At 73.8% G+C, this 55703-nt stretch carries 55 protein-coding genes (1 of these 55 only partly in view); 9 read left to right on the forward strand and 46 right to left on the reverse strand.

Features of this window, described 5'->3' with window-relative positions:
* Both CLV34_RS01095 and dapA read right to left on the reverse strand, forming a co-directional pair.
* Nucleotides 1–740, reverse strand: partial view of a ribonuclease J gene (locus tag CLV34_RS01095; protein ID WP_100348439.1) — the beginning only. 946 nt of this gene lie to the left of the window's left edge; 740 of the gene's 1686 nt are visible here — the first part of the coding sequence; the start codon lies at nt 738–740; its stop codon lies off the left edge, out of view.
* Nucleotides 741–756: 16 nt separating this feature from the next.
* On the reverse strand, nt 757–1704 hold the full coding sequence (gene dapA / locus CLV34_RS01100; RefSeq protein ID WP_100348440.1) for a 4-hydroxy-tetrahydrodipicolinate synthase: 948 nt from the start codon (nt 1702–1704) through the stop codon (nt 757–759).
* Between the two features lie 128 nt (nt 1705–1832).
* Between dapA and CLV34_RS01105 the strand changes: the two genes are divergently transcribed.
* The 3 genes from CLV34_RS01105 to CLV34_RS01115 all read left to right on the forward strand — a co-directional run bounded on the left by CLV34_RS01105 (nt 1833) and on the right by CLV34_RS01115 (nt 3547).
* The gene (locus CLV34_RS01105; protein ID WP_100348441.1) at nt 1833–2453 is read left to right on the forward strand and encodes a TIGR00645 family protein; all 621 of its coding nucleotides are present in this window, start codon (nt 1833–1835) and stop codon (nt 2451–2453) included.
* Between the two features lie 117 nt (nt 2454–2570).
* Nucleotides 2571–3230, forward strand: a complete 660-nt coding sequence (locus CLV34_RS01110; protein WP_100348442.1) for an AzlC family ABC transporter permease — start codon at nt 2571–2573, stop codon at nt 3228–3230.
* Nucleotides 3227–3547, forward strand: a complete 321-nt coding sequence (locus CLV34_RS01115; protein WP_100348443.1) for an AzlD domain-containing protein — start codon at nt 3227–3229, stop codon at nt 3545–3547. Before CLV34_RS01110 ends, CLV34_RS01115 begins: the two co-directional genes overlap by 4 nt.
* 21 nt (nt 3548–3568) lie before the next feature.
* Here the strand turns inward: CLV34_RS01115 and CLV34_RS01120 are convergent, their stop codons facing one another.
* The 8 genes from CLV34_RS01120 to CLV34_RS01155 all read right to left on the reverse strand — a co-directional run bounded on the left by CLV34_RS01120 (nt 3569) and on the right by CLV34_RS01155 (nt 11758).
* Nucleotides 3569–4024 (reverse strand): tetratricopeptide repeat protein, encoded by a 456-nt coding sequence (locus tag CLV34_RS01120; protein WP_100348444.1) that lies wholly within the window; start codon nt 4022–4024, stop codon nt 3569–3571.
* Between the two features lie 13 nt (nt 4025–4037).
* Complete coding sequence (gene dapB / locus CLV34_RS01125) at nt 4038–4829, reverse strand: 4-hydroxy-tetrahydrodipicolinate reductase (RefSeq protein ID WP_281255155.1); 792 nt, start codon at nt 4827–4829, stop codon at nt 4038–4040.
* A 70-nt stretch (nt 4830–4899) separates the two neighbouring features.
* Entirely contained in the window at nt 4900–6222 is a 1323-nt protein-coding gene (locus tag CLV34_RS01130; RefSeq protein ID WP_100348445.1) for a M16 family metallopeptidase, read from the reverse strand.
* A 1-nt stretch (nt 6223) separates the two neighbouring features.
* Nucleotides 6224–8476 carry a polyribonucleotide nucleotidyltransferase gene (locus CLV34_RS01135; RefSeq protein WP_100348446.1) on the reverse strand — a complete coding sequence of 751 codons (2253 nt, stop codon included), beginning with the start codon at nt 8474–8476 and terminating at the stop codon, nt 6224–6226.
* A gap of 245 nt (nt 8477–8721) precedes the next feature.
* Nucleotides 8722–8991 carry a 30S ribosomal protein S15 gene (gene rpsO, locus CLV34_RS01140; RefSeq protein WP_100348447.1) on the reverse strand — a complete coding sequence of 90 codons (270 nt, stop codon included), beginning with the start codon at nt 8989–8991 and terminating at the stop codon, nt 8722–8724.
* A 132-nt stretch (nt 8992–9123) separates the two neighbouring features.
* Entirely contained in the window at nt 9124–10128 is a 1005-nt protein-coding gene (locus tag CLV34_RS01145) for a bifunctional riboflavin kinase/FAD synthetase (protein WP_100349116.1), read from the reverse strand.
* Nucleotides 10129–10226: 98 nt separating this feature from the next.
* Complete coding sequence (truB, locus tag CLV34_RS01150) at nt 10227–11186, reverse strand: tRNA pseudouridine(55) synthase TruB (protein ID WP_100348448.1); 960 nt, start codon at nt 11184–11186, stop codon at nt 10227–10229.
* Entirely contained in the window at nt 11183–11758 is a 576-nt protein-coding gene (locus CLV34_RS01155; RefSeq protein WP_245858871.1) for a TetR/AcrR family transcriptional regulator, read from the reverse strand. Before CLV34_RS01155 ends, truB begins: the two co-directional genes overlap by 4 nt.
* Before the next feature lie 79 nt (nt 11759–11837).
* Between CLV34_RS01155 and CLV34_RS01160 the strand changes: the two genes are divergently transcribed.
* A complete protein-coding gene (locus tag CLV34_RS01160; RefSeq protein ID WP_100348449.1) occupies nt 11838–13289 on the forward strand; it encodes an MFS transporter in 1452 nt (483 codons plus the stop codon).
* Between the two features lie 141 nt (nt 13290–13430).
* On the opposite strand, the gene rbfA is transcribed toward CLV34_RS01160, so the two are convergent.
* The 5 genes from rbfA to CLV34_RS01185 form a co-directional block, all read right to left on the reverse strand.
* Entirely contained in the window at nt 13431–13883 is a 453-nt protein-coding gene (gene rbfA / locus CLV34_RS01165; RefSeq protein ID WP_100348450.1) for a 30S ribosome-binding factor RbfA, read from the reverse strand.
* A gap of 221 nt (nt 13884–14104) precedes the next feature.
* A complete protein-coding gene (gene infB, locus CLV34_RS01170) occupies nt 14105–16972 on the reverse strand; it encodes a translation initiation factor IF-2 (RefSeq protein WP_100348451.1) in 2868 nt (955 codons plus the stop codon).
* A 154-nt stretch (nt 16973–17126) separates the two neighbouring features.
* Complete coding sequence (locus tag CLV34_RS01175) at nt 17127–17666, reverse strand: YlxR family protein (RefSeq protein ID WP_342747188.1); 540 nt, start codon at nt 17664–17666, stop codon at nt 17127–17129.
* Nucleotides 17614–18663, reverse strand: a complete 1050-nt coding sequence (gene nusA / locus CLV34_RS01180) for a transcription termination factor NusA (protein ID WP_100348453.1) — start codon at nt 18661–18663, stop codon at nt 17614–17616. The genes CLV34_RS01175 and nusA overlap by 53 nt, the downstream gene beginning before the upstream one ends.
* The gene (locus tag CLV34_RS01185) at nt 18663–19205 is read right to left on the reverse strand and encodes a ribosome maturation factor RimP (RefSeq protein WP_100348454.1); all 543 of its coding nucleotides are present in this window, start codon (nt 19203–19205) and stop codon (nt 18663–18665) included. Before CLV34_RS01185 ends, nusA begins: the two co-directional genes overlap by 1 nt.
* A gap of 128 nt (nt 19206–19333) precedes the next feature.
* On the opposite strand from CLV34_RS01185, the gene CLV34_RS01190 reads away from it, so the two are divergent.
* The gene (locus CLV34_RS01190; protein WP_157803649.1) at nt 19334–20566 is read left to right on the forward strand and encodes a DUF4439 domain-containing protein; all 1233 of its coding nucleotides are present in this window, start codon (nt 19334–19336) and stop codon (nt 20564–20566) included.
* Nucleotides 20567–20648: 82 nt separating this feature from the next.
* Nucleotides 20649–21818 carry an InlB B-repeat-containing protein gene (locus CLV34_RS01195; protein ID WP_100348456.1) on the forward strand — a complete coding sequence of 390 codons (1170 nt, stop codon included), beginning with the start codon at nt 20649–20651 and terminating at the stop codon, nt 21816–21818.
* 98 nt (nt 21819–21916) lie between these two features.
* On the opposite strand, the gene CLV34_RS01200 is transcribed toward CLV34_RS01195, so the two are convergent.
* Nucleotides 21917–23773, reverse strand: a complete 1857-nt coding sequence (locus tag CLV34_RS01200; protein WP_245858873.1) for a proline--tRNA ligase — start codon at nt 23771–23773, stop codon at nt 21917–21919.
* A 54-nt stretch (nt 23774–23827) separates the two neighbouring features.
* On the opposite strand from CLV34_RS01200, the gene CLV34_RS01205 reads away from it, so the two are divergent.
* Nucleotides 23828–24739 (forward strand): DNA-formamidopyrimidine glycosylase family protein, encoded by a 912-nt coding sequence (locus CLV34_RS01205; RefSeq protein ID WP_100348457.1) that lies wholly within the window; start codon nt 23828–23830, stop codon nt 24737–24739.
* Here CLV34_RS01205 and CLV34_RS01210 read toward each other — a convergent pair.
* Nucleotides 24722–26056 (reverse strand): MFS transporter, encoded by a 1335-nt coding sequence (locus tag CLV34_RS01210; RefSeq protein ID WP_157803650.1) that lies wholly within the window; start codon nt 26054–26056, stop codon nt 24722–24724. The genes CLV34_RS01205 and CLV34_RS01210 overlap by 18 nt on opposite strands.
* Nucleotides 26057–26126: 70 nt before the next feature.
* On the opposite strand from CLV34_RS01210, the gene CLV34_RS01215 reads away from it, so the two are divergent.
* On the forward strand, nt 26127–27146 hold the full coding sequence (locus tag CLV34_RS01215; protein WP_100349119.1) for a GlxA family transcriptional regulator: 1020 nt from the start codon (nt 26127–26129) through the stop codon (nt 27144–27146).
* A gap of 84 nt (nt 27147–27230) precedes the next feature.
* Here CLV34_RS01215 and CLV34_RS01220 read toward each other — a convergent pair whose 3' ends face one another.
* The 12 genes from CLV34_RS01220 to rpsB all read right to left on the reverse strand — a co-directional run bounded on the left by CLV34_RS01220 (nt 27231) and on the right by rpsB (nt 38754).
* Entirely contained in the window at nt 27231–28124 is an 894-nt protein-coding gene (locus CLV34_RS01220; RefSeq protein WP_100348459.1) for a GNAT family N-acetyltransferase, read from the reverse strand.
* Nucleotides 28125–28201: 77 nt separating this feature from the next.
* Nucleotides 28202–29356: a flavodoxin-dependent (E)-4-hydroxy-3-methylbut-2-enyl-diphosphate synthase gene (ispG, locus tag CLV34_RS01225; protein ID WP_100348460.1), complete on the reverse strand. Its 1155-nt coding sequence runs from the start codon at nt 29354–29356 to the stop codon at nt 28202–28204.
* A 73-nt stretch (nt 29357–29429) separates the two neighbouring features.
* Nucleotides 29430–30716: a M50 family metallopeptidase gene (locus CLV34_RS01230; protein ID WP_100348461.1), complete on the reverse strand. Its 1287-nt coding sequence runs from the start codon at nt 30714–30716 to the stop codon at nt 29430–29432.
* A 100-nt stretch (nt 30717–30816) separates the two neighbouring features.
* The gene (gene dxr / locus CLV34_RS01235; RefSeq protein WP_100348462.1) at nt 30817–31968 is read right to left on the reverse strand and encodes a 1-deoxy-D-xylulose-5-phosphate reductoisomerase; all 1152 of its coding nucleotides are present in this window, start codon (nt 31966–31968) and stop codon (nt 30817–30819) included.
* A 32-nt stretch (nt 31969–32000) separates the two neighbouring features.
* Nucleotides 32001–32720 carry a class I SAM-dependent methyltransferase gene (locus CLV34_RS01240; protein WP_211289316.1) on the reverse strand — a complete coding sequence of 240 codons (720 nt, stop codon included), beginning with the start codon at nt 32718–32720 and terminating at the stop codon, nt 32001–32003.
* On the reverse strand, nt 32717–33265 hold the full coding sequence (locus CLV34_RS01245) for a DivIVA domain-containing protein (protein ID WP_100348463.1): 549 nt from the start codon (nt 33263–33265) through the stop codon (nt 32717–32719). The genes CLV34_RS01240 and CLV34_RS01245 overlap by 4 nt, the downstream gene beginning before the upstream one ends.
* Before the next feature lie 4 nt (nt 33266–33269).
* Nucleotides 33270–34400, reverse strand: coding sequence for a dual-specificity RNA methyltransferase RlmN (rlmN, locus tag CLV34_RS01250; RefSeq protein WP_100348464.1), 1131 nt, complete (start codon nt 34398–34400; stop codon nt 33270–33272).
* A gap of 24 nt (nt 34401–34424) precedes the next feature.
* Nucleotides 34425–35324: a phosphatidate cytidylyltransferase gene (locus CLV34_RS01255; protein ID WP_100348465.1), complete on the reverse strand. Its 900-nt coding sequence runs from the start codon at nt 35322–35324 to the stop codon at nt 34425–34427.
* Entirely contained in the window at nt 35324–35881 is a 558-nt protein-coding gene (frr, locus tag CLV34_RS01260; protein WP_100348466.1) for a ribosome recycling factor, read from the reverse strand. The genes CLV34_RS01255 and frr overlap by 1 nt, the downstream gene beginning before the upstream one ends.
* Nucleotides 35882–35935: 54 nt before the next feature.
* On the reverse strand, nt 35936–36661 hold the full coding sequence (pyrH, locus tag CLV34_RS01265; RefSeq protein ID WP_100348467.1) for a UMP kinase: 726 nt from the start codon (nt 36659–36661) through the stop codon (nt 35936–35938).
* Nucleotides 36662–36836: 175 nt separating this feature from the next.
* Entirely contained in the window at nt 36837–37676 is an 840-nt protein-coding gene (gene tsf, locus CLV34_RS01270; protein WP_100348468.1) for a translation elongation factor Ts, read from the reverse strand.
* 100 nt (nt 37677–37776) lie between these two features.
* Nucleotides 37777–38754 carry a 30S ribosomal protein S2 gene (gene rpsB / locus CLV34_RS01275; RefSeq protein WP_100348469.1) on the reverse strand — a complete coding sequence of 326 codons (978 nt, stop codon included), beginning with the start codon at nt 38752–38754 and terminating at the stop codon, nt 37777–37779.
* A 459-nt stretch (nt 38755–39213) separates the two neighbouring features.
* Here rpsB and CLV34_RS01280 point away from each other — a divergent pair, with 459 nt between their 5' ends.
* Nucleotides 39214–39825, forward strand: coding sequence for a M23 family metallopeptidase (locus tag CLV34_RS01280; protein ID WP_100348470.1), 612 nt, complete (start codon nt 39214–39216; stop codon nt 39823–39825).
* A 41-nt stretch (nt 39826–39866) separates the two neighbouring features.
* Here CLV34_RS01280 and CLV34_RS01285 read toward each other — a convergent pair whose 3' ends face one another.
* The 17 genes from CLV34_RS01285 to CLV34_RS01365 form a co-directional block, all read right to left on the reverse strand.
* Nucleotides 39867–40784 (reverse strand): tyrosine recombinase XerC, encoded by a 918-nt coding sequence (locus CLV34_RS01285; RefSeq protein ID WP_100349121.1) that lies wholly within the window; start codon nt 40782–40784, stop codon nt 39867–39869.
* Nucleotides 40785–40933: 149 nt separating this feature from the next.
* Nucleotides 40934–42136, reverse strand: a complete 1203-nt coding sequence (gene dprA / locus CLV34_RS01290; protein WP_245858874.1) for a DNA-processing protein DprA — start codon at nt 42134–42136, stop codon at nt 40934–40936.
* On the reverse strand, nt 42129–43658 hold the full coding sequence (locus CLV34_RS01295; RefSeq protein WP_100348472.1) for a YifB family Mg chelatase-like AAA ATPase: 1530 nt from the start codon (nt 43656–43658) through the stop codon (nt 42129–42131). The genes dprA and CLV34_RS01295 overlap by 8 nt, the downstream gene beginning before the upstream one ends.
* Nucleotides 43655–44011 carry a YraN family protein gene (locus tag CLV34_RS01300; RefSeq protein ID WP_100348473.1) on the reverse strand — a complete coding sequence of 119 codons (357 nt, stop codon included), beginning with the start codon at nt 44009–44011 and terminating at the stop codon, nt 43655–43657. Before CLV34_RS01300 ends, CLV34_RS01295 begins: the two co-directional genes overlap by 4 nt.
* Before the next feature lie 157 nt (nt 44012–44168).
* Nucleotides 44169–44468, reverse strand: coding sequence for a DUF2469 domain-containing protein (locus CLV34_RS01305; protein ID WP_100348474.1), 300 nt, complete (start codon nt 44466–44468; stop codon nt 44169–44171).
* A gap of 118 nt (nt 44469–44586) precedes the next feature.
* A complete protein-coding gene (locus CLV34_RS01310; protein WP_425436157.1) occupies nt 44587–45360 on the reverse strand; it encodes a ribonuclease HII in 774 nt (257 codons plus the stop codon).
* Nucleotides 45357–46172, reverse strand: coding sequence for a signal peptidase I (gene lepB / locus CLV34_RS01315; protein ID WP_245858877.1), 816 nt, complete (start codon nt 46170–46172; stop codon nt 45357–45359). Before lepB ends, CLV34_RS01310 begins: the two co-directional genes overlap by 4 nt.
* Nucleotides 46173–46287: 115 nt before the next feature.
* Entirely contained in the window at nt 46288–46647 is a 360-nt protein-coding gene (rplS, locus tag CLV34_RS01320; protein ID WP_100349123.1) for a 50S ribosomal protein L19, read from the reverse strand.
* A gap of 275 nt (nt 46648–46922) precedes the next feature.
* On the reverse strand, nt 46923–47708 hold the full coding sequence (gene trmD / locus CLV34_RS01325) for a tRNA (guanosine(37)-N1)-methyltransferase TrmD (protein ID WP_100348476.1): 786 nt from the start codon (nt 47706–47708) through the stop codon (nt 46923–46925).
* A 1-nt stretch (nt 47709) separates the two neighbouring features.
* On the reverse strand, nt 47710–48300 hold the full coding sequence (gene rimM / locus CLV34_RS01330) for a ribosome maturation factor RimM (RefSeq protein WP_100348477.1): 591 nt from the start codon (nt 48298–48300) through the stop codon (nt 47710–47712).
* Between the two features lie 123 nt (nt 48301–48423).
* A complete protein-coding gene (locus CLV34_RS01335; RefSeq protein WP_100349124.1) occupies nt 48424–48663 on the reverse strand; it encodes an RNA-binding protein in 240 nt (79 codons plus the stop codon).
* Entirely contained in the window at nt 48663–49100 is a 438-nt protein-coding gene (gene rpsP / locus CLV34_RS01340) for a 30S ribosomal protein S16 (protein ID WP_100348478.1), read from the reverse strand. Before rpsP ends, CLV34_RS01335 begins: the two co-directional genes overlap by 1 nt.
* 236 nt (nt 49101–49336) lie before the next feature.
* Nucleotides 49337–50449, reverse strand: coding sequence for an amidohydrolase family protein (locus CLV34_RS01345; protein WP_100348479.1), 1113 nt, complete (start codon nt 50447–50449; stop codon nt 49337–49339).
* A gap of 57 nt (nt 50450–50506) precedes the next feature.
* Nucleotides 50507–52117, reverse strand: coding sequence for a signal recognition particle protein (gene ffh, locus CLV34_RS01350; RefSeq protein ID WP_100348480.1), 1611 nt, complete (start codon nt 52115–52117; stop codon nt 50507–50509).
* 43 nt (nt 52118–52160) lie between these two features.
* A complete protein-coding gene (locus tag CLV34_RS01355; protein WP_425436159.1) occupies nt 52161–53861 on the reverse strand; it encodes a [protein-PII] uridylyltransferase in 1701 nt (566 codons plus the stop codon).
* Between the two features lie 102 nt (nt 53862–53963).
* The gene (locus CLV34_RS01360; protein WP_100348482.1) at nt 53964–54302 is read right to left on the reverse strand and encodes a P-II family nitrogen regulator; all 339 of its coding nucleotides are present in this window, start codon (nt 54300–54302) and stop codon (nt 53964–53966) included.
* A complete protein-coding gene (locus tag CLV34_RS01365) occupies nt 54299–55630 on the reverse strand; it encodes an ammonium transporter (RefSeq protein ID WP_100348483.1) in 1332 nt (443 codons plus the stop codon). Before CLV34_RS01365 ends, CLV34_RS01360 begins: the two co-directional genes overlap by 4 nt.
* Between the last annotated feature and the right edge of the window lie 73 nt (nt 55631–55703).

Genomic DNA, 55703 nt, shown 5'->3' on the forward strand with positions numbered 1-55703 from the left:
CGGTGCACGTGCGACGAGAACGACGCGACGATGATGCGCTGGTCGCTCTGCCCGAACACCTGGTCGAGGACGGGGCCGATCTCGCGCTCGGGGGTCACGAACCCGGGGACCTCGGCGTTGGTGGAGTCGACCATGAAGAGGTCGACGCCGCGCTCGCCGAGTCGCGCGAACGCGCGCAGGTCGGTGATGCGCCCGTCGAGCGGGAGCTGGTCCATCTTGAAGTCGCCGGTGTGCAGGACGGTGCCGGCGGCAGTGGTGACGGCGACGGCGAGCGCGTCGGGGATCGAGTGGTTCACGGCGACGAACTCGCACTCGAACACACCGAGCTTCTCGACCTGGCCCTCCTTGACGGTGAGGGTCACGGGGTTGATGCGGTGCTCCTTGAGCTTCGCCTCGACGAACGCGAGCGTGAGCTGGGAGCCGACGAGCGGGATGTCGCGGCGCAGGCGCAGCAGGTACGGCACGGCGCCGATGTGGTCCTCGTGGCCGTGGGTGAGGACGATGGCCTCGACGTCGTCGAGACGGTCGGCGATGTAGTCGAAGTCGGGCAGGATGAGGTCGACGCCGGGCTGGGAGTCCTCGGGGAACAGGACGCCGCAGTCGATGACGAGCAGCTTCCCCTCGTGCTCGAGGACGGCCATGTTGCGCCCGACCTCGCCGAGCCCGCCGAGCGCGACGATGCGCAGCGCGCCGGACGGGAGGGGCGGTGGGGTGGTGAGCTCGGTGTGGAGATGGCTCATGGTGAAGCTCCTGTCGTCAGGACGGGTCCAGGACGCCGCACCGTTCGAGCGCGGCGACCACGGTGGCCGCCTCGTCGTCGGTCGCGGGCACCTGCGGGAGTCGGAGGTGGCGGCCGTCGACCAGCCCGAGGGCTTCGACGGCGGCCTTGGCCATGACGGCCTGGGCACCGGCGCCGTTGATCGCCTCGATGACGGGCGTGACGGCGCGGTGGATCGCGAGGGCGCGGGCGGTGTCGCCCGCGTCGAACGCGGCGGTGAGGTCGCGCAGCTCGCGACCGAGGACGTGGGACGCGACGCCGACGAGTCCGGCGGCTCCCACGGCGAGGAACGGGAGGTAGAGGCTGTCGTCGCCGCAGTACCAGGCCCAGCCGGTGGACGCGGCGAGGCGTGAGGCGGCGAACAGGTCGCCGGTGGCGTCCTTGCAGGCGACGAACTGGTCGTGGGCGGCGAGACGCTCGTAGGTGCTCTCGGCGATCCGCAGGCCGGTGCGGCCGGGCACGTCGTAGACCATGACGGGCAGGTCGGTGGACCCGGCGACGCGGAGCATGTGCTCGTAGAGGCCGTGCTGCGTGGGGCGGGAGTAGTACGGGGTGACGACGAGGAGGCCGTGCGCCCCGGCCTCGGCGGCCTGCTCGGCCATGCGGACGGCGTGGTCGGTGTCGTTGGAGCCGGCACCGGCGACGACCGCGGCACGGTCTCCCACGGCCTCGACGACCGCGGCGACGAGCGCCGCCTTCTCCTCGGCGTGCGTGGTGGGGCTCTCGCCCGTCGTGCCGTTGAGCACGAGGCCGTCGTGCCCGTGGTCGACGAGGTACCGCGCGAGCCGGACGGCGGCGTCGAGGTCGACGGCCCCGCCGGGGCTCATGGGGGTGACCATCGCGGTGAGCAGTGCACCGAACGGGCGGCCCGGGACGGCCGTCGGCGCGCCGTGCTGCGCCGCCGACGACGGGGAGGGGGTTGCCATGTGCACAACCTACCGTTTCCCGGCGCACGGGCCACGGCACGTCCAGGCCCGACGGGCACCAGCAGACTCCCAGGTAAGGACAGGCTCTCCTTGCTACGATTCCGGTTCCCCGACACCAGGAGAGCCCCGTGGCCGAGACCCTCGACCGACCCGACTCCCCCGCCCCCGCGGCACCCACCACGCACCGGTGGAACCCGGCCAACGGCCTCGGGTACGCGATCTTCGCGTCCCGCTGGCTCCAGGCGCCCCTCTACTTCGGCCTGATCGTCGCGCAGGCCGTCTACGTGTGGCAGTTCATGAAGGAGCTGTGGCACCTCGCCGAGAACGTGTTCGGCGGCAAGCACTCGGTCGACGAGGCCGACATCATGCTGTCCGTCCTCGGGCTCGTCGACGTCGTGATGATCTCCAACCTGCTCATCATGGTGATCATCGGCGGCTACGAGACGTTCGTCTCCCGGCTGCACGTGGACGGCCACCCCGACCAGCCCGAGTGGCTGAGCCACGTCAACGCGAACGTGCTCAAGACCAAGCTGGCGATGTCGATCATCGGCATCTCGTCGATCCACCTGCTGCGCACGTTCATCGACTCGGAGCGCTACACCGGCGAGCAGATGATGTGGCAGACGATCATCCACCTCGCGTTCGTCCTCTCGGCCGTGGCGCTCGCGCTCATCGACCGCATGTCGCTCAGCGCGCACCAGCGCGCCGAGAACGCCTACCGCGGCGACGAGGCGCGCGTGCCCGCCTGACGGTTCGGGCCCGCGCCGGCGCGTGGCTACGCTCGGACGGTGAGCTCCCGGACCGACCCCCGCGCCAACCCGCGCCCCGAACGACCACCCGAGGTCCGAGCCGTCGTCCGGCAGGCGATGTCCGTGTCGCTCGCGACCGGGCTCTACGGGATCTCGCTCGGCGCGCTCGCCGTCGTCGCCGGACTGTCCGTCCCGCAGGCGATGGTGCTGAGCCTGCTGATGTTCTCCGGCGGGTCGCAGTTCGCGCTCGTCGGGATCGTGGGCGCGGGCGGGACGGCGCTCTCCGCGGTCGCGACGGCCGGGCTGCTCGGCGTGCGCAACGCGTTCTACGGTGTCCAGCTCTCGCCGCTGCTCGCCGTGCGGTCGTGGCGGCGCGTCCTCGCCGCGCACCTCACCATCGACGAGTCCACCGCGGTCGCGACGGTACAGCCCACGGTGCGCGCGGCCCGCGTCGGCTTCTGGTGCACGGGCGTCGGCGTGTTCGTGCTCTGGAACCTGTTCGTGCTCCTCGGGGCGCTCGCCGGCAACGCGCTCGGCGACCCCAAGAAGTACGGGCTGGACGCGGCCGCGTCCGCCGCCTTCCTCGCCCTGCTGTGGCCCCGCCTCGTCACGCCGGTCACCCGCTGGGTCGCGGCGTCGGCCGTCGTCGTCGCGGTCGTGCTCGTCCCCGTCGTGCCGAGCGGCGTGCCCGTGCTCGCAGCCGCGGTGGTCGCCGTCGCCGTCGGCTGGTTCCGGGGTGACCGCACCGGTCGCCGTGTCCCCGGGGCCGCGCGATGAGCGGCGCCACGATCTGGGTCACGGTCGTCGTCGCGAGCGTCGTCTGCCTCGTGCTCAAGCTGGCCGGCCACCTCGTGCCGGGTCACTGGGTCTCGCACCCGCGCGTCGCCCGGACGGCGGCGCTCGTGACCGTCGCCCTGCTGGCGGCGCTCGTCGCCGTGCAGACGGTCGCGTCGGGTCAGCACCTCGCGGTCGACGCCCGCCTGCCCGCGCTCGGGGTCGCGGCCGTGGCCCTGGCGCTGCGCGCGCCGTTCATCGTCGTGGTGGTGCTCGGCGCGCTGACCGCCGCGCTGCTGCGCGCGGCCGGGATGGCCTGATGATCCGGTTCAGGACGCGCCTCAGGAACGGGCGCGCGACGCCTTCTCGAGCGCGACGGCGTGGCGGAGGGTCTCGCGGGCCCGCTTGCGGTCACCGGACGCGTCGTACGCGAACGCGAGGTTGAACCACCGCTTCCAGTCGGACGGGTCGGCCTCGACCTCGGCCTGCCGCTCCGCGAACTGCGCGTCCGCGACGGTGCGGTCGATGCGACCGCCCGGCGAGCGCGGCAGGTCGTCGACGGGGAGCTCGCCCCGCTCGTGCAGGTGATCGGCGAGCCGCTGCACCTGGACGGCGAACCACCACTCGCGCCCGATGTACCAGACGCCCACGAGGGGCGCGACGACGAGCGCGCCGCCGAGCACGGCCCCGACGACCGACCCCGACGTCACGAGCGCCCACACGGTCCGCCCGATGACGAACCCGTACAGCAGCAGCACGCCCGTCAGCAGGACGGCGCCCAGCAGGCCCTTGCGCATCGTCGGTCGCCCCTCAGCCGAGGTCGAGGACGTTCTCGAGCCCGACGGTCAGGCCCGGCCGGCCGACGACCTCGCGGACCGCGAGGACGACGCCGGGCATGAAGGACGCCCGGTCGAACGAGTCCTGCCGGATCACGAGCTGCTCGCCGACGTTCCCGAGCAGGATCTCCTCGTGCGCGACGAGCCCGCGCAGCCGCACGGCGTGCACGCGCACCCCGTCGACGTCGGCGCCGCGCGCCTCCCAGCCCGACTCGGTGGCGTCGGGGCTCGGGGCGACACCGGCCGCGCGCCGTGCTGCGGCGACGGCGTGGGCGGTGTGGGTCGCGGTCCCCGAGGGTGCGTCGGCCTTGTCGGGGTGGTGCAGCTCGATGACCTCGACGGACTCGAAGTAGCGGGCAGCCTGCGCCGCGAACACCCCGGCGAGCACGGCCGACAGGCCGAAGTTCGGGGCGATGATCACGCCGAGGTCCAGGCCCTCGTCCGCACGGCGTGCCAGGTGGTCGGCGACCCGGCCCCGGCTCTCGTCCGTCCAGCCGGTCGTCCCGACGACGACGTGCGCGCCCGCGTCGAGCGCGGCGTGCACGTTCGTCTCGGTCGCGCTCGGGTGCGTGAAGTCGACGGCGACCTGGGCGCCCGCGGCCGCGAGCACCGCGGTGACGTCGTCGCCCTGCTCGACGCGGGCGACGAGCTCGAGCCCGTCGGCGGCCTCGACCGCGGCGCACGTCGTGCGGCCCATGCGGCCGTCGGCGCCCAGGACGGCGACGCGGATCGTGGCGGAGGTCGGAGCGGTGGTCGTGCTCGTCACGGGGCAGCCTCTCGGTCGGTGCGGGTCCGGGGCGTGCCCGGGTCTGCGCGGCGGCGCGCGGTCAGGCGGGTCAGTCCTCGAACGGTCCGACGCGCACGACCGTGCGCGGGCGGGCCGCCAGGTCGGCGGCGAGGTCGCGGACCTCGTCGAGCGTCACGGCGGCGATGCGCTCGAGGGACTCCTCGAGCGTCAGCAGCTCGCCGAACACGAGCTCGGCACGACCGAGGCGGCTCATGCGCGAGCCCGGGTCCTCGAGGCCGAGCACGAGGCCGCCCGAGAGCTGCCCGACGCTGCGGCGCAGCTCGTCGGGCGTGATGCCGTCCGTGGCGAGCCGGTCGAGCTCGGTGCCGAGCAGCGCGGTGACCTGGTCGACCTTCGCCGGCGCGCAGCCGGCGTACAGGCCGAACGTGCCGAGGCCGCCGTGCGCGGACGCGAACGAATAGGTCGAGTAGGCCAGGCCGCGCTTCTCGCGGATCTCCTGGAACAGGCGCGAGCTCATACCGCCGCCCAGGACGGCGTTGAGCACGGACAGCACGAAACGGCGCTCGTCGGTCGCGGCGAGGCCGGTCGAGCCGATGACGACGTTCGCCTGCTCGACCCGGCGCGTCACGGTGAGCGCGCGCGCCTCGTCGATGACGGTCGCGGCGGCATGGTCGCGGCGCGCACGCGGCGCCGCGGCGGGGTCGAGCGTCCAGCCGCCGGCCACGAGCGCGTCGCCGACCTGCGCGGCGAGCGCGTCGTGGTCGACGTTGCCCGCGGCGGTGACGACGAGCGTCTCGGGGCGGTAGTGCCAGCCGTAGTGCTCCCACACGGCGTCGCGCGGGACCGCGCGGATGGTCTCGGGGGTGCCGCCGATCGGACGCCCCAGGGGGTGCCCGGCGAGGACGGTCTCGGCGAACCGCTCGTGCACGACGTCCGCCGGGTCGTCGTCGTTCATGGCGATCTCTTCGAGGATGACCTCGCGCTCGGTCTCGAGCTCGTCCGTGTCGATCGTCGCGGACGTCACCATGTCAGTGATGACGTCGACCGCCATCGGCAGGTCGGCGTCGAGCACCCGCGCGTAGTAGCAGGTGTGCTCCTTGCCGGTCGCCGCGTTCGCCTCGCCACCCACGGCGTCGAACGCCTCGGCGATGTCGAGCGCGGACCGGCGCGCGGTGCCCTTGAACAGCAGGTGCTCGAGGAAGTGCGTGGAGCCGAAGTGGCCGTCGGTCTCGTCACGCGAGCCGACGCCTACCCAGGCGCCGAGCGACGCCGAGCGCTGGCCCGGCAGGTGCTCGGTCAGGACGCGGACGCCGCCGGGCAGGACGGTGCGACGGATCGTCGCGCCGTCCTGCCCGGCGAGGAGCTCGTCCCGGCCGGAGCCGGCCGGGACGAGCGGGAGTGCGTACGGCACGTCAGGCGTTCTCGGCCGGAGCCTCGGCAGCCTCGGCGGGCGCCTCGGCGCCCTCCTCGTCAGCGACGACGGCGTGCAGCGACAGCTTGCCGCGCGGGTCGATCTCACCGATCTCGACCTGGACCTTCTGGCCGATCGAGAGGACGTCCTCGACGTTCTCCACGCGCTTGCCGCCGACGAGCTTGCGGATCTGCGAGATGTGGAGCAGGCCGTCCTTGCCCGGGGAGAGCGAGATGAACGCGCCGAACGACGTCGTCTTGACGACGGTGCCGACGAAACGCTCCCCGATCTCCGGGACGTGCGGGTTGGCGATCGCGTTGATCGCCGCGCGGGCGGCCTCGGCCGACGGGCCGTCGGTGGCGCCGATGTACACGGTGCCGTCGTCCTCGATCGAGATGTCCGCGCCCGTCTCGTCCTGGATCTGGTTGATCATCTTGCCCTTCGGGCCGATGACCTCGCCGATCTTGTCGACCGGGACCTTCACGCTGATGACGCGCGGCGCGAACGGGCTCATCTCGTCCGGCGTGTCGATGGCCTCGTGGAGGACCTCGAGGATCGTGAGGCGGGCCTCACGGGCCTGCGTCAGCGCGCCGGCGAGGACGGACGTCGGGATGCCGTCGAGCTTCGTGTCGAGCTGGATGGCCGTGACGAACTCGCTGGTACCGGCGACCTTGAAGTCCATGTCGCCGAAGGCGTCCTCGGCCCCCAGGATGTCGGTGAGCGCCGCGTAGCGGGTCTCACCGTCGAGCTCGTCGGACACGAGGCCCATCGCGATGCCCGCGACGGCCGCACGCAGCGGCACGCCGGCGTTGAGCAGCGACAGGGTCGAGGCGCAGACCGAGCCCATCGACGTCGAGCCGTTGGAGCCGAGGGCCTCGGACACCTGACGGATCGCGTAGGGGAACTCCTCGCGCGTCGGCAGCACCGGCACGAGCGCCCGCTCGGCGAGCGCGCCGTGACCGATCTCGCGGCGCTTCGGGCTGCCCACGCGACCGGTCTCACCGGTCGAGTAGGGCGGGAAGTTGTAGTTGTGCATGTACCGCTTGCGCGTCTCCGGACCGAGCGAGTCGATCTGCTGCTCCATGCGGAGCATGTTCAGCGTGGTGACGCCCATGATCTGGGTCTCGCCGCGCTCGAAGATCGCGGAGCCGTGCACGCGCGGCAGGACCTCGACCTCGGCCGACAGCGTGCGGATGTCGCGCAGGCCACGACCGTCGATGCGGAAGCCGTCGGCGAGGATGCGGCGACGCACGACCGCCTTCTGCACGGACCGGTAGGCCGCGGAGATCTCCTTGGACCGGCCCTCGAACGCCTCGGCGAGCTCGCCCTGGACCTCGGCCTTGAGCTCGTCGATGCGGGACTCGCGGTCCTGCTTGTCGGCGATGGACAGCGCCTCGTCCAGGCGGGCTGCCGCGGCCGACTCGACCGCCGCGTACGCGTCGGGCTGGTAGTCGGGGAAGAGCGGGAGCTCGGTGGTCGCCTTGGACGACTGGGCGGCGAGCTGCTGCTGCGCCTCGACGAGCGCACGGATGAACGGCTTCGACGCCTCGATGCCCTCGGCCACGACCTCCTCGGTCGGAGCCTGCGCGCCCTCGTTCTTGATGAGGTTCCAGGAACCCTCGGTGGCCTCGGCCTCGATCATCGCGACGGCGACGTCGGACGAGCCGTCCGCGTTCGTCACGACACGGCCGGCGACGACCATGTCGAACACCGCGCGCTCCTTCTCGGAGTAGCGCGGGAAGGCGACCCACTGGCCGTCGACCAGGGCGACGCGGACCGCGCCGACCGGGCCGGAGAACGGCAGGCCGGAGATCTGCGTGGACATGGACGCCGCGTTGATCGCCAGCGTGTCGTACGCGTCGTCCGGGTTGATCGCGAGGACGGTCAGGACGACCTGGACCTCGTTGCGCAGGCCCTTGACGAACAGCGGGCGCAGCGGGCGGTCGACCAGACGGCAGACCAGGATCGCGTCGGTCGAGGGGCGACCCTCACGACGGAAGAACGAGCCGGGGATCTTGCCCGCGGCGTACTGGCGCTCCTCGACGTCGACCGTCAGGGGGAAGAAGTCGAACTGCTCCTTCGGGTGCTTCCCGTAGGTCGTGGCCGACAGGAGCATGGTGTCGTTGTCGAGGTACGCGGCGACGGAGCCGGCGGCCTGGCGCGCGAGACGCCCGGTCTCGAAACGGATGGTGCGGGTGCCGAAGCGACCGTTGTCGATCGTGGCCTCGGCGAACTGGATCTCGGGACCCTCCATGGGTCCTCCTCTCTCGAGGGCCACCTGCCGGACGGCTGGTCTTCGATCGAGGTCCGCGGAGCCAGGCTCCCCCTGCGGGGTGCTCCGGGTCCGAGGCCCACTACCGAGGACCGAACCTCGCGGCGCGGCGGCGGTGATGTGTGCGGCGTGGGGTGTGAGTGCAAGGACCGGGAGCCGCACGCGTCCCGGGCCCTGACGCCCGTCCAGCCCGGACCCCCTGAGGGGACCGGGCCGGACGAGGAGGTTCAGCGACGCAGACCGAGGCGCTCGATGAGGCTGCGGTAGCGGGCGATGTCGACCTTCTGCAGGTAGCCGAGGAGGCGACGGCGCTGGCCCACGAGGATCAGCAGACCACGACGGCTGTGGTGGTCGTGCTTGTGCTCCTTGAGGTGCTCCGTCAGGTCCTTGATGCGCTGCGTCAGCATCGCGACCTGCACCTCGGGCGAGCCGGTGTCGGTCTCGGACGTGCCGTACTCGGCGATGATCTGCTTCTTGGTGGCGGTGTCCAGGGGCATGGTTCTCCTTCGAGGATCAGGTCGTTGCGCGGCGCGCCAGGGCTTTCCCCTGGGCTCTTGGGACGGCTCCCTCGACTCCCCGCGACACCTGTCGAGGGGCGGGAGCCACCGCGGCCGATCGAACGGCAACCCTCAGTCTACCAAAGGGGCGCCCGGATCCAGGCCCAGCACCGCGCGCGTCCGGGCGACGTCGTCGTTCATCGCCGCGAGGAGCTGCTCGAGCCAGTCGTCGCCCTCGAACCGCAGCGTCGGCCGCAGGCGCTCCACGAGCTCGACGACGACCTCCTCGCCGTACAGGTCGAGGTCGGTGCGGTCCAGGACGTACGCCTCGACCCGGCGCTCCTGCCCGTCGAACGTGGGGTTGGTGCCGATCGAGACGGCCGCCGGCAGGCGCTCCGCGGCGGGCGTCCCGGGCGACCGGACGAGCCAGCCCGCGTACACCCCGTCGGCCGGCACGAGACCCTGCACCGGCGTGCCGTCGGCGACCGCGCCCAGGTTCGCGGTCGGGAACCCGAGCTCGCGGCCCCGCGCGTCCCCGTGGACGACCTCTCCCCGCAGCCGGTGCGGCCGCCCGAGGACTCCGGCGGCCGCGACGACGTCACCCTGCGCGAGCAGCTCACGGACGTACGTCGACGACCACCGCGCGTGCGCGGGCTCAGTGGTCGCGCCGACGTCCCCGACGACCTCCACGACGAACCCGTGCCGCGCGCCGAGCGCGACCATCGTCTCGAGCGTGCCGCTGTTGTCGCGCCCGAACCGCACGTCCCGCCCCACGACGACCCGCTGCGCCCGCAGCCCGTCGACGAGGTACCGCACGACGAACTCCTCGGGCGTCTGCGCCGCGAAGTCGAGGGTGTAGCGCACCAGCAGGACGGCGTCGAGGCCCGCCTCGGCGAGCAGGTCGAGCCGGTCCCGTACCCCGGTGATGAGCTCGGGCGCGTGCTCGGGGCGGTGCACCGCCAGGGGGTGCGGGTCGAACGTCACGGCCACGGCGTGGGCGCCGTCCTCGCGGGCCCGCGCCGCGATGGCGCGACAGACCTCGGCGTGACCCCGGTGGACCCCGTCGAAGTTGCCGATCGTCACCACGGTCGGGCCGAAGCTCGCTGGGACCTGGTCCAGCCCCGTCCACACCTGCACGCTCACGCTCCTCGCGTCGTCCTGTCGCCGCCCGGCGTGCGTCGCACAGAGGGCCTGGACAACTCTGCCACGTCCACGGCCGTGGGCCGTCGTGGAGCTCAGGCGGGGGCCAGCACGATCTGCGGTCGCGCGAGCAGACCACCCTTGCCGCGGGCGTCCTCGACGAGCGCGACGAGGGTGCCGTCCGGCCCGATGGCGGCGTGCAGGCCTGGGACGTCCAGCGGCGGGAGCGCGCGACCGTGCCCGAGCGCAGCCGCCTCGGCCGCGTCGAGCCGCCGGACCGGGAACGACGCCGCTGCGGCCTCGGCGAGCGGCAGCGTGGCGAGCACGCCGTCGGCGTCCACCTGGTCCTGGAGCTGTTCGAGCGTGCGCGCCCCGGCGATGCCGTAGCCGCCGACCCGCGTGCGCCGGAGCGCCACGAGGTGCCCGCCGACCCCGAGCGCCGCGCCCAGGTCGCGCCCGAGCGCCCGCACGTACGTGCCCGACGACACCGTGACGGCCGCGTCGACGTCGACCGTCGCGGACCCCTCCACGACAGGGCCGGGACGCACGTCGAGCACGTGGAAGCGCGAGACCGTCACGGGCCGCGCGGCGAGCACGACGTCCTCGCCGGCCCGCACGCGCGCATAGGCGCGCTCGCCGTCGACCTTGATCGCGCTCACCGAGCTCGGCACCTGCTGCAGGTCTCCGGTGAGCCCGGCGACGACCTCCTCGACCTGCGCACGGGTGACACCGGCCGCGTCGACGCGCGCGACGACCTCCCCCTCGGCGTCCTCGGTGGTCGTCGCGACGCCGAGCCGGACCGTGGTCTCGTAGTCCTTGTCGGCGCCGACCACGTAGGTGAGCAGGCGCGTCGCCCGGCCCACCCCGACCACCAGGACGCCCGTCGCCATCGGGTCGAGGGTGCCCGCGTGCCCGACCTTCTTCGTGCCGGCGAGCCCGCGCATCCGACCGACGACGTCGTGGCTGGTCCAGCCCTGCGGCTTGTCGACGATCACGAACCCGTCGGGAGCGGTGGGGTTGCGGGGGCGGCGCTCCCGCTGCTCGCGCCCGCTCATGCGGCACCCCGGACGAGCGCCGCGGCGATGTCGGCACCGACCGCACAGGTGAGGAGCGCACCGACGCCGGGTTCGTCGGTGTGCTCAGGCGCTTCGGTCGCCAGCAGGACGTTGATGAGCATGCCGGTCGCGACGAAGCTCCGCGCCTCCTCGGGCCCCTCGCCCGTGCGCTCCTGGTAGATCTCGAACGCGCGCACGAGCACGGCACGGGCGCTCGCGCCGAGGTCGGGGTCGGACGCCGCGACGAACCCGTGCATCAGGACGCGCAGCAGGTTGCGGTCGGCGAGCAGCTCCACGTAGGCGTCGCCGAGCCGGTCGCGGGCGTCCGGACCGGCGGGGACCGCCTCGAAGGCGTCGACGATGCGGTCGCCGATGCGCTCGAACACCGCCCGGAACAGGCAGCGCTTGGACCCGAAGATGCGCACCACGTAGGGCTGGGACACGCCGGCGGCCTGGGCGACCTGGTCGGTCGTCGTGCCGGCGAAGCCATGCTCGGCGAACGCCTGCGTGGCGGCGTCGAGGATCTGCTCGCGCCGCTCCTCCTTGCTCATCCGGACCCGTGTGGCGCTCATGGTTGACATGTTATCAGCCGATAACTAGCGTCTCCTGTGTAGTAATCAGTCGATGCTTACCGCACGAGGGGAACAGGCCATGACCACCACCGAGACCACGCCCTTGCCTCCGGGCAGCAGCGAGCTGCTCCCCCACGACGACGGCGCGGGCCGACCGCTCCGCACCCGACCCGTCTGGCTCGCCCTCCTGGCCGCGTCGCTGCCGATGTTCATGGCGACGCTCGACAACCTCGTCATGACCGGCGCGCTGCCCGTCATCTCCGAGCGCCTGCATCCCGACGTCGAACAGCTGCAGTGGTTCGTCAACGCCTACACGCTGGTCTTTGCGACCCTCATGCTCCCCGCCGCCGCGCTCGGCGACCGGTTCGGCCGGCGCCGCGTCTTCGTCGGCGGCATCGTGCTCTTCGCGCTCGCGTCCGCGGCCAGCGCCCTGGCCGACACGCCCGCACAGCTCATCGCGGCGCGTGCCGTGCAGGGCGCGGGCGGCGCGGCCATCCTGCCCCTCTCCCTCGCCCTGCTCGCCGGCGCCGTGCCCGCGTCACGGCGAGCGATGGCGATCGGCATCTGGGGCGGGGTGTCGGGGCTCGGCGTCGCGCTCGGCCCGGTGATCGGCGGCGCCGTCGTCGAGGGCCTGTCGTGGCGGGCCATCTTCTGGCTCAACGTGCCCGTCGCCGTCGTCGCCGTCCCGCTCGCCGTGTGGGGTCTGCGCGAGGCGCGCGGTCGCGTCGGACGCTTCGACCTCGTGGGGCTCGTGCTCGCCGGGGCCGGGATCTTCCTCGCGGTGTGGGCCGTCGTCGGCGCGAACGACCGCGGCTGGGGCTCGGTCACGACGGTCGGGATGCTCCTCGGCGGCGCCGTCCTGCTCGCCGCGTTCGTGCGCCACGAGACGCGGGCGGAGAGCCCGCTCGTGCCGCTCCGCCTGTTCCGGGCCCGCAGCTTCACCGTCTCGAACGTGGCAGGCTTCGCCTTCTCGATGGGCATGTTCGGTGCGGTCTTCCTGCTCACGCAGTACTTGCAGATCGGCGAGGGCTACTCGCCCCTCGCCGCGGGCGCGCGCACCCTGCCCTGGACCGCGGCGCCCATGCTGGTCGCCCCCGTGGCCGGCGCTCTCACCGGGCGCTTCGGCGCGCGCCCCTTCGTCGCCGGCGGGCTCGTCCTCCAGACGATCAGCCTGGCGTGGATGGCGGTCGGCATCGACTCCGGCGGTGCGTACCCGTCGCTCGTGCCGGCGTTCGTCGTCGCGGGCGTCGGGATGGGTCTCACGTTCGCGCCCGTCGCGACGGCGGTGCTCGCCGACCTGCCCGACCGCGACCACACCACCGCGAGCAGCGTCAACGCGACGATCCGCGAGGTCGGCGTCGCGCTCGGCGTCGCCGTGCTCACGGCCGTGTTCCTCGGTGCGGGCGGTGCGTTCACGCCGGCTGCCTACGTCGACGGGCTCGTGCCCGCCCTGTGGGTGGGCGCCGCAGTCGTCGGGGTCGGTGCCGTCGCCTCGCTGCTCATGCCGCGCCGCACCGGCCGCGCGGACTGAACGCCCCCGCCACTCCCAGACCCAGACCCAAGGCCGGGCCGAACGGGCGGTCTCGCACGCACGAACGGGCCCCTGTCCACCTTCTGAATGCTCAGGGGGTGGACAGGGACCCGTTCGGCTCTGCGGGCGGGACGGGTCCGGTCAGGAGCCGGAGGCGTCCCTGTCGTCCTCGTCCTCGTCCTGCTTGCGGTACGGGTCCGCCTCGCCGGCGAACGCCTTGTCGGCGCGCAGGGCGGCGAGCTCGGCGTCCTTCTCGCGGGCGGCGCGCAGCGCGTCCTCGATGTGGGCGGCGCTCTCGGGCACCGCGTCGAGCTGGAACTCGAGGGTCGGCGTGAGCCGGATCCCGGTCTGCTTGCCCACCTCGGACCGGATGACGCCCTTGGCGCTCTCCAGCGCCGCGGCCGTCCCGGCGCGGTCCTCGTCCGTCCCGCGCACCGTGTAGAACACCGTGGCGTTCTGCAGGTCGCCCGTCACCCGGACCTCGGTCACGGTGACGAACCCGAGCCGCGGGTCCTTGATGCGGGTGTCGAGCATCTGCGCGACGACCTGCTGGATCCGCTCGGCCAGCTTCCTGGCCCGCACGCTCTCGGCCATGTCTCACTCCTCGTCCTTGAAGGCTGCGGGCAGCCTTCACCAGTAAGTCCCCCGCCGCGAGCGCTGATGCCCGCGCGGCGGGGAGAAACAGAGCACCCGACCGCCCGGAGACGACGAGGGGGCGGGTCGTGGTGGGTCTGGCACGGGCCGCCAGGCCCGCGGCAGACCCGCCCCCTCGTCGTCGGAGGTCGGTCGGGTGCGGCGTCACTCAGCGCAAGGCGTCACGAACGCGGCTTCTCCCGCATCTCGAACGTCTCGATGACGTCCTCGAGCTGGATGTCGTTGAACGACCCGAGCCCGATACCGCACTCGTAGCCCTCGCGGACCTCGGTGGCGTCGTCCTTGAACCGCTTGAGCGAGTCGACGGTGAGGTTGTCCCCGACGACGACGCCCTTGCGCAGGACGCGCGCCTTGGAGTTCCTCGTGATGGTGCCGGACCGCACGATGGTTCCCGCGATGTTGCCCGCCTTGGAGGAGCGGAAGATCTCGCGGATCTCGGCGGTGCCGAGCTGGACCTCTTCGTACTCGGGCTTGAGCATGCCCTTGAGCGCGGCCTCGACGTCGTCGATCGCCTGGTAGATCACCGTGTAGTAGCGGATGTCGACGCCCTCGCGGTCGGCGAGCTCGCGCACACGGTCCATCGGCTTGACGTTGAAGCCGATGATGATCGCGTTGTCCACCGTGGCCAGGTTGACGTCGTTCTGCGTGATCGCACCGACACCGCGGTGGATGACGCGCAGCTCGACCTCGTCGCCCACGTCGATCTTGAGCAGCGCGTCCTCGAGCGCCTCGACGGCACCGGACACGTCGCCCTTGAGGACGAGGTTGAGGGTCTCGACCTTGCCCTGCTCGAGCGCCTGCGTGAAGTCCTCGAGGCTGATGCGCTTGCGACGCTTCGCCAGGGTCGCTGCACGCTCCGCGGCCTCACGCTTCTCGGCGATCTGACGTGCGGTGCGGTCGTCGGGCGCCACGATGAACGTGTCGCCGGCGCGGGGCACCGAGGTCAGGCCGAGCACCTGGACCGGACGGGACGGGAGCGCCACGTCGAGGGTGTTGCCGTGCTCGTCGAACATCGCGCGGACGCGGCCGTGGGCCGTGCCGGCGACGATCGAGTCACCGACGGCGAGCGTGCCGGACTGGACCAGGACGGTCGCGACGGAGCCGCGACCCTTGTCCAGGTTGGCCTCGATCGCGACACCGCGAGCGTCCTTGTCGGGGTTCGCCCGCAGGTCGAGCGCGGCGTCCGCGGTGAGCAGGACCGCCTCGAGCAGCTCGTCGATGCCCATCCGGTTCTTCGCGGAGACGTTGACGAACATCGTGTCGCCGCCGTACTCCTCGGCCACCAGGTTGTACTCGGTGAGCTGCTGGCGGATCTTGTCGGGGTTGGACCCCTCCTTGTCCACCTTGTTCACGGCCACGACGATCGGGACGTTCGCGGCCTGGGCGTGGTTGAGCGCCTCGACCGTCTGCGGCATGACGCCGTCGTCCGCGGCGACCACGAGGATCGCGATGTCGGTGACCTGGGCACCACGGGCACGCATGGCGGTGAACGCCTCGTGACCCGGGGTGTCGATGAACGTGATGGCGCGGTCGTTGCCCTCGTGCTCGTGGTGCACCTGGTACGCGCCGATGTGCTGGGTGATGCCACCGGCCTCGCCCGCGACGACGTCCGACGAGCGGATCGCGTCGAGGAGCTTGGTCTTTCCGTGGTCGACGTGACCCATGACGGTCACGACCGGCGGGCGGGGCTCCAGCACGTCGTCGTCCTCGGCCTCGAGCTCTGCGTCGAGGTCGATGGAGAACGCACCGAGGAGCTCGCGGTCCTCGTCCTCCGCGGAGACCATCTCGATGCGGTAGCCGAGCTCGGCACCCAGGGTGCCGAAGGTGTCCTCGTCGAGGGACTGCGTGGCCGTGGCCATCTCACCGAGGTGGAAGAGCACCGTCACGAGGCTCGCCGGGTTGGCGTCGATCCTGTCCGCGAAGTCCGACAGGCTCGCGCCGCGGCGCAGGCGGATGACCGTCGAGCCGTCCCCACGGGGAACCTGCACGCCACCCAGCGAGGGGGCCTGCATCTGCTCGAACTCCTGGCGCTTCGCGCGCTTCGACTTGCGTCCGCGGACGGGGCGACCCCCGGCGCGACCGAAGGCACCCTGCGTGCTGCCGCGACCGGCACCACCGGGACGACCACCACCACCGGGGCGACCGGCGAAACCGCCGCCACCGGCACCGGCACCGCCGCCGGGACGACCGGCGTACCCGCCGCCGCCACCGCCGCCACCGGGACGACCGCCACCGGGACGACCGCCACCGGCACCACCGGGGCCGGGACGACCCAGGCTCGTCTTGCCGGGCATCATGCCGGGGTTGGGGCGCGGGCCGCCCGGACGGGGGCCACCAGGACGCGGCGCCGCGGGGCGGGGACCGCCCGGACGCTCACCGGCGTTCTCCGCCGCAGGGCGCTCGGAGCGCTCAGGACGCGCGCCGGGCCGGGGCATGCCCTGGCTGGACGCGAACGGGTTGTTGCCCGGACGCGAGCCACCGGCGCGAGGCATGCCCTGGCTGGACGCGAAGGGGTTGTTGCCCGGACGCGGCGCACCCGGACGCGGTGCTCCACCGGGACGCGGGTTGTCGTTGCCGCCGGACGAGCGCGGCGACGAGGCCGGCTTCGTCTCGGGGGCGGACTGTGCCTCTGCCGCGCGCTCGGCGGGCTTCGCGGCGGGCTTGGGCGCGGGGCGCGCCGGGCCGGGCCGGGCTGCCGGTGCGGAAGCCGACGGGGCCGGGCTCGCGGACGCGGCAGGTGCCTCGGCAGGGGCGTCCGCCGCAGGCTTGGCCGCGGCGGGCTTGGCCGGGCCGGGCGCAGCGGGACGCGCGCCGGGCCGGGCGCCGGGCGCGGGGGCGGCTGCGGGGGCAGCCGAGGAGCCGGCGGAGCCGCCGGCGGGGAACGTGTCGCGCAGCTTGCGCACGACGGGTGGTTCGATCGTCGAGGACGCCGACCGGACGAACTCACCGAGCTCGGTGAGCTTCGTCATGATGGTCTTGCTCTCGACCCCGAGCTCCTTGGCGAGCTCGTAGACGCGGACCTTAGCCACAACTCTCCTGTCTCGGCCCGCCCGGACAGGGAGGACCGTCTTAGTTACGAGGGGTGCTCATCGCAGGGTGCTCATCGCGTGCCCATGTTTCTGACCCGCTTCCTGATAGACGTGTCTGGCATGTCGACCTCGTGCCGGTGCGGCCGCCGTGGCCTCACTCCTGATGCTCCGCCACGAACCGGCGGACGTCGTCCGTGTCGAGGGGGCCGCTGTGACGCAGCGCCCGGGTGAACGCGTGACGACGTTCGGCGAGCTCGAGGCAGCGGACCCGGGGGTGGAGCCACGCGCCACGTCCCGGCATGCGGCAGGCGGCGTCGACGACGAGGGCCGGTGCACCGTCCTGACGTACGACGAGACGTACGAGGTCGGACCGAGGGACGCGTTCCCGGCAGCCGATGCACGTGCGGACCGGGCCCGCGGGCCCGACCGGGCCCTGGGAGCGCCGGTCGTCCGAGGTGGGCAGGCCGGACGACCCCGTCCGGGGCGCCGACTCGTGCGGTGCGTACGACATCGACCGGGCGCGCGGCCCGTCACCTCCTAGTCTACCCCTTGTCCGGCCCCGGACCCGACGTCCGGGCCGGTCCGACGTGTCGCGGCCGCCCGGACGCCCGGTCCGGACGGCCGCTTCCCGGTGTGGTGCGTCAGCCCTCGGCGCCGCCGTCGGCGGACGGCGCGGGGGCCTCGGACGGCGCATCCGCACGACCCGTGTCGGCACCGCCCTCGTCCGAACGGATGTCGATCCGCCACCCCGTGAGCTTCGCGGCGAGACGGGCGTTCTGCCCCTCCTTGCCGATCGCGAGCGAGAGCTGGTAGTCGGGCACCACGACGCGCGCCGAGCGGGTGGCCTCGTCGACGACTGTCACCGACGAGACCGTCGCGGGCGACAGCGCGCTCGCCACGAACCGCGCCGGGTCGGCGCTGTGGTCCACGATGTCGATCTTCTCGCCGTGCAGCTCCGCCATCACCGCGCGCACGCGGGCGCCCATCGGGCCGATGCACGCACCCTTGGCGTTGAGGCCCTGGACGTTCGAGCGCACCGCCATCTTGGAACGGTGGCCCGCCTCGCGCGCCAGCGCGACGATCTCGACCGACCCGTCGGCGACCTCCGGGACCTCGAGCTCGAACAGCTTGCGCACCAGGTTCGGGTGCGTGCGGCTGAGCACGATCTGCGGGCCCTTGAAGCCGCGCGAGACCTCGAGCACGTACGCGCGCAGGCGCTCCCCGTGCACGTACTGCTCGGTCGGGACCTGCTCGTGCGGCGGCAGCACCGCCTCGATCCCGCCGACCTCCACCAGGACGACCCGCGGGTCGCGGCCCTGCTGGATGACGCCGGCGATGACCTCGCCCTCCTTGCCGCGGAACTGCCCGAGGATCTGGTCGTCCTCGGCGTCGCGCAGGCGCTGGACGATGACCTGCTTCGCGGTCGTCGTCGCGATCCGGCCGAAGCCCGCCGGGGTGTCGTCGTACTCGGGCCCGAAGGAGCGCAGCCCCTCCTCGTCCACGATCTCCTCGCGCGCCCACACCGTGGCACGGCCCGACGTGCGGTCCAGCTCCACCCGGGCGTGCGGCTGCGACCCCGTGCTGTGCTGGTAGGCGGTCAGCAGGGCCTGCTCGATCGCGCCCACCAGGACGTCCAGGCCGATCTCGCGCTCCCGCTCGACCGCCCGCAACGCTGTCATGTCGATGTCCATCAGGCCTCCCCGCCCTCGTGCTCGTCCTGTGCGTCGTCGGCGGCCTCGGGGTCGTCGAGGTCCGCCGACTCCGCACGCTTCATCTCGACCTCGACCGTGCCTCGCGCGACGTCGGCGAGCGCCACGCGCTCCGGACCCTCCGTGACCTCCGTCAGCACCACGTCGTCGCCGTCGACCGTGTCGAGGCGTCCTGCGGCGGCGCCGCCGTCCCGGAGCGCGAGACGCACCAGGCGGCCGCGCGCCCGCAGGAAGTGGCGGCGCTCCGTGAGCGGCCGCGACACCCCGGGGGTCGACACCTCGAGCGTGTACTCGCCGGACACCGTGTCGGCCGCGTCGAGGGCGTCGGACACCGCCCGGGACACCTCGGCCACGCGGTCGAGGTCCAGGCTGCCGGTCTCGTCCTCGGGGAGGTCGAGCGTGATGCGGACGACGGTCCGCGGGCCCGAGCGGCCGAGCGTCACGTCCTCGAGGTACAGGCCGGACGCGTCCACGACGGGCGCCACGACCTCCTGGACGGCGTCTGCCGCGTTGTGCCTGGCCATGCGAGCTCCTGTCGGGTCGTCAGCCCACCGGGCTGTTCGCGGGCGGGCCGCGGCCGGGCGCGGAGCCCGGGACGCAGCCGGGGACGCCCCGACCGGTGTGCTGTTGTGCGGGGACCAGCCTAACGACAATGCACGACCAGACGACAATGCACGACCTCACGACGATGCGCGACCGCGCCACGGCGCCGGCGGGGCGCCGCCCTCACCCGGGCGTGACATCATCGGGCGCGATGCGCCACCTCCACCAGGCCCGAGCGGCCACGCCCACCGCGCCGGTCTGCCGCCCGGGGTGCGACGACCCGACCCCTCGGCGGCCACGGGCGGTCCGCGCGCTGCTCGTGGCGCTCGCCCTCACGGCTCTCGCGGGATCGGTCACCGGGTGCGACGTCCACCTCGCGCAGGACGGACCGGGACCGCTCGCGCTCACGGTCGACGAGCAGGTCCGGGCGGCGACGGTCGCGGACCTCGCCGCGGTGCGCGACCTGGCGCACGAGGCCCGGACCGCGTCGTCCGCGCCGCCCGCCCGATCCGTCCGCACCCAGCTCGCGCAGGTGGAGACGCGGGCCACCCAGCAGATCGCCGCGCTCGGCGGGCCCTACGACGGACCGCCGCCGACCGTCGCACCGGCGCCGGCCACCGGCGCGTCGTCACCGGCGACGGCCGCCGCCGCGAGCACCCCGACGGACCCGCCCGCCGCGACCCGCCCGGCGGACGTCGTCGCACGCCTCGCCGCCAACGAGGAGGCCGCGCGGGGTCGCCTCGTCCAGCCCGGCGACCCGGGCCTGGCGCGCCTCGTGGCGCAGGTCGCGACGAGCCAGGACCTCGGCGCCCGTGCGCTCGCGCGGGCCGCCCACCTGAGGGTCCCGGCGTCCGCGGCCCGCCTCCCCGCGCGGGTCCCGTCCACGTTCGCCGCGAGCACGTCGGACGGGCTCGCCGTGCTGGTGGCGTCGGAGGACGGCGCCGGCTACGTCCTCGAGGTGGAGGCGGCCCGCGCCCGGGGCGCCGCTCGCGACGCGCTGGTGTCGCGCGCCGCGCTGCACCGCGCCCGCGGGCAGCAGCTCGCGGACGCGGCGGGGCTCGCCGGGACGGACGACGACCCGCGCACGACCGCGTACGCGATCCCGTCGGGCACGGCCCGAGCCGTCGAGCGCCGGCTCGAGCAGGGGCTCGCGGCGCGGTACGCCCAGGCGCTCGACACCGCGGCGCCGCGGGACCGCACCGCGCTCGCCGACCTGCTGACCGACGCGGCGCGCGCGGCGGTCGACGCGGGCGGTCCCGTGACCGCGTTCCCCGGTGGCACGCCACCCGCTGCCACCACCCCGGCGACGACCGGACCGACGACCTCACCGGGGACGGACTGACGCCCCGACCTGAGACGGGCTGACGGCGCGACCGCGGGAGCGTTAGGTTGCCCTCGTCATCTTCGTCGTCGCAGGGAGCACCATGAAGCACATCACCACTCGCCGGCGTCGCGTCGTCGCGGCGCTCACCGCCGTCGGCGGGCTCGTCGCGGCCGTCGTCGCCGCAGCACCGGCCGACGCCGGCCTGCCCACCGTCACCGGGACGCGCATCTCGACGGCGACACCGTCGTCGAGCGTCTACACCGCCCTCGACGGCGGGGTCACCGACGGCACCTACTGGTACAGCGCCACCGTGGAGCACCACAAGAGCGGCAGCAAGACCTACGACTCCGCCCAGCTGATCAAGACGCCGCTCGGTTCGTCGACGCCCACGAAGCGGGTCTCCTACCGCATCCGGTCGGGCAACGCGACGAACCTGCTCGGCCACGCGAACGACATCGCGTACAACGCCGACACGGGCAAGCTCCTCATCCCCACCTGGACCAACGACAGCTCCGTCCAGGGCAGCACGCAGCCGCGCAGCCTGCGCGTCGTGAACCGGTCGACGCTGGCCGTCGAGAGCACCAAGACGCTCCCCCACACCACGACGAACATCTGCTACGACCCGACCACCCACCAGTACGTGGCGGGGACGTTCAACCGGTACTACGTCTACGACAGCGCATTTCACGAGAAGTCCACGAGCGGGACCCTCAAGATGCCGGGCACGGGCCAGGGCATCGACTGCGACTCCCGGTACGTGTACGTCATCGCCAGCCCGAAGCCGGGCTCGCTGAGCACGAACCGCATCTACGTCTACACGTGGTCGTTCTCGCTCGTGCGGACCTACGAGTACCGGACCAGCTCCGAGAGCGAGCACCTGACCCACTCGGGCAGCACGTTCTACCTCGGGTTCAACATCGGGGCGGGCGCCCTGTACCGGCTCGACGGCTTCCAGTTCACGGTGCGGTACTACGGCGGCGGCGGCTCAGGCAGCATGTCGTCGACGACGGTCCTCTACGGCCGCAGCACCGCGCTGCGCAAGAACACGTTCACCCGGTCGGGGTACACGTTCACCGGCTGGACGGCGCAGCGGTCCGTCGACAGCAAGTACCGCTACGTGAACCCGAAGAGCACCTCGCAGACGGGCTGGTACACGAAGGGCAAGCAGCCGTCGGGCTGGGCGCTCATCCAGTACCACGACGCCTCGTCGGTCTACCAGACCACGTCGCGCGGCACGGTCTGGCTCACGGCCGCCTGGAAGAAGAAGTAGCGTTCGGCCGCCGCGAGGCGCACCGGCGCGCGCATGGCGGAGGCGCCGACGCGGACCAGGGGGTCCGCGTCGGCGCCTCCGTCATGCGGCGGGGTCTTTCAGGAGCGGCCCGGAGCGGCCGCCAGGAGCGCCTCGACGCGGCCGACGACCGCGTCCACGACGTCGTCCACGGGGACCTGCTCGGCATCGCCGCCGACGCGCGAGCGCACCTCGACCACGCCGTCGGCCAGCCCGCGGCCCACGACGACGACGAGCGGCGCGCCGAGCAGCTCGGCGTCGGCGAACTTCACGCCCGGCGAGACCTTCGACGGCCGGTCGTCGTACAGCACCTCGACGCCGCGGTCGGCAAGCTCCGCCGCGATCCGCTCCGCCGCCTCGAACACCGAGGCGTCACGGCCCGCCGCGACGAGCTGCACGTGGTGCGGCGCGACGTGCACCGGCCACGCGAGGCCCTTGTCGTCGTGGTTCGCCTCGGCGAGGGCCGCGAGGACGCGGGTCACGCCGATGCCGTACGAGCCCATGGTCACGACCTGCTGCTTGCCGTTCACGTCGAGCACGGTCAGGCCGAGCGCCTGCGCGTACTTGCGGCCGAGCTGGAAGATGTGGCCGATCTCGATGCCGCGCGCGAGCTCGAGCGGGCCGGACCCGTCGGGGGCCTCGTCGCCGGCCTTGACCTCGGCGGCCTCGATCGTGCCGTCCGCGGTGAAGTCGCGACCGGCCACCAGGTCGAACACGTGCTTGCCGGGAGCGTCCGCGCCGGTGATCCAGCGCGTGCCCTCGACGACGCGCGGGTCGAGCAGGTAGCGCACGGCGGACACGGTCGCCGGGTCGCCGTCGCCGGCCGCGCCGTCGACGGGCACCTGGGCGCCCTGCGGGCCGAGCGAGCCGGGGCCGATGTAGCCCTTGACGAGCTCGGGGTGCGCGGCGAAGTCGGCGTCGCCCGCGGGCTCGACGTCGGCGGGCTCGACCGCGGCACCGAGACGCTTGAGGTCGACCTCGCGGTCGCCCGGGAGACCCACGACGACGACCTCGCGCCGCCCGTCGGGGTGCGTCAGCGCGAGGACGACGTTCTTGAGCGTGTCGGCGGCCGTCCACAGGCGGTCGGGACGTCCGAAGCGCTCGTTCGCGATCGCCACGAGCGAGTCGATGGTCGGGGTGTCGGGGGTGTCCTCGACGTGGGCCGCGGGGGCGTCGTCGTACGGGAGCGCGTCGGGCACGGGCGTCACGACGGCCTCGACGTTCGCCGCGTACCCGCCCGCGGAGCGGACGAACGTGTCCTCGCCGATGGGCGTCGGGGTGAGGAACTCCTCGGAGCGGGACCCGCCCATCGCGCCGGACGTCGCCGCGACGACGACGTACTCGAGCCCGAGCCGGTCGAAGATGCGCTGGTACGCCGCACGCTGGGCCGCGTACGAGGCGTCGAGGCCCGCGTCGTCCATGTCGAACGAGTAGGCGTCCTTCATGACGAACTCGCGACCACGGATCAGCCCGGCGCGCGGACGCGCCTCGTCGCGGTACTTCGTCTGGATCTGGAACAGGGTGGTCGGCAGGTCCTTGTACGAGGAGTACAGGTCCTTGACGAGCAGCGTGAACATCTCCTCGTGCGTGGGCGCGAGGAGGTAGTCACCCTGCTTGCGGTCCTGGAGACGGAACAGGTTGGGGCCGTACTCCGACCAGCGGCCCGTCGCCTCGTAGGGCTCGCGGGGCAGCAAGGCCGGGAAGTGGACCTCCTGGGCGCCCGCGGCGACCATCTCCTCGCGCACGACGGCCTCGACCTTGGCGAGCACGCGCAGACCCAGCGGCAGCCAGGTGTAGATGCCGGGCGCGGCACGCCGGATGTACCCGGCGCGCACGAGCAGCTTGTGGCTCGCGACCTCCGCGTCGGCCGGGTCCTCCCGGAGCGTGCGGACGAAGAGGGTGGACATCCGAAGGACGGGGGTGCGGCCGAGCGACATGGTCGACAGCCTACCGGCGCGGCGCCTGTCGGCGGTCCGCGCGAGGATGGGTCCGTGCCCGAGCTGCCCGAGGTCCAGGCGCTGGTCGAGTTCCTCGACCGGCGCACGCGCGGTCACGTCGTGACGGCCGCGTCGCTCGGCCAGATCTCCGCGCTCAAGACGTACGCGCCGCCGCTGTCCGCGCTCGTCGGCGGCACGGTCGCGGGGGTGGCGCGGCACGGCAAGTGGATCGATCTCGAGGTGGTCGGGCCCGAGTCGCTCCACCTCGTGCTGCACCTGTCGCGCGGGGGCTGGGTGCGCTGGCACGACACCGTCCCGACGACGCCGGTGCGGCCGCGTGCCGGTGGCGCGGGCGGCGGACGGCCCACCCTCGCGCTGCGGGTCGCGCTCGACGACGGCTCGGGGTTCGACGTCACCGAGGCCGGCACCCGCAAGCGGCTCGCCGTCCACGTGGTGCACGACGCGGCGGAGGTCCCGCAGGTCGCGACGCTCGGGGTGGAGCCCCTGTCCCCCGCGTTCACCGTGGAGCGCTTCGCCGCGCTCCTCGCGGCGCGCAACCAGCAGGTCAAGGGGCTCCTGCGCGACCAGGGCACGATCGCCGGGATCGGCAACGCCTACTCCGACGAGATCCTGCACGCCGCCCGCACGAGCCCGTTCCGGCTGACGAAGACGTACCGCGACGCCCTGGACGACGTCGCCGCGCTGCACCGCGCCACGGTCGAGGTCCTGACGGAGGCGGTCGCCGCCGCGTCCGGCAAGCCCGCCGCCGAGCTCAAGGACGCCAAGCGGCGCGGCATGCGGGTGCACGGCCGCACGGGCGAGCCGTGCCCCGGCTGGGACGGCACCCCGTGCGGCGACGTCGTCCACGAGGTGTCGTTCGCGGACTCGAGCCTCCAGTACTGCCCGACGTGCCAGACCGGCGGGACACCGCTCGCCGACCGGCGCATGTCACGGCTCCTGCGCTGACGGGCCGGACGCGACCGCGGAGGCGCCCACCGACGGGTTCGGCAGGTCGGCCCGATGCTCGCTCGCCGCCGCGTGGCGCACCTCTCCCGCGCGCGAGTGCGGACCGCGGGCCAGCAGGACCGCGACAGCGGCAGCGGCGACAACCACGGCGAGCCCGAGCGCGGGCCACCCGGACCGGGTGGCGAGCGCGCCCGCGCTCAGGGTGCCGGCCACCTGGAAGACGGTCCCGGTGGCCTCCGCGTAGGGCTGGACCAGGCCGCGCTCGACGGGCCGGTAGGACGCCGCGACGAGCGCGCTGCCGCCCGAGTAGGCGAGGTTCCAGCCGACGCCGACGAGCAGCATCGCGGCGAAGAAGGTGGGGAGCGAGCTGCTGACCGCGGCCGACGACCCCGCCAGCACCACGACGACGGCGCCCGCCGCCGCCACACGGCGCTCGCCGAACCGGCCGATCCACCGCGCGACCACGAACCCCGGCGCGAACATGCCGACCATGTGGAGCTGCACGGCGAAGGCCGCCTGGCCCTCGCTGTGCCCCATGTCCATGCCGGCGATCGGACCGGCCGTCATCATCGAGGTCATCGCGACGGCGGCGAGCACCACCGCCGCGACGCCCGCCAGCAGGTCGGGCTGGCGCCACAACGCCCTGCGGGACCGTGGCCCCTGCGTCACGGGAGCGTCCGAACCCTCCGGCAGACCCCGTCCGCCGGACGACCGGACCACGGGCGCCGCGCGGCCCGAGAGCGTGAGCGCCCGCGGCAGGCCGGCGTTCCAGGCGACGGCGAGCAGCGCGAAGCCCGCGACGAGCAGGTACGAGGCCACGTACGGCGTCGCCGTCGCGGTGCGCACCGCGGTCGCCGCGAACGGGCCGACCAGCGCGGCGACGAGGCCGCCGGCGAGAACCGTGCTCACCGCACGCGCACGGGCGTCCGGCACCGCGTCGGCCGCCGCGTACCGGTAGTAGCCGGCACCGGCCTGGTAGACGCCGACCAGCGCGGTGCCGACGCAGAACAGCCAGAACCGGTCGGTCTGGACGGCGAGCGCGCTCACGAGGCCGGCGACGACGGCGACGGACGCCGCGACCGTGAAGACGCGCCGGTAGCCGGACCGGCCGATCCAGCGAGACAGGACGAACGTGCTGACACCGGCCGCGAGCGGTATCAGGGCGAACGGGAGCGTCGCGAGGAGCCTGGTGGGGGCGAGGTGGTCGCCGACGATGCCCGTGAGGGTGAGGTCGACGGACATCCCGAAGACGTACAGGGCCTGCGAGGGGACGAGGCGGCGCGCGAGGTCGAGCCCGGCCGGTGGCTGCGTGGTCATGCGTCCAGCGTGGCGGCGGAGACCGACGGCGACGAGTGGCTGAAGTGACATCCTGCGATAGATTCCCGCCATGGACCCGTCGACCGTCCCGCCGGACCGGACCGCGCAGCCACCCGAGCACACACCCGCGCACCGGGTCGCGCACCGGGTCGTCGTGCTCGCCCTGCCGAGCGCGCTGCCGATGGAGGTCGGCATGCCGTTCCAGGTGCTCGCCGACCGGGACCAGGCGCCGTACGACGTGTCGCTGTGCGGCGCCCGACCGGGTCCCGTGGCGACCACCGGCGGCTTCCCGCTCGTGGCACCTGCCGGCCTCGAGGCGCTCGCCACCGCCGACACGGTGATCGTCCCGGCGTCCCGGCCGCACGGGCGACCCCTCGCCCCGGAGGTGCTGACCGCGCTGCGCGACGCGCACGCGCGGGGGGCACGCGTCGCCTCGATCTGCGTCGGCGCGTTCGCGCTCGCGCAGGCCGGCTTGCTCGACGGGCGTCGTGCCACGACCCACTGGCTGCACGCCCCCGAGCTGGCGGCGCGGTTCCCGGCCGTCGAGGTCGACCCGGACGTCCTCTACGTCGACGAGGGGGACGTGGTCACGTCGGCAGGCATGGCCGCAGGGATCGACCTGTGCCTCCACCTGGTGCGGACGGACCACGGCGCCGCCGTCGCGAACGAGGTGGCCCGCCTCGTCGTCGCGGCGCCGCACCGCGACGGCGGGCAGGCCCAGTTCGTGCCGCGGTCACCCGAGCCGGAGCGGCAGACCGCCCTCGCCGCGACCCGGGCGTGGGCGCTGGCCCGGCTCGACGCACCGCTCACCGTCGCCGACCTGGCCCGCCACGCCCGCCTCTCCGAGCGCACCCTGACCCGCGCGTTCACGGCGGAGACGGGCACGTCGCCCCTGCGGTGGCTCACCACGGCGCGCGTCGACCGGGCACGCGCGCTCCTGGAGACGACAGCGCTGCCCTTCGACGTCGTCGCGGCGCGGTGCGGCCTGGGCACCGCCATGAACCTGCGCCTGCACCTGCGCCGCGCGATCGGCGTCACACCGTCGGAGTACCGGGCGACGTTCGCGCCGCAGCCCGTCCTTGCCCGGTGACGGCGTGCCCGGTGAGGCCCGGCTCGGTGAGGCCCGGCTCGGTGAGGCCCGGCTCGGTGAGGCCCGGCTCGGTGAGGCCGGCGCTCAGAACAGGACGGTGGCGAGCGTCCCGACCTGCTCGAAGCCCACGCGCCGGTACGCGGCGAGCGCGGGCTCGTTGTACGCGTTGACGTAGAGGGAGACGACGGGCGCGACGTCGCGGCGCGTCGCGACGACGACGGCGGCCATCCCGCTCTCGGAGAGGCGGCGTCCGCGGCGCAGCGGGTCGACCCACACGCCCTGCACCTGCGCGACGGACGGCGTGACGGCGCCCAGCTCGGCCTTGAACGCCACGAACGGCTCGTCCGCGATCGTGCGCTCCACCCGGACGAACGTGCGCCCGCGTGCGAGGTGGGCGCGCACCCGGCGCTCGTAGGCGGAGCCGCCGGCCGCGACGGGCGAGTATCCGACCTCCTCGACGAACATCCGCACCGACGCCGGCAGGACGAGCGCGAGCTCGTCGGGATGGGCGCGCCGCACCCCCGGGTCGGGTTCGACGTCGGGTTCGCGCGCGATCATCATCGACGGCTGGTCGGCGCGGATCTCGCGCGGCCGGGGCCAGGTGGGGGCCAGGCGTTCCCACAGCCCGAGCGCGACCGCGGTCTCCCCCACCACGGACGACGAGCGACGACCCTCGGCACGGGCGAGAGCGGCGAACGCGTCGAGCGCCTCCGCCCGGTCGGAGCCCGTCAGCGGGACGACGGGGAACAGGTTGGCACCGGACCAGCACACGGCGCGCAGCGCGCCCGTCGCGGGGAAGCCCCAGAACGAGCCGCCCTGTCGGCCGCCCGGGTCCAGGTCGGCCAGCCGCGCACCGGCGAGCGCCGACGACACGGGGTCGACGGCGAGCACGGCACGCGCCGCGGCGACGTCCGACACGCCGAGCACCCGACCGGCCCCCGACGGGGCCCGGGTCTCGGCAGCGAAGAACCGGCGCATGCGGTGATTGTCCCCTACCCGGACGCCCGTCGCCGGGCCTGATGCGTGGACGGTGGTCGGTGGCTGCCGGCCGCGCGTCAGCCGACGCTGACGGTCGGCTGGCCGGACTCGACGGGACCCATGCTGTCGGCGATGCGCATGGCCTCCTCGATGAGGGTCTCGACGATCATCGCCTCCGGGACGGTCTTGATGACCTCGCCCTTGACGAAGATCTGGCCCTTGCCGTTGCCGGACGCCACGCCGAGGTCGGCCTCGCGGGCCTCGCCGGGGCCGTTGACGACGCAGCCCATGACGGCGACGCGCAGCGGCACGTCGAGCCCCTCGAGGCCCGCGGTGACGCGCTCCGCGAGCGTGTACACGTCCACCTGGGCGCGCCCGCACGACGGGCACGACACGATCTCGAGCTTGCGGGGGCGCAGGTTGAGCGACTGCAGGATCTGGATGCCGACCTTGACCTCCTCGACCGGCGGGGCCGACAGCGACACGCGGATGGTGTCGCCGATGCCCTGGCTGAGGAGCGCGCCGAACGCGGTCGCGGACTTGATCGTGCCCTGGAACGCCGGGCCCGCCTCGGTGACGCCGAGGTGCAGGGGCCAGTCGCCGCGCTGGGAGAGCAGCTCGTAGGCGCGCACCATGACGACGGGGTCGTTGTGCTTGACGGAGATCTTGAAGTCGTGGAAGTCGTGCTCCTCGAACAGCGACGCCTCCCACACCGCCGACTCGACGAGCGCCTCGGGCGTGGCCTTGCCGTACTTCGCGAGCAGGCGCGGGTCGAGCGAGCCGGCGTTGACGCCGATGCGCAGGGAGACGCCGGCGTCCTTCGCGGCCTGCGCGATCTGCTTGACCTGGTCGTCAAACTTGCGGATGTTGCCCGGGTTGACGCGGACGGCCGCGCAGCCCGCGTCGATCGCGGCGAACACGTACTTCGGCTGGAAGTGGATGTCCGCGATGACGGGGATCTGCGACTTCCTCGCGATGATCGGGAGCGCCTCGGCGTCGTCCGCGCTCGGCACGGCGACGCGCACGATGTCGCACCCGGCAGCGGTGAGGGCGGCGATCTGCTGGAGGGTCGCGTTGATGTCGGTCGTCGGCGTCGTCGTCATCGACTGGACGCTGACCGGCGCGTCGCCGCCGACGGCGACCTTCCCGACCTGGATCTGACGGGTCTTGCGACGGGGGGCGAGGACGGGCGGGGGCGCCTCGGGCATTCCCAGGCTGATCGGTACGCTCACGTCCCCAGTATCCCCTGCCGTGCCGCACGCCACGTCCCCGGGACGGTATCCCCCGTCACCTTTCACCGGCTCGTCACGTGAGGCGGACCGGGTCGACGATGTCCGCGTAGATCAGCAGCAGGCCCATGGCCACGAGCACGACGAACACCCCGTAGGCGACCGGCGTCATGCGGGCGACGTCGGCCGGGCCCGGCAGCGACCGGTGGCGGACGCGTGCCACGGTCCGCTTGGCACCCTCGTACAGTGCGCCGACGACGTGCCCGCCGTCGAGCGGGACGAGCGGGATGAGGTTGAACACGAACAGCGCGATGTTGAGGCTCGCGAGGAGCGCGAGGCCGAAGCGCACCGAGTCGAGGACGGTCGTGCCGTCCTGGTCGGTGACGTCGACGGCGATGCGCCCCACGCCGACCACGCTGACCGGGCCGTCGGCCGTCCGCGGCTCGTCCCCGAAGGTCTGCTGCGCGACCTGGACCACCTTGACCGGCAGCTCGACGACCAGCCCCGCGGTCGCGGTCACGCCGTCCCACGTCTGGGACAGCGCCTCGCCGAGGCTCGCGTGCTCGGTCTCGGTCGTGGGGGTGAGCCCGATCGCGGGTGCGGTGGTCGCCTTGCCGTCGATCGTGGTCGTGCGCTCGACAGGCGTCACGTCGAGGGTCACGCGCTCGCCGGCGCGCTCGACCACCATCGTCGTGGGCGACGTGCCGTGGTCGGCGATCGCCCCCGTGAGGTCGTCCCAGCCGTCGACAGGCACCCCGGCGTACTCGACGACCGTGTCGCCTGCCTGGAGGCCCGCCGCCTGCGCCGGGGACGCCGGCAGACCGGAGCAGCTCGTGTCGGCGTACTCACCGTCCGTCACCGTCACGGGCGCGACGCAGTCGCCCACCGTCCCGACAGTCGTGGTCGCCTGGTTCGGCGTCCCCAGCCCGCACAGCACCACGATCATGAGGACGGCCGCGATGAGCAGGTTCATCACCGGGCCGCCGAGCATCACCACGACCTTCTTCGGCGCCGAGAGCTGGTAGAACGCGCGGCCCTCCTCGCCCGGGTGGATCTCGTCGAGGCTCGCCTCGCGCGCCGCCTCCGTGACCTCGTACGCCCAGCCGCGCCGCCGCCGTCGGGCGCCCGCAGGTGCCGGCGGGTACATGCCCACGAGGCGGACGTAGCCGCCCGCCGGGATGGCCTTGACGCCGTACTCCGTCTCGCCCTTCTGGCGCGACCACAGCGTCGGGCCGAACCCGACCATGTACTGCGAGACCCGGACGCCGAAGCGTTTCGCGGGCACCATGTGCCCCACCTCGTGCAGCGCGATCGAGACCAGCAGGCCGACGAACAGCACGATCAGGGTGACGGCGACCGTCATTCCACCTCCCGGGGCACACAGGGGCGGCTCCCCTGCGTCGGACAGCATGGCGCACCCGGCTGGGCGCCCGCTGAGGGTACGTCGAGAGCGTGTCCGACCGTCAGCGCCGCGCGAGGACGGCGGCCGCGCGCTCCCGCGCCCAGGCGTCCGCGGCGAGCACGCCGTCGAGCGAGGCCTCGAACGCCGCCTGGTCGTGCGCGGCGACGACCCGCTCGACCGTGTCCACGATGTCGAGGAAGCCGATGGCCCCGTCGTGGAACGCGTCGACGCACACCTCGTTCGCCGCGTTGTACACCGCGGGGGCCGTTCGTCCGGCCGCACCCACCTGGCGCGCGAGGCGGACCGCCGGGAAGGCGTCGTCGTCCAGCGGCAGGAACTCCCACGACTGCGCCTGCGTCCAGTCGACCGGGACGTCCACGTCGTCGAGCCGGTCGGGCCACGACAGGCCCAGCGCGATCGGGACGAGCATGCGCGGCGGCCCGGCCTGCGCGATCGTCGACCCGTCCTGGAACTCGACCATCGAGTGGATGATCTGCTGCGGGTGCACCACCACCTCGATGCGCTCGAACGGCACGTCGAACAGCAGGTGCGCCTCGATGACCTCGAGGCCCTTGTTGACGAGGGTCGCCGAGTTCGTCGTCACGACGCGGCCCATCGCGAAGTTCGGGTGCTGGAGCGCCTGCGCGGGCGTCACCGGGCGCATCTGGTCGCGCGTCAGACCCCGGAACGGCCCGCCGCTCGCCGTCACGACGAGCCGTCGCACCTCCGCTGGGGCTCCCGACCGCAGGGCCTGCGCGATCGCCGAGTGCTCCGAGTCGACGGGGACGACCTGGCCCGGGCGCTGCACGGCCGACGTGACCAGCGCCCCCCCGACGACCAGCGACTCCTTGTTCGCGAGCGCGAGGGTCGAGCCCGCCCGCAGCGCGGCCAGCGTCGGACCGAGCCCCACCGCACCCGTGATGCCGTTGAGGACCACGTCCGACCCGCGACCCGCGAGCTCCGTCGACGCGTCCGGCCCGTCGAGCACCTCGACGCCCGCCGGCAGCTCGTCACGCACCCGCGCCGCGGCGTCGCGGTCCGCGACGGCGACCGCGCGCACCCCCAGCTCGACCGCCTGCCGGGCCACGAGACCCGGGTCGCCGCCGCCCGCCGTGATCGCCTCGACCGTGAACTGGTCCCGGTGTCGCCGGACCACCTCGATCGCCTGCGTGCCGATGGAACCCGTGGAGCCGAGGATCGTGACCGAGCGCATGGGCCCCAGTGTCTCAGCCCCGGTGCCCGGCCTCAGGCGGGCGCGGTCCACTCCAGCGTGTACCGGAAGAAGAGGCGGCGGCGCACGCGAGCGCCCGCCAGCACGCGCTCGGCCCGGCGGGCGACGTCCGCGACCGTGAGCTCGGCGGCGCGCACGACGGTGGGCGGCGGTGTGTCATCGTCGAACCCGCCGTGCCCCCGGCCCGGGACCGGTCGCACCGCCCGCGGGTGCTTCGCCAGACCGACGAGGGGGTTGAGCACCACCGAGACGAGGTCCACGGCGACGTCCCGCACCGAGCCCGGCCTGGCCAGCCCGACCACGAGGAGCCGGCCGTCCGGCGCGAGGAGGCGACGAGCGTGCTCGAGCGCGGGCACGAGGTCCAGGTGGTGCAGCACCGCGACCATCGTGATCGCGTCGTACCCGTCGGGGCCGTCCGCCGGCAGCACGCGCTCGAACGGCAGCGCGCGCACACGGACACCCTGGTGCGCCGACAGGCGGCGCGCTGTCCAGGCCGCGGACACGGCGTCCGGGTCGACGCCGTCGACCCGCTCGAAACGGTCCGCGAGCCGCACGACCAGGCTCCCGGAACCGCAGCCGACGTCCAGCGCCGCGCGGCGGCCGTCCGGGAGGCGGCGCAGGACCCAGCCGTGGAGACGGTCGTTGTGGCTCCACGGGTGCCGGGCGTTGAAGCGGTCCAGAGCGCCCAGCACCGAGCCCAGGACCCGACCGCAGAGCCGGACCCGCGGCGTCACTCCACGCCCAGGAGCACCTCGACCGCGCGCGCCAGGTAGGCGTCCACCGGACCCTCCGCGTACGCGTCCTTGCCGCGGCGACGACGGAAGGTCGCACCCCGGACCTCGGACGCCGACAGCGGGACCTGGCGGTCGAAGTAGTCGACGAGCCGGTCGCACAGGGCGTCCACCTCGTCCATGTCGTAGCCGGCCTCGCCGCGGCCCGCCGGGGCGAACTTCTCGCACGTCGGACGGTTCAGCCGCGGGTACAGCGACTTGGCGTCGTCGGCGATCTTCTCCATCCACGCCTGCGGGCCGTTCGACGCGACGAAGTTGGACCGCACGCGCACCGAGAAGGCCGTCTCGAGACGGTCCAGCGCCGCGTCGACCTCGTGCGTGTCGTAGCCGCCGCGGATCAGCTCGAACGACACCGCCTGGATGTCGGCCCCGCCGAACTCCTCCGACCGGCGCCCCTCGTACACCTCACGGGCGAACTCGAAGAAGTCGTCCACCTCGTCCGGGTCGTAGCCGGTGTGCACCTTCGAGACCGTGCTGAACCTGGACAAGAAGTCACTCCTCCTCTGCGGCCAGCTGGCCGCACGCGCCGTCGATGTCGCTGCCTCGCGTGTCCCGGACCGTCGTCGGGATGCCGTGCGCCCGCAAGCGTGCCACGAACTCCTCCTCGACGGCAGGGTCGCTCGCCGTCCAGATCGAACCCGGCGTGGGGTTGAGCGGGATCGGGTTGACGTGCACCCAGCCGCGACCGCGGGCGTTGAGCTTCTCGCCCAGCAGGTCGGCGCGCCACGCGTGGTCGTTCATGTCCCGGATGAGCGCGTACTCGATGCTCACCCGCCTCCCCGTCACCTCGAAGTAGTGCCGTGCCGCGTCGAGGGCCTCGTCGACCGACCACCGCGTGTTGATGGGCACGAGCTCCGAGCGCAGCTTGTCGTCCGGGGCGTGCAGCGACAGCGCGAGCGTCACCGGGATGCCCTCGTCCGCGAGCTTGCGCATCGCGGGGACGAGTCCCACCGTCGACACCGTGACGTTGCGCGCCGACATGCCGAGCCCCTCGGGCGGCGGCGCCACCAGGGTGCGGACGGTCGCCATGACCGCCTTGTAGTTGGCGAGCGGCTCGCCCATTCCCATGAAGACCAGGTTGTTGAGCCGCGTCGGACCGCCCGGGACGTCGCCGTCCGCGAGCGACCGGCCTGCGCGGCGCACCTGCTCGACGATCTCCGCCGTCGACAGGTTGCGGGTCAGCCCGAGCTGACCCGTCGCGCAGAACGGGCACGCCATGCCGCACCCGGCCTGGCTCGACACGCACAACGTGGTGCGGTGCTTGTAGCGCATCAGGACGGACTCGACCTTGGCGCCGTCGAACAGGTGCCACAGCGTCTTGACGGTCGTGCCGCCGTCCGCCTGCATGACGCGGGCCGCCTCCATGAGCGGCGGGAACAGGCCCTCGACGAGGGTGTCGCGCGTCGCCTGCGGCAGGTCGGTCATCGAGGCCGGGTCGGCTGTGAGGTGCGTGAAGTAGTGCGTCGCGAGCTGCTTGGCGCGGAACGGCTTCTCGCCCAGCTCGACGACCGCGGCGCGCCGCTCGTCGGCCGACAGGTCGGCGAAGTGGCGCGGCGGCTTGCCGCGCCGGGGCGCGGTCATCTGCAGCGGGACGCGTCCTTCGAGCGGGGGTGTCGTCGGCATGGGGGGCTTCCTGTCCGGTCGGGATCAGCTCAGCGGGACCGCGTACGCCATGAGCAGGTACGCGAACGGAGCGGTCATGAGCAGCGAGTCGAGGCGGTCGAGGATCCCTCCGTGCCCCGGCAGGAGGCTGCCCATGTCCTTCAAGTCTAGGTCGCGCTTGAGGAGCGACTCCGCGAGGTCACCGATCGTCGCCGTGATCGGGACCGCGACGCCGAGCATCGCCCCGACCCACGGGTCGGCGCCGAGGACGTGCGCGCCCACCAGCCCGACCACGATCGCCAGGACGAACGAGCCCGCCATCCCCTCGACGCTCTTCTTGGGGCTCACCGTGGGCGCGAGCGGGTGGCGACCGAAGAGGACCCCGGCGACGTAGCCGCCCGTGTCGCTCGCCACCACGAGCAGGATGAACAGCGCGACCCGCGACGGCCCCTGGTCCGAGGCGAGCATCAGCATCACGAACGCCGCGAGGAACGGCAGGTACGTGGCCGCGAACACGGCCGCCGCCGCGTCACGCACCGCCGCCGGACCCGACCCCTCGAGCGCGCGCCACACCACGACGCCGCCCACCGTGAGGAGGTACGACACCATGAGCGCCTCGGCGCCCGAGTAGTACGACGACACGAGGATCCCGGTCGTGCCCACGACGAGCGGCACGACCGGGATGTGCACGTCCTTGCGCGCGAACGCCCGGGACAGCTCCCAGACCGCGCCGCACAGCACGACCACCACGAGCGCCACGAAGGCCACCGGCCGGTACACCAGGCTCGCGCCGACGACCGCGAGCAGGCCCAGACCCACCGCGATCGCCGCCGGCAGGTTGCGGCCGCCCTTCGGCGCCTTCTTCTCGGGCGCGGGCCGCGCACCCTGCCGCGACCCGCGCTCGGCGCCCGCTCTCGCCCGGGCCGGGCTGGTACGTCTCGACATCAGACCTCGAGCAGCTCGCTCTCCTTGCCCGCGAGGAGCGCGTCGACCGCGTCGACGTGCTTCTTCGTGAGGGCCTCGAGCTCCTTCTCTGCGCGGGCCACCTCGTCCTCGCCGGCCTCGCCGTCCTTGACGATGCGGTCCAGCTCCTCCTTGGCGCGGCGGCGCACGTTGCGCACCGAGACGCGCGCGTCCTCGGCCTTGCCCTTCGCGAGCTTCACGTAGTCGCGGCGCCGCTCCTCCGTGAGCGCGGGCAGGACCACGCGGATGACGTTGCCGTCCGTCGCGGGGTTCACGCCGAGGTCCGAGTCACGGATGGCCTTCTCGATCGCGGGCGACGCCGACTTGTCGAACGGGGACACCAGGATCGTGCGCGCCTCGGGCGTGCTGAACGACGCCAGCTGCTGCAAGGGGGTCGGAGCACCGTAGTAGTCCACGGCGATCTTCGCGAACATGGCGGCGCTCGCGCGGCCCGTCCGGATCCCCGCGAAGTCCGCCTTGGCGACCTCGATCGCCTTGTCCATCTTCTCCTCGGCCTCGAGGAGGGTCTCGTCGATCACCTGTGCTCCTTCGTCGGTGTGGGACACGGCCGGCCACCTGCGGCGGCCGGGAGGTCAGTGGGTCGTGAGGGTCGTGCCGATGTCCTCGCCCACGAGGGCGCGGGTCACGTTGCCCGCCTCGTTCATGCCGAAGACGCGCATCGCCACGTCGTTGTCACGGCACATGCTCAGCGCGGTGGTGTCCATCACGCCGAGCTCCTGCACGAGGGCATCCGTGTACGTGATGTGGTCGAGCTTGCGGGCGTCCGGGTTCGTCCGGGGGTCGGCCGTGTAGACGCCGTCGACCCCGTTCTTGCCCATGAGGACCTCGTCGCAGTGCGTCTCGAGGGCGCGCTGCACGGCGACCGTGTCGGTCGAGAAGTACGGCATCCCGGCGCCGGCGCCGAAGATCACGACGCGGCCCTTCTCGAGGTGCCGGATCGCGCGCAGCGGGATGTACGGCTCGGCGACCTGGCCCATCGCGATGGCGGTCTGCACGCGCGTCTTGACGCCCTGCTGCTCGAGGAAGTCCTGGAGCGCCAGGCAGTTCATGACGGTGCCGAGCATGCCCATGTAGTCGGCACGCGCGCGGTCGAGACCGCGCTGCGAGAGCTCGGCGCCGCGGAAGAAGTTGCCGCCACCGACGACGATCGCGACCTCGACGCCCTCACGGACGGCAGCCGCGATCTCCTTCGCGGCCTGGCTCACGACGTCCGGCGCGAGACCGACCTCGCCGCCGCCGAACGTCTCCCCGGAGAGCTTGAGGAGGACCCGTCGTCGTGCGCTGTTCTCCTGGGTCATCCCTCATGTCCTCCTGTGCGTCGCTGTCCGTGCTGGCGGGTTCGAGCACCCACCCTATCGGCCGGCTGTGCCGCCGGCCGCGCGGCACGGGAGCCGTGCTTCCACGTGCTCCCGCCCCGCGCACACCGGGGCCCAGGCCGCGCGGACGCGGCCCGGGCCCCGGGCTGTGCTGTCGTCAGGAACCGACGCGGACCCGGACGAAGCCGAGCAGCGTGCCACCCGTGGCGGCGACGTGCTTGCCGACCGTCGTCTTCGTGTCCTTCGCGAGCGGCTGGTCCACGAGCACGGCGTCCTTGAAGAAGCCGTTCAGGCGGCCCTCGACGATCTTCGGGAGCGCAGCCTCCGGCTTGCCCTCGGCGATCGAGATCTCGCGCGCGATCTCGCGCTCCTTGTCGACGACGTCCGCCGGGACGTCCTCACGCGTCAGGTACGTCGGCGAGAGCGCCGCGATGTGCTGCGCGACGTCCTTGGCGACCGGCTCGGCCGCCTCGTCGGTCGCGACGACGACGCCGATCGACGGCGGCAGGTCCTTCGCGGTGCGGTGCAGGTACGTGGTCACCTTGGGCGCCTCGACGCGGGCCACGCGACGGAGCACGACCTTCTCGCCGAGGGTCGCGCCCTGCGCGGCGATCGTGTCGGCGACCGTGCCGTCGGCCGTCGGGGCGGCGAGCCCGGACTCGGCGTCCGTGGCGCCTGCGGCGGCGGCGGCCGCCAGGACCGTGTCGGCCAGCGCGATGAACTTCTCGTTCTTCACGACGAAGTCGGTCTCGGCGTCGAGCTCGATCAGCGTGGCGACCTGGCCCGCGGCCGAGTCCTCGACCACGACGGCGACGAGGCCCTCGGTGGTCGCGTTGCCCTCGCGCTTCGCGGCGCGCGCGAGGCCCTTCTTGCGGATGATCTCGATGGCCTTCTCGGCGTTGCCGTCGGCCTCGTCGAGGGCCTTCTTGACGTCGAGCATGCCCGCGCCCGTGCGCTCGCGCAGGGCCTTGATGTCAGCGGCGGTGTAGTTCGCCATTCTCAGTTCCTCCGGCTGTGGGGTGCCCGGCGACGGCCGGGCACGGGACGAGATGGTGACGGGTGCCCGGCCCCGCGGACGGGACCGGGCACCCGGGAGATCACTCGGACTTCGTGGCGTCCGCGTCGGTCGCCTCGGCGGCGTCCGCAGCCGGAGCCTCCTCGGCAGCAGCCTCAGGAGCAGCGGTCTCCTCGGCGGCAGCCTCAGGAGCAGCGGTCTCCTCGGCGGCAGCCTCGGGGGCCTTCTCCTGCGCAGCCTCGACGGCGGCGTCAGCGGCCTTCTCGTCCGACTCGAGCTGCTTCTCGGCACCGGCGAGGAGCTCGCGCTCCCACTCGGCGAGCGGCTCGGCGTCGGCGTCGGGGCCGGCCTCGGCACCCGAGCGACCCGAGTGGCGCTGCAGGAGACCGTCGGCGACGGCGTCCGCGATGACGCGGGTGAGCAGCGTCACGGCGCGGATCGCGTCGTCGTTGCCCGGGATGGGGAAGTCGACGACGTCGGGGTCGCAGTTGGTGTCGAGGATCGCGACGACCGGGATGCCCAGCTTGCGCGCCTCGTCGACCGCGAGGTGCTCCTTGTTCGTGTCGACGATCCACACGGCGGAGGGGATCTTCGCCATGTCACGGATGCCGCCGAGGGTGCGGGCGAGCTTGTCCTTCTCGCGACGCAGGACCAGGAGCTCCTTCTTGGTGCGGCCCGAGCCGGCGACGTCGTCGAAGTCGAGCTCCTCGAGCTCCTTGAGACGCTGGAGGCGCTTGTGGACCGTGGTGAAGTTGGTGAGCATGCCACCGAGCCAGCGGTGGTTCACGTACGGCATGCCGACGCGGGCGGCCTGCTCCGCGACGGGCTCCTGCGCCTGCTTCTTGGTGCCGACGAAGAGCACGGAGCCGCCGTGGGCGACCGTCTCCTTGACGAACTCGTAGGCGCGGTCGATGTACGACAGCGACTGCTGCAGGTCGACGATGTAGATGCCGTTGCGCTCCGTGAGGATGTGGCGCTTCATCTTCGGGTTCCAACGGCGGGTCTGGTGCCCGAAGTGGACACCGCTCTCGAGGAGCTGGCGCATGGTCACGACGGCCATGGCACGTCCTTTCGTGCGCGCGCGGGCCCCGCCCGCTGACGCGCGTCGTCGTGCGGCGCCGACGAGCGGCGACCGCGGTTCCGGTTGTCGACGCCGGCGGAGGCCGACGTCCCTGGCACCGCCCGGCGGGGACGCCGTCCGCGGGCGGAGACCAGGCTCTGCTCGGGACGGACCGTCGCCCACGCCGACCCCGTGGCACGCGTCCGTCGACCTCTCGGTCAGGGGCGTCGCCGCGGGGGAAGTGGTGCGCGAAGTCGTGCAGCGCAGGATCCGGAAGTCCCGGAACCCTCACCGCACGCGGTCACCAGTCTACCCGAGGAACCCGGCCACCGGGTCCGCCCTCCCCGCCCGGGCGAGCGATCGTGCACAGGCCGGCCGACGTCGGCGCCGGTCCACCGAGCCGGCCCCGAGGGCACACCGCGCCGCACCGGCGACCGCCGGTCCTGCCAGCATCGTGAGATGCCCGACGACGCCGACTCCCTCTGCACCCCGCACGCCGCCCGTCGCGGCCGTCGGACGTCCCGGCTGGCGGCCGTCCTCGCTGTCGTCGGAGCCCTGTCCGCCCCAGTGGCCCAGGCGTCGTCAGGGGCGCCGGGCGCCGCGGCCGGACGCACGTCGGCCGTGGCGGTACCGGCGGACGACCGACAGCCCGGCGCCTACCTGCCGCCGGTCGACGGCCCGCTCGTGCACCCCTTCGTGGCCCCCGCCGAGCGCTGGAGCGCCGGGCACCGCGGCGTCGACCTCGGCGCGTCCGTCGGCGCCCTGGTCCGCGCGCCCACCGCCGGGGTCGTGACGTTCCGCGGCACCGTCGCGGGACGCGGGGTGCTCACCGTCCTCGGCGACGACGGGCTCCGGTCGTCGTTCGAGCCCGTGCGTGACGGCGTCGCCGCAGGGACGCGCGTCGCGCCCGGCGACGTCGTCGCACGTCTCGCCCCCGCGGCGACCTCGCCGACCGTCGGGCACTGCGCGCCCGACGCCTGCCTGCACTGGGGCGTGCGGCGCGGCGAGACCTACGTCGACCCGTGGCCGCTCGTCACCGGCGGACCGATCGTGCTGCTGCCCGTCCCGTGACCGTCCCGCCCTGCTCGTCGTCCTGCCCGGGCCCGGGGGGCTCACGCCCGGGGGAAAGCCTGCAGGTACGAGGCACGGAGACGGTCCGCGCTCACGTGCGTGTACCGCTGGGTCGTCGCGAGGCTCGTGTGCCCCAGGACCTCCTGCACGCTGCGCAGGTCCGCGCCGCCCGCGAGGAGGTGCGTCGCCGCGGTGTGCCGCAGGGCGTGGGGCGCCAGGTCGGGGACGCCGGCCGACACGGCCAGGCGGTGCACCGTGGTGCGCGCCTGGCGCTGGTCCCAGCGACCGCCCCGGTCGCCGAGCAGCAGCGCCGCCCCCGAGCGTTCCGTCACGAGCGCGGGACGGCCCGCGCCCAGCCACGCCGTGAGCGCGCGGTCAGCCGGCGCCCCGTACGGGACCACCCGCTCCTTGCCGCCCTTGCCGAGCACACGGACGGTGCGCGTGCCCCGGTCGACGTCGTCGACGTCGACGGACACGAGCTCGCCCACGCGGACCCCCGTGGCGTAGAGGAGCTCGACGGTCGCCCAGGCCCGCAGGTCGGCCGCGTCGCCCGACCTCGCCTCCTGCTCCGCGTGCTCGACGAGCGTCTGCGCGGCGTCGACGGACAGCACGGTCGGCAGCGTGCGGTCGACCCGCGGGCTCTGGAGCCGCGTCGACGGGTCGACCGCGACCAGCCCGTCCCGCAGCGCCCACGCGTAGAACTCGCGCACCGACGCCCCGCGGCGCGCGAGGGTGGCCCGGGACAGCCCCCGCGACGCCTGCCACGCCAGCCAGGCGCGCAGCAGGTCGAGGTCGACGTCCTGGGGTCGGGGTGCGCCGCGGCGCCGTGCGAAGTCGCCGAGCGCCCGCACGTCGTCGTGGTAGGCGCGCACGGTGTGCGGGGAAAGACCCCGGACCAGGGCGAGCTGCTCGGTGAACCGTCCGAGGGCGACGTCGAACGGGTCCACCGATCCGTGCACCGATCCGTCCGCCCTGCGCGACGCGTCGTCCACAGGGCTGTCGGCGGGTCTGCCCGCGGGTCTGTCCACGGATCAAGGCTGGGCGGAACGGACGGCGGACGCGACCCGCCACGCCGCGCGACCCCGCGACGGGCTCGGGTCCGTCCGGGTCAGCTCGGTGCACCGTCCCGCGCGGACGTGCCCGGACGCCGCCGCCACCCGTCGCCCGACCGCTCGGCGAACCCGGCGACCTCGAGGAGCCCGAGGCCACCGAGGGTCTCGTCGAGCGCGAGCCCGGCGTCGCGGGCGACCACCGTGACCGTCGCGGCACGACGCAGGGGCAGGGCGTCGAACAGGCGACGGCCGACGGCGTCGAGCGCGTCCGTCTCGCGCGCCGCACCGGCCGGCCACGGTGCGAGGTCGCCGCCCACGCGTCCGACGAGCTCGACGACCTCGTCCGCGTCCGTGACGCACACCGCTCCCCCGTCGCGCAGCAGCCGGTGGCACCCGCCGGACGCCATCGACGTGACCGGGCCGGGGACCGCGCCCACGGGTCGGAGCAGGCTCTGCGCGTGCGCGGCCGTGCTGAGCGCGCCGGAGCGCCACGCCGCCTCGACGACGACCGTGCCGCTGCTCGCCGCCGCGATGAGCCGGTTGCGCTGGAGGAAGCGCACCCGCGTCGGCACGCCGCCGGGCGGCAGCTCGCCGATGACGAGCCCGTCCGTCAGGACGGCGCGCAGGAGGTCGGCGTTGCCCGCGGGGTAGAGCCGGTCGACGCCCCCGGCGAGGAACGCCACGGTCGGCGCGCCGGCGGCGAGCGCACCGCGGTGCGCGGCGGCGTCGATCCCGTACGCGCCGCCCGACACCACCACGACCCCTTGTGATGCGGCACCGTGGGCGAGGTCGGCGGCGACGTGGCTGCCGTAGTCGGTGCACGCGCGGGCGCCGACGAGCGCGACCGACCTGCTGAGGCCGTGGACCGCCGCGGGGTCGCCGCGCAGCCACAGGCCGCGCGGCGTCGCGTCACCGAGGTCGTCGAGCCCGCCCGGCCAGTCGGCGTCCGCGGGCACGACGAACCGCGCGCCGAGCCGCCGCGTCGCCTCGAGGTCGCGCTCCGCGTCGAGGCCCGGCACGCGCGGCGCCCACCGCGCCACGGCACGCCCGAGCGCGACGGGACCGATCCCGAGGTCGGGCCGGTCACCGCTCAGCGTGCGGGCCGCCCGCGCGGCCTCGTCCGGGCCGCGCGCGGCCGCACGGGCCCATACCAGACCGTCCACCGGGCCGAGCACCCGCACGATCGCGCCCGCGGCCGTGTCGCCCGGCTCGGCGAGCCGCGCCCAGGCGGCGCACGCGAGGTGGAGGACGTCAGGCACGGTGACCACCTCGGACCCGCAGGGCCAGCGCGCGCCCGACGTCGCCGCGCTCGGGCGCCGGACGTCCTGCGAGGTCCGCGAGCGTCCACGCCAGGCGGACGACCCGGTCCGCGCCGCGGAGGCTGAGGGTCCCGCGCTCGAGGGCGCGGTCGACGTCGCCGAGGAGCCCGGGACCCAGCCGGTCCCGCAGCCAGCGCCCGGGGACCTCGGCGTTGAGCCGCCACGGCGTCCCGCGCAGGCGTTCGGCGGCGGCGGCGCGCGCCTGCGCGACCCGTCGACCGACCACCGCGGTGCTCTCGCCGACCTGGCCCCGGTCGACGGCCCGCACGGGGTGCACCTCGACCTGGACGTCGACGCGGTCGAGCAGCGGGCCGGAGAGCCGTGCCAGGTAGCGCCGCCGGGCGAGCGGCGTACAGGTGCAGTCGAGGCCCTTGCCCACGGCGAGCCCGCACGGGCACGGGTTCGCCGCGAGCACGAGCTGGAACCGGGCGGGGAACCGGGCGGTCCCGCCCGCCCGGTGGACGACGATCTCGCCGTGCTCGAGGGGCTGGCGCAGCGTGTCGAGCACGCGGCCGCCGAACTCGGGGGCCTCGTCGAGGAACAGGACGCCGCGGTGCGCGCGCGACGCCGCACCGGGCCGGGGCACGCCCGACCCGCCCCCGACGACGGCGGCGGGGGTGGCCGTGTGGTGCGGGTCCTCGAACGGCGGGCGGCGCACGAGGCCGCGGGACGCGTCGAAGGTCCCGGCGACGGAGTGCACGGCGGTCACCTCGACGGCGGCCGCCTCGTCGAGGTCGGGCAGGATGCCCGGCAGGCGGCTGGCCAGCATCGTCTTGCCGGTGCCGGGCGCGCCGACGAGGAGCAGGTGGTGCCCGCCCGCCGCGGCGACCTCCAGCGCGGCGCGTGCCTCGGGCTGGCCGAGGACGTCCGCGAGGTCGCCTCCGGGCTCGCGGAGCGGCGGGACGGGCCGGACGACCGGATCGTCCGGGACGGCCACCGGGTCGAGGTCGGCCCCGTAGCGCGCGGCGAGCTCGGCGAGAGTCGCCGCGCCGGTCACGCGGGCGCCCGGGACGAGTTGCGCCTCCGGCACGTCGGGCGCGGGCACGACGACGTCCGGGAAGCCCGCCGCGACCGCGGCCGCCACGGCGGGCAGCACGCCGCGGACGGGGTGGAGCCGACCGTCGAGACCGAGCTCGCCGAGGTGCACGACGTCACGCACGCGGGAGGCGTCGACGAGCCGCGCGCCCGCCAGCATCGCGACGGCGATCGCGAGGTCGAACCCCGAGCCCGACTTCGGCAGCGCGGCGGGCGCGAGGTTGACGGTGATCTTGCGCTGCGGCCACGACAGGCCCGAGGACGACACCGCCGCCCGGACCCGGTCGCGCGCCTCGCTGAGCGCGGCGTCCGGCAGCCCCACGAGCGTGAAGCCGGGGACGCTCGCCGCCAGGTGTGCCTGCACCTCGACGACGTGCCCGGTCAGCCCGACGAGCGAGACGGCGCGGGACTGTCCGAGCCCGCTCACGAGACCCCCTCGAGGTGCTCGATGCGGGCACGCCCGGCGCGCGGCAGCACGACCGCGACGACGTCCAGCCGCACCTCGCGGGGTCGCTGGTCGTGCGCGGCGAGCCACTCGCCCGCGAGGCGCCGCAGCCGCGCGACCTTCGCGGGCGTGACCGCCTCGGCGGGGTGGCCGAAGCCGGTGCCCCGCCGTGTCTTGACCTCGATGACGACGAGCGTCGTGCCCTCGCGGGCCACCACGTCGAGCTCGCCGGTCCGGCTCCGCCAGTTCCGGTCGAGCACCTGCCAGCCTCGTTCGGTCACGTGCCGTACGGCGAGCTCCTCGCCGTAGCGGCCGACCGCGTCCTTCGCGCGCATCTCCCACCTCCGGGAGGAACGCTGCCGCGGGCGCGGGGTGCGGCGCGAGGGGCTCGGCGGCATCCGTGGACAGGGCGACCGTCACGCGACCGGTGCACGACCGTGCGGCGCTGTCCCCCGGACCGGTCCTGGCCGCCCTGCCGGGCCGACCTTCGGGTCAGAGCTGGAGCTCGGCCTTGGCGAGCTCCTCGACGTTGACGTCCTTGAACGTCACGACGCGCACCGACTTCACGAACCGTGCGGAGCGGTACACGTCCCAGACCCACGCGTCGGCGAGCCGCAGCTCGAAGTACACCTCGCCCGCCGCGGACCGCACCTGCAGGTCGACGTGGTTGGCGAGGTAGAACCGTCGCTCGGTCTCGACCACGTAGGCGAAGAGCCCGACGACGTCCCGGTACTCGCGGTAGAGCGCGAGCTCCATCTCGGTCTCGTAGTTCTCCAGGTCCTCGGCGCTCACGCGTCCATCATGGACCATCACCGGGGCGGGCGCGGCCACGTCGGGTCACCCGTCGGGTCACCCGTCGGGCGTCCCGCAGGTGCATCCCGCCGTCCGGCCACGCCCGGGCAGGGAGGCCTCAGGCCTCCGGGCCGAGGGACCCGACCAGCACGTCGTCGTCGGCGCGCACCGCGGCGGCGGGGGCGAGCCCGGGGAGGTTCCAGCTCGTGCGGTGCAGGACGCTCGCACCGAGCTCGCCGAGCGCCCGCACGTGCGCCGCGGACGCGTACCCCTTGTTCTGCTCCCAGGCGTACCCGGGGTGCTCGACGGCGAGCTCGCGCATGAGGGCGTCCCGCGTGCACTTGGCGAGGACGCTCGCACCGGCGACCGACGCGCACTGCACGTCCGCCTTGACGAGGGTGCGCACCCCGAGCGGGGGCACGGGTGCCGGCAGCGGCTCGGCCGCGTCGGCCGCGAGCTGGTCGAGCAGGTCGGGCACCGGGTCCGAGAGCCAGTCGTGCGACCCGTCGAGCAGGACGGCGTCCACGTGGACGCCGGTCGCGGCGATCTCGGCAAGCGCCCGCCGTCCGGCGAGCCGCAGCGCGCCGATGATGCCGACGGTGTCGATCTCGGCGCTGCTCGCGTGCCCGACGGCCGACGCCACCGCCCAGCCGGAGACGCGCGGCACGAGGCCCTCACGGTCGCCCACGGACAGCAGCTTGGAGTCGGTCAGTCCCCGCGGCGGACGCTTCGTCGCGACGTCCACGACGACCACGCCCACGCTGACGGGGCCGGCGAGGGCGCCCCGGCCCACCTCGTCCATGCCGGCGACCGTCCGCGCACCGGCCTCGATCCACGCCGACTCCTGGCGCAGGTGGGCGGTGCGCGACCGGGCGCCGCGCACAGACGTCACGGCGCGACGGTCGGCTCGACCGTGGGCTCCGGCACGTCCGCGAACGTGTCGGACGGGTTGTGCAGGATGCCGGCGTGGGACAGCGGCCACACCTTGATGAAGGCGGTGCCGACGACGTCGTCCATCGGGACGAACCCGCCGCCGGGCTTGCCCGTGTTGTAGCGCGAGTCGCTCGAGTCCTGCCGGTTGTCGCCCATGACGAACAGGCTCCCGGCCGGGACGGTGGTGTCGAACTCGTCCTGGCTGGGCATGGAGCCGGGCTTGAGGTACGGCTCGTCGATGGCGACGCCGTTGACCGTGACGGGCTGGCCGGGGCCGGCGCACGCGACGTGGTCGCCGGGGAGCCCGATGACGCGCTTGATGAGGTGCCCGACGGCGTCGTTGGGCCGCAGGCCGACGAACGTCAGCCCGTCGACGACAGCGTTGCCGATCGTTCCGTGGTCGGTCTTCTCGGCGTCGGGCAGCCAGTGGCCCGGGTCCTTGAACACGATGACGTCGCCACGGTGCAGGTCCAGGTGCGACGGCACGAGCCGCGAGACCATGACGCGGTCGCCGATGTCGAGGGTGTTCTCCATCGACTCCGACGGGATGTAGAACGCCTGGACGAGGAACGTCTTGATGAGCCAGGACAGGACGAGCGCCGCGACGACGATGATCGCTGTCTCGCGCAGCAGCGACGGCTTGCGCTGCTTGCGCCCTCGAGCAGACCGGGCGGCGTCCGCCTCGGGCTCACGGGGCGCGGTCCGGGTGTCCGGGAGGTCGGAGTCGGCCGGCGTCGGCGCGCCCGCGATCTCGGAGGTGCTGTCAGTCACGCGCCAACTCTCCCACCTCATCCTGTGGGGACGAAACCGACACGGACGACGCACGGGCGGCCGTCCCGGAGGACGACCGCCCGTGCGCAGGGGGAACCGCTGGTCGCGGCCCGGCTCACTTGGCCGGGACGGCGTCCCGCTTCTCCTTGATCTTCGCCTTCTTGCCGCGCAGGCCGCGCAGGTAGTACAGCTTGGCGCGACGCACGTCACCGCGGGTGACGACCTCGATCGAGTCGATCGACGGGGAGTGCACCGGGAAGGTGCGCTCGACCCCGACGCCGAAGCTGATCTTGCGGACCGTGAAGGTCTCGCGGACGCCGCCGCCCTGGCGGGCGATGACGGCACCCTGGAACGCCTGGACGCGAGAGCGGTTGCCCTCGACGACCTTGACGTTGACCTTGAGGGTGTCGCCGGGACGGAAGTCCGGGACGTCGTTGCGCAGCGATGCTGCGTCGACACTGTCGAGCGTGTGCATGACGATCTCCTGGTCTGCCACAGGTCAGGCCGCTCTCGTGGCCCGCGGCCGGCTCGTGACGAGGCTCGGGCGGGTCCGGTTCGGGTGTGCGGGTGCGGCGCGCGCACCGTGCCGCAGCGAGGCTGCGACGGACCGCTGGGCCGCCCCTCCCCTGTGGCAGAGGAGACGGTGAAAGGTCCTGCCGGTGCGTACCGACCCTCCAGTTTCGCACACGGCGGCGCCCCGGGGCCAACTGCGGGCGGGCCGCCCGTGGTCACCACCTGGTCGGCCTGTCGTCAGACGGGCCGTACCCCGTCGTCGTCGACGACCCAGCCCTCCCGGGCCAGCACGTCACGGTCGGACCGGTCCAGCGTGGCCGGATCGAGCCGTGCCACGAGGTCGGGACGGCGTCGCGCGGTGCGCTCGAGCGCCTGGTCGCGCCGCCAGCGCGCGATGCGGCCGTGGTGCCCGCTGAGCAGGACGTCCGGGACCTCGCGCCCGTCCCAGTCCGCCGGCTTGGTGTAGACGGGGTACTCGAGCAGGCCGGCCGCGCCGTGCGACTCCTCGACGAGCGACTCCGGGTTGCCCACCACGCCGGGGAGCAGGCGCCCGACGGCCTCGACGACCACGAGCGCCGCGACCTCTCCCCCGTTGAGCACGTAGTCGCCGATCGAGACCTCGCTCACTTCGACGCCCGTGGCCCGGTAGTGCTCGACGACGCGCGCGTCGATCCCCTCGTACCGCCCGCACGCGACGACGAGCTGACGCTCGCCCGCCCACGCCTCGGCGGTCCGCTGGGTGAACACCTCGCCGGACGGCGTCGGCACGACGAGCCGCACGCCCGGCGCGCCGGGCTCCTCGATCACGTCGTCGAGCGCGCGCGACCACACGTCGGGACGCATGACCATGCCGGCGCCGCCGCCGAACGGCGTGTCGTCCACGGTCCGGTGCCGGTCGGTGGCCCAGTCCCGCAGGTCGTGGACGCGCAGGTCGAGCAGGCCCGCCGTGCGCGCCTTGCCGACGAGCGAGAGGTCCAGCGCCGCGAGGTAGTCGGGGAAGATCGAGACGACGTCGATGCGCACGTCAGGCCTCGCCCTCGACGCCTTCGGAGGTCTGGGCTCCCGCGGCGGCGTCCTCGGGGTCGTCGGGCCGGTCGATCACGGCCGCGTCCGCGTCGCGCGCCAGCAGGCCGCCCGGCGGGTCGAGCACCACGCGGCCGCCCGGCACGTCGACCACGGGCACGATCGCGCGCACGAACGGGACGAGGGTCCGCTCGCCCGTCGTCTCGCGGACGACGAGGACGTCGTGCGCGGGCAGCTCCTCGAGCCCGACGACCTCACCCACGACGGTGCCGTCGGTGAGCTCGGCGCGCAGCCCGGCGAGCTCGTGCTCGTACCAGGCGTCCTCCTCGTCGGAGGCGTCGGCCTCGACGACGAGCCGCACCCCGCGCAGGGCCTCGGCGGCCTCGCGGTCGGTCGACTGCTCGAAGGTCACGAGCCAGCGGCCGCTCTGGGTGCGTGCCGAACGGACCGTGAGCGGGCCCGCCGACGCGGGGTCGGTCGCGAGGACGGTCCCGGGCGCGAGCCGTGCCTCCGGGTCGTCGGTGCGCAGGTCGAGCGCGACCTCGCCCCGCAGACCGTGGGCGCGGCCGATGCGGGCGACGGTGAGCTCCATGGTGGTGCCTCCTGGGCGGCGGTCCCGGGTCGTGGTGCAGGACCCGGTGTCTGCGGGGACGGTGTGCGGGGGAACGCGAGAGGCCCGCGCCCGCAGCGCGGGACACGGGCCTCTCGATGGTGCTCAGCGGCGGTCGACGTCCACGACGTCGATCCGCACCGGGCCGTCGGTCGACAGCGCGCCGATCACGGTGCGCAGCGCACGAGCGGTGCGTCCGCCGCGCCCGATGACCCGACCGAGGTCGTCGGGGTGCACCCGGACCTCGAGCAGGTCGCCGCGCCGGGTCGCCTTCGACGCGACCCGGACGTCGTCCGGGTGGTCGACGATCCCGCGGACCAGGTGGTCGAGCGCGTCGGCGAGCATCACGCCTCGGTGTTCTCGGCCTCGGTGCTCTCGGCGTCGGCAGCAGCCGGCTCGGCCTTCGCGGCCTTCTTGGCGGCCACGTCGGCCTTGTGCTTCTCGGCGGCGTCCGCGGCGGCCTTCACGGCCTCGGCGGCGTCGGCCTTGTCGCCCTTGGTGCGCAGCGTGCCCTCGGCGCCCGGGAGGCCCTTGAACTTCTGCCAGTCACCGGTCACCTTGAGGAGCACGAGGACCTGCTCGGTCGGCTGCGCGCCGACGGACAGCCAGTACTGCGCCCGCTCGGAGTCGATCTCGATGAACGAGGGCTCCTCGGTGGGGTGGTACTTGCCGATCTCCTCGATCGCACGGCCGTCACGGCGGGTGCGGGAGTCGGCGACGACGACGCGGTAGTACGGCGCCCGGATCTTGCCGAGACGCTTCAGACGAATCTTGGTGGCCACAGGGGTGGTCTCTCCTGGTTCTGTTCGTGGGATCCGTGCGTCGACCGGTGGGGCCCGGACCACGCGCTGGATCGAGGACACGACGACGCCGCGGAGAGAGGGGCCGGGCACGCCGAGTACGACGGCCATTCTGCCAGACGACACCAAGCGGTTCCAATCCGGGTGCCGCCGGGTGCTGCCGACGGTCTTCCTGGAGCTCCGCTGGGGCTCCTCCCGGGGTGCCGGGCGCTGCCGCGTCAGAGGTACCGCTCGCCCCGCAGCACGATCGCGGTGGGGGCCCGCAGGACCGAGATGTCCTCACGCGGGTCGGCCGGGTAGACCACGAGGTCCGCGCTGGAACCCTCGACGAGCTGCCCGAGGCCGAGGAAGTGCCGCGCCTGCCAGCTCGCGGCAGCCACCACGTCCGCCGCGGGCACCCCGGCGGCGACCAGCTCCGCGCACTCGTCGGCGATGCGCCCGTGCCCGATGGTCCCGCCGGCGTCCGTGCCCACGAGGAGCTGGACGCCCGACTCGTGCAGCGCGCGAACCTGCTCGTAGCGGTTCGCGTGGATCTTGCGCATGTACTCCGCGAAGCGCGGGTACCTGCCGTCGGCCTTGTCGGCCTCCTCGCCCAGCCGGCCGATCTGCAGGAGCGTGGGGGTGACCGCGATGCCGCGGTCCGCGATCTCGATCATGCGGTCCACGGGGATGCCGGTGCCGTGCTCGATGCAGTCGACGCCCGCGTCGAGCAGGCCCGGGACGGCGTCCTCGGAGAACGCGTGCACCGTGACCCGCGCGGCCTCCGCGTGGGCCCGCCGGACCGCCTCCGCCAGGACGTCGTCCGGCCACAGCGGGGTGAGCACCGCGTCCGCGCCGAGGTCGCGGTCGATCCAGTCGGCGACGACCTTGACCCAGCCCGAGCCGCGCCGCGCCTCGCGCGCCACCGCCTCGGGGAGGTCCGCGACGTCGGCCAGCTCGTCGGCGAAACCGCGCAGGTAGCGCTTGGGCCGAGCGAGGTGCCGGCCCGCGCGCACCAGCCGCGGCAGGTCGCGCCGGCCCGCAAGGTGCCGGGTGTCGAGGGGCGAGCCCGCGTCCCGGACGAGCAGCACGCCGGCCTGGCGCTGCGCCACGGCCTGCCGCTCCGCCTCGCCCATGCTCGTCGCACCGTTCGGGCCGAGGCCGATGTGGGCGTGGACGTCGACGAGACCCGGGAGCACGACGCCCTCGACGGTCACCTGGTTGGTGCCGGGCGCCGACGGCCGGGTGAACGTCACCACGCCGTCGCGGATCCACAGCTCGCCGAGCTCGCGTCCGTCGCCGAGCAGCACACGCCCCTTCACGTGCAAGGACGGACCCTCGAGGGCGGACATCTCACTCCTTCGCGCAGGCTGTCGCCCGGCAGCACCGGGCGGGGACACGATATCCGGTCAGCGACCGAGGTACTTGCCGAGGTCGGAGGGGAGCTCGAGCTCGGAGAGGTCCGGGACGTCCTCGCGCGGGCTCGACGCCGCCGCACCGAAAGCCGTGCCGGCAGGCGCGGCCGGTGACCCGCCCTCGAGCCGCGCCTGGGCGGCACGCTCCTGCTCGGCACGCTTCGCGGGGTTGCCGGACCGGCCCTTGGCCTTGCGGGCGGGCGCCTGCTGGCGGCCCCGCGCCTTCTTGCCGCCGCCCATGCCCGGGAAGCCGCCCATGCCGGGCATGCCCGGCATGCCGCCGCCGCGCGCCATCTGGCGCATCATCTTCTGCGCGTTCTCGAACCGCTCGAGGAGCTGGTTGACGTCCGTGGTCGTCGTGCCCGAGCCCTTCGCGATGCGCGCCCGGCGCGAGCCGTTGATGAGCTTCGGGTTCTCGCGCTCCGCCGGGGTCATCGACCGGACGATCGCCTCGACGCGGTCGACCTCGCGCTCGTCGAAGTTGTCGATCGCCTCGCGCATCTGACCCATGCCCGGAAGCATCCCGAGCATCTTCTTCATCGAACCCATGCTGCGCAGCTGCTGCATCTGGACGAGGAAGTCGGCGAGCGTGAAGTCCTTGCCGCTCGCGACCTTGTCGGCCATGATCTGCGCCTGCTCGGCGTCGAACGCCTTCTCGGCCTGCTCGATGAGCGTCAGCACGTCGCCCATGTCGAGGATCCGGGACGCCATCCGGTCCGGGTGGAAGACCTCGAAGTCCGTGAGCTTCTCGCCCGTCGAGGCGAACAGGATCGGACGGCCCGTGACCTTCGCGACCGACAGGGCCGCGCCGCCGCGCGCGTCGCCGTCGAGCTTCGACAGCACGACGCCCGTGAAGTCGACGCCCTCCTCGAACGCCTTCGCGGTCGCGACCGCGTCCTGGCCGATCATCGCGTCGATGACGAACAGGACCTCGTCCGGGTTCGTCGCGTCACGGATGTCCGACGCCTGCCGCATGAGCAGCTCGTCGATGCCGAGGCGTCCCGCGGTGTCGATGATGACGACGTCGTGCTGCTTGGCGCGCGCGTGCGCGACACCGTCGCGGGCCACCGCGACCGGGTCGCCGATGACGGTGTCGGTCTCCGCCCCCTGGTTGCCGGGGTGCGGCGCGAAGACCGGCGCACCGGCACGCTCCGCCACGACCCCGAGCTGCGTCACCGCGTTGGGGCGCTGCAGGTCGGCGGCGACGAGCAGCGGCGTGTGGCCCTGCTCGCGCAGCGACAGGGCCAGCTTGCCGGCGAGGGTCGTCTTGCCCGCACCCTGGAGGCCCGCGAGCATGATGACCGTCGGCGGGTTCTTGGAGAACCGCAGCGTGCGGGTCTCGCCGCCGAGGATCCCGACGAGCTCCTCGTTGACGATCTTGACGACCTGCTGGGCCGGGTTCAGCGCCCCCGAGACCTCCGACGAGAGCGCGCGCTCGCGCACCGCCCCCGTGAACTCGCGCACCACGGAGACGGCGACGTCCGCGTCGAGCAGCGCGCGCCGGATCTCACGGATCGTGGCGTCGATGTCCGCCTCGGACAGCCGGCCCTTGGTGCGCAGGTTCTTGAAGGTCTGCGTCAGCCGGTCGGAGAGCGTGTTGAACACCGGTGAACCTCACGGTCGGGGGTGGGGAAAGTCGGCCTCCAGCCTACCCGGCCGTCCGCGCCTCGATCGCCGCCCGCGCCAGCCCGGTCAGGTCGTCCACGAGTCGCTGGCGCCACGCCGTCCACGCGCCGGGGCGCAGCGACGCCGAGTCCGCCTCGGTGACCGCCCGCAGCACCTCGAGCAGGTCGACCCGGCCGTCGACGGCGGCGACCAGCTCGTCGACCGTCGCGGGGTCGTCCGGGTCCGAGCCGATCGCGAGCCGCGAGAGGGTCAGGTGCTCCCGCACGATGCGCTGCACGTCGTCGCGGACCGTCGCGTCGAACCCCATGCGGTCGACGATCGCGGGCACGAGCCGCGCGCCCTCGACCGAGTGGTCCGCCGCGCCCGCGCGCTTGCCGATGTCGTGCAGGACCGCCGACAGGAGCAGCACCTCGGGGTTCGCTACCTGGCGCCGGTCCCGCGACGCCCGCGCCACGACCTCGACGAGGTGGCGGTCCACCGTGTGCCGGTGCACCGCCGCCCGCTGCGGACGGTTGCGCACGCCGGCCCACTCCGGGATCCACGACGTGACGATGCCCGCGAGGTCGAGCGCCTCCCACACGGCGACCTGCGCCTGGCCCGAGCCGAGCAGCGCCAGGAACGACTGGCGCGCGGCCCGCGGCCACGGTTCGGGCAGCGGCGGGCACTGCGCGAGCGAGCGCACCGACACCGGGGAGAGCACGAGCCCCGTGCGCGCCGCGGTCGCCGCCGCGCGCAGCGGCAGCAGCGGGTCGGCCTCGGGGTGGGCGTCGACCGCGAGCACGAGCTCGCCGTCGTGCTCGACGAGCCCGTCGCCGACCGAGCGCAGCCGCGGCGCGGACCGCCGTCCGCGCACCAGCACGGGCCGCGAGATGCGCGGGCGCTGGAGCGCCTGCCGGGCGCGCCGCACCGTCGTGTCGAGCGCGTACGACACCTCGCGGCCCGCCTCGGCGAGCCCCGCGAGGAGCTCGTCGCCGTCCGTCGCGCCGGTCAGCGCGGCGACCTCGTCGAGGTCCTGCAGGACGAGCCTGCTCGAGTGCCGCCGCGTCACGACCTGGATCGCGTCGCGCACGTCGAGCAGGTGCGTCGAGGCGCGGTCCACGTCGCCGTGCGGCCGGTCGGTGAGCCAGGTGGCCGCGAGCGCCGAGAGGACCACGGCGTCGCGGATGCCGCCGCGCGCCTCCTTGAGGTCGGGCTCGATGAGGTAGGCGAGCTCGCCGAACCGGTCGGCCCGCTCCTTGGTCGAGGCGAGCAGCTCGGGCAGGCGGCGGCGCGACGCGGCGCGCCAGTCCGTGAGGATCGCGGAGGCGGCCCGGTGCACCACGACCGCGTCACCGGCCACCGGCCGGACGTCGAGCCAGCCGACCGCGGCCGGCAGGTCCTTGGACGCGACCTGCCGACACTGCGACAGCGACCGGACGGAGTGGTCGAGGTCCACCTTGGCGTCCCAGAGCGGGTACCACAGCCGTTCGGCGACGGTCGTGAGCTCCTGCGGGGTGTGCGTGCGGCCGTCGTGCACGAGCACGAGGTCGAGGTCGCTCACCGGGCCGAGGTCGCCGCGGCCCAGGCTGCCGACGGCGGCCAGCGCGATCCCGGTCCGCTCGGTGTCGGCGGTGGCCTGCGCCCAGAGGTCGTCGAGCGCCGACGCGACGAGGTCGACGAGAGCGGCGCGGCGGGCGACCCCGCTGCGGCCCGGACCGACGAGGTCGCGGGCCGTCGCGAGCATCCGAGACGGGAGGTCCCGCACCCCCAGGGGGCGCGGGACCTCCGTCTCGCTGTTCTCCGCTCCGGCTCCCCTGATGTCGGAAAGCGGTTCGTCCGGCATGGGTTAGAGGGCCTCCGCGCCCGTCTCACCCGTGCGGACGCGGGTCACCGCGTCCACCGGGACGGTCCAGACCTTGCCGTCACCGATCTTTCCGGTCTGCGAGGCACCGACGATGGCCTCGGTGACCGCCGACGCGTCCAGGTCGTCGACGAGCACCTCGACGCGGACCTTCGGGACCAGGTCGACCGTGTACTCGGCGCCGCGGTAGACCTCGGTGTGGCCCTTCTGCCGGCCGTAGCCGCTGGCCTCGCTGACCGTCATGCCCTTGACGCCGGCGGCCTCGAGGGCCGACTTCACGTCGTCCAGACGGTGCGGCTGGATGATGGCGGTGACGAGCTTCATGCGTTGACCTCCTTGATGACCCGACCGGTGCCGGGCACGGACTCGTATGCGGTCTCGCCGTGCAGCGCCAGGTCGACCCCGCCGACCTCGTCGGCCTCGTCGACCCGCAGACCCGTGATCGCCTTGATGACGAGGCCGATGACGTACGTCAGCACGAAGGAGAACACGACCGCGATCGCGGCGGTCAGGATCTGCGTGAGGAGCTGTGTGGCACCGCCACCGTAGAGCAGGCCGTCCTGCGCGCCGTCCGGGTACCAGGCGCCCTGGTGGTGCGTGGCGACCAGGCCGAGCATCACGCAGCCGACGATGCCGCCGACCAGGTGGACGCCCACGACGTCGAGCGCGTCGTCGAACCCGAACCGGAACTTGAGCCCGACGGCCAGCGCGCACAGGATGCCGGCGACGAGGCCGATGGCGATGGCGCCGTACGAGTCGACGGCCGCGGCGGCCGGGGTGATCGCGACGAGGCCCGCGACGACACCGGACGCGGCACCGAGCGACGTGGCCTTGCCGTCACGGACCTTCTCGGTGGCCATCCAGGCCAGCATGGCGACGCAGGTGGCGACGAAGGTGTTGATCCAGGCGCGACCGGCGACGCCGTCCGCGGCGAGCTCGGAGCCCGCGTTGAACCCGAACCAGCCGATCCACAGGAGCGCGGCGCCCAGCATGACGAACGGCAGGTTGTGGGGCCGCATGGGCTCCTTCATCCAGCCCTTGCGACGACCGAGCAGGAGGCAGAGAGCGAAGCCCGCCGCACCGGCGTCGATGTGCACGACCGTGCCACCCGCGAAGTCGATCGGCGTGGAGAGCCACTCCGAGACCTTGCCCACGGGGCTGAGAAAGCCGCCGCCCCACACCATGTGCGCGAGCGGGAAGTACACGGCGGTGACCCACACCGCGGAGAACGCGATCCAGCTGCCGAACTTCATGCGGTCGGCGATCGCTCCCGTGATGAGGGCGACCGTGATCACCGCGAACGTCGCCTGGAACGCGACGTACACGAGCGCGGGGACGCCGGCGCTCGGGTACAGACCCTTGTCGTCGGTGAGCCCGACGAGGCCGAAGTACGTGAACGGGCTGCTCACGAACTGGCCGAAGCCCGTGGTGCTCGTGCCGAAGGCCATCGAGTACCCGTAGAGGATCCAGATCAGGCCGACCACACCGACGGCGACGAAGTTCATCACCATCATGTTGAGGACCGACTTGGTGCGGACCATGCCGCCGTAGAAGAACGCGAGGCCCGGGACCGTCATCATCAGGACGATGACGGCCGACGTCATCATCCAGGCGGTGTTGCCCGAATCCAAGGTGAAGGCATCTGCTGCCATTGCCCGACTCTCCCTCCGCCGACCACCTGTCGGTCGGTCGGGACAACCGTCGCGGGCGGGCGTTTCGCGCCGA

The sequence above is a fragment of the Luteimicrobium subarcticum genome, assembly GCF_002798015.1.
GTDB lineage: Bacteria > Actinomycetota > Actinomycetes > Actinomycetales > Cellulomonadaceae > Luteimicrobium > Luteimicrobium subarcticum.

What these genes read in the sequence shown, in the direction of transcription:
- CLV34_RS01135 (WP_100348446.1), bottom strand. Translation starts at nt 8,476, where the DNA reads ATGGAGGGTCCCGAGATCCAGTTCGCCGAGGCCACGATCGACAACGGT.
- CLV34_RS01335 (WP_100349124.1), bottom strand. Translation starts at nt 48,663, where the DNA reads ATGCTCGCCGACGCGCTCGACCACCTGGTCCGCGGGATCGTCGACCAC.
- rpsB (WP_100348469.1), bottom strand. Translation starts at nt 38,754, where the DNA reads ATGGCCGTCGTGACCATGCGCCAGCTCCTCGAGAGCGGTGTCCACTTC.
- rpsO (WP_100348447.1), bottom strand. Translation starts at nt 8,991, where the DNA reads ATGCCCCTGGACACCGCCACCAAGAAGCAGATCATCGCCGAGTACGGC.
- rplS (WP_100349123.1), bottom strand. Translation starts at nt 46,647, where the DNA reads ATGCACACGCTCGACAGTGTCGACGCAGCATCGCTGCGCAACGACGTC.
- CLV34_RS01190 (WP_157803649.1), top strand. Translation starts at nt 19,334, where the DNA reads ATGCACGACCAGACGACAATGCACGACCTCACGACGATGCGCGACCGC.
- CLV34_RS01115 (WP_100348443.1), top strand. Translation starts at nt 3,227, where the DNA reads ATGAGCGGCGCCACGATCTGGGTCACGGTCGTCGTCGCGAGCGTCGTC.
- CLV34_RS01195 (WP_100348456.1), top strand. Translation starts at nt 20,649, where the DNA reads ATGAAGCACATCACCACTCGCCGGCGTCGCGTCGTCGCGGCGCTCACC.
- pyrH (WP_100348467.1), bottom strand. Translation starts at nt 36,661, where the DNA reads ATGACCCAGGAGAACAGCGCACGACGACGGGTCCTCCTCAAGCTCTCC.
- rlmN (WP_100348464.1), bottom strand. Translation starts at nt 34,400, where the DNA reads ATGCCGACGACACCCCCGCTCGAAGGACGCGTCCCGCTGCAGATGACC.
- tsf (WP_100348468.1), bottom strand. Translation starts at nt 37,676, where the DNA reads ATGGCGAACTACACCGCCGCTGACATCAAGGCCCTGCGCGAGCGCACG.
- CLV34_RS01175 (WP_342747188.1), bottom strand. Translation starts at nt 17,666, where the DNA reads ATGCGCCGTCCGAGGCCCCCGCGCCGTCCGCCGACGGCGGCGCCGAGG.
- CLV34_RS01230 (WP_100348461.1), bottom strand. Translation starts at nt 30,716, where the DNA reads ATGACGGTCGCCGTCACCCTGATCGTGCTGTTCGTCGGCCTGCTGGTC.
- CLV34_RS01365 (WP_100348483.1), bottom strand. Translation starts at nt 55,630, where the DNA reads ATGGCAGCAGATGCCTTCACCTTGGATTCGGGCAACACCGCCTGGATG.
- CLV34_RS01215 (WP_100349119.1), top strand. Translation starts at nt 26,127, where the DNA reads ATGGACCCGTCGACCGTCCCGCCGGACCGGACCGCGCAGCCACCCGAG.
- CLV34_RS01360 (WP_100348482.1), bottom strand. Translation starts at nt 54,302, where the DNA reads ATGAAGCTCGTCACCGCCATCATCCAGCCGCACCGTCTGGACGACGTG.
- CLV34_RS01355 (WP_425436159.1), bottom strand. Translation starts at nt 53,861, where the DNA reads ATGCTCGCGACGGCCCGCGACCTCGTCGGTCCGGGCCGCAGCGGGGTC.
- CLV34_RS01255 (WP_100348465.1), bottom strand. Translation starts at nt 35,324, where the DNA reads ATGTCGAGACGTACCAGCCCGGCCCGGGCGAGAGCGGGCGCCGAGCGC.
- CLV34_RS01210 (WP_157803650.1), bottom strand. Translation starts at nt 26,056, where the DNA reads ATGACCACGCAGCCACCGGCCGGGCTCGACCTCGCGCGCCGCCTCGTC.
- dxr (WP_100348462.1), bottom strand. Translation starts at nt 31,968, where the DNA reads ATGCGCTCGGTCACGATCCTCGGCTCCACGGGTTCCATCGGCACGCAG.
- rbfA (WP_100348450.1), bottom strand. Translation starts at nt 13,883, where the DNA reads ATGGCCGAGAGCGTGCGGGCCAGGAAGCTGGCCGAGCGGATCCAGCAG.
- nusA (WP_100348453.1), bottom strand. Translation starts at nt 18,663, where the DNA reads ATGGACATCGACATGACAGCGTTGCGGGCGGTCGAGCGGGAGCGCGAG.
- dapA (WP_100348440.1), bottom strand. Translation starts at nt 1,704, where the DNA reads ATGGCAACCCCCTCCCCGTCGTCGGCGGCGCAGCACGGCGCGCCGACG.
- CLV34_RS01280 (WP_100348470.1), top strand. Translation starts at nt 39,214, where the DNA reads ATGCCCGACGACGCCGACTCCCTCTGCACCCCGCACGCCGCCCGTCGC.
- CLV34_RS01160 (WP_100348449.1), top strand. Translation starts at nt 11,838, where the DNA reads ATGACCACCACCGAGACCACGCCCTTGCCTCCGGGCAGCAGCGAGCTG.
- CLV34_RS01155 (WP_245858871.1), bottom strand. Translation starts at nt 11,758, where the DNA reads ATGAGCGCCACACGGGTCCGGATGAGCAAGGAGGAGCGGCGCGAGCAG.
- rimM (WP_100348477.1), bottom strand. Translation starts at nt 48,300, where the DNA reads ATGGAGCTCACCGTCGCCCGCATCGGCCGCGCCCACGGTCTGCGGGGC.
- CLV34_RS01185 (WP_100348454.1), bottom strand. Translation starts at nt 19,205, where the DNA reads ATGGCCAGGCACAACGCGGCAGACGCCGTCCAGGAGGTCGTGGCGCCC.
- CLV34_RS01220 (WP_100348459.1), bottom strand. Translation starts at nt 28,124, where the DNA reads ATGCGCCGGTTCTTCGCTGCCGAGACCCGGGCCCCGTCGGGGGCCGGT.
- CLV34_RS01345 (WP_100348479.1), bottom strand. Translation starts at nt 50,449, where the DNA reads ATGTCCGCCCTCGAGGGTCCGTCCTTGCACGTGAAGGGGCGTGTGCTG.
- CLV34_RS01300 (WP_100348473.1), bottom strand. Translation starts at nt 44,011, where the DNA reads ATGCGCGCGAAGGACGCGGTCGGCCGCTACGGCGAGGAGCTCGCCGTA.
- CLV34_RS01120 (WP_100348444.1), bottom strand. Translation starts at nt 4,024, where the DNA reads ATGCGCAAGGGCCTGCTGGGCGCCGTCCTGCTGACGGGCGTGCTGCTG.
- CLV34_RS01200 (WP_245858873.1), bottom strand. Translation starts at nt 23,773, where the DNA reads ATGTCGCTCGGCCGCACCCCCGTCCTTCGGATGTCCACCCTCTTCGTC.
- CLV34_RS01110 (WP_100348442.1), top strand. Translation starts at nt 2,571, where the DNA reads ATGTCCGTGTCGCTCGCGACCGGGCTCTACGGGATCTCGCTCGGCGCG.
- truB (WP_100348448.1), bottom strand. Translation starts at nt 11,186, where the DNA reads ATGAGCGGGCGCGAGCAGCGGGAGCGCCGCCCCCGCAACCCCACCGCT.